We start from the raw sequence: 48,844 nt of genomic DNA, 5'->3' as shown, positions 1-48,844 counted from the left end.
GACGTACCGCGCCGAGCCGGAGCCAGGCCACCCGGACGGTCCCGAGCCGTCCTGGCGGGCCGAGCCGACCTACCGCGCCGAGCCGGAGCCGGGCCACCCGGACCCGGAGCCGCGCGGCCGGGGCACCGCCTCCGTCGAGCCCCGGTACGGGTTGCCGGAGCCCGGCTACCGGCCCGACCCGCCGCCAGTGGAGTCCCGCTACGCGTTGCTGGACCGGGGCCGCTACCGGCCGGAGAGCCACCAGCCGCCGGCGCCGCCCCCATCTGTTCCCGCGCAGCAGCCGCCCGTCGAGGGCTACCCGGCCCGGGTCGAGCCGGCCCGGGTCGAGTGGCGGGCCCCGAAGCCGGAGGACGAGGTGGAGCGGGCCGTGGGCGTGCTCCGCCGCGAGCTGGGCCGCCCCCGGGTGCTCGCTTTCGCCAACCCCAAGGGCGGGGTGCACAAGACCACCGCGACCGTGCTCGCCGCGGCGACCGTGGGCAGCGTCCGTGGCCGCGGCGTCCTCGCCTGGGACGACAACGAGCTGCGCGGCACCCTCGGCCTGCGGGCCGGCAGCGCCCGGCACGCCCGCACCATCCGGCACCTGATCCACGATCTCGCCCAGATCGAGATCCTGGAGGGCGCCACCCTGCTGGAGCACCTCGACGACTACCTGCGGCACGCCTCCGACGGCTCGTACGACGTGCTGGCCGGGGAGGAGAGCCCCCGGTTCGCCCAGCGGCTGGACCAGTTCACCGTCAAGCGGGTGTTGGAGTTGCTGCGCCGTACCCACGAGGTGGTCTGCGTGGACACCGGCAACAACGTGGAGAGCCCGAACTGGCGTACCGTCATGCAGGCCGCCGACCAGCTCGTGGTGACCACCGTGCCCCGCGAGGACGCCGCGTTCAGCGCGGACTGGATGCTCGACCTGCTGCACGAGGTGGGGATGGGCGAGCTGGCCGACAACGCGGTGACCCTGATCTCCTGCCCGACGCCGAGGCGTACCTCGATCCAGGACGACCTGGAACGGCACTTCGCCACCCGGACCCGGGCGGTCACCGTGGTGCCCTATGACTCGGCGCTGGAGACCGGCTCCTCGATCGACTACCACCAGCTCCACGCGGAGACCCGGCAGGCGTGGCTCAAGGCCGTCGCGGTGATGCTGGAGCCGTTCGCCCGCTGACCGCCACCGCCGCCCCGCGCCGGCCCGCCGCCTGAGAGGATCACCGGGTGAGTCCGGACACCCCTGATCCCGAGCGGGCCGCCGACCATGCCGGCGCGCCCGACGACGCCGCACGTCCGTCCGGCGGACCGGAGCCTTCCTCCCGACCCGAGCCGGCCACCGACCAGCCGGCGGACACGTCCGACGGGGCCCGGCCGGCCGACGCCGTGACCGCGCCCGGCGCGGAGCCGCTCGCCGGGCATCCGGGTGTGGTCGGTGCCGAGCCCGGGGAGACCCCGGTGGCCGCCGGCGGCGGTGGCCGGCTCAAGGTGGTCCGGACCACCCTCGCCGCTGCGGTCCTGCTGGCCGTGCTGGGCGCGCCCCTCGGGCTGCTCTGGGCGGGGGTGGCCCCCGGCACCCCGGTGCAGAAGACCGCCGGCGGCGCCATCTACGCCACCCCGCAGCCGGAGCAGCCGATCGCCGCCGACGGCTGGTTCAGCCTGCTCGGGCTCGGCTTCGGGGTGCTCGCCGCGATCGCGCTGTGGCTCCTGCTGCGCGGCCGGCGCGGCCCGGTCGGCCTGTTCGCCGGGACCCTCGGCGGCCTCGGCGCCGCACTGGTGGCCTGGCAGGTCGGCCGCCGGATCGGGCTCGGCACCTACCACCGGCTGCTGGCCACCGCGCCGGACGGGACGGTCTTCACCAAGCCCGCCGACCTGCGGGCCGGCGGGATCGACTGGTTGCTCGGGCTGCTGCCCGTGCCGTACGGCAACCTGCTGCTGCCCGCGTTCGGCGCGGCCGTGACGTACACCCTGCTGGCCGGCTGGTCGCGCTGGCCGTCGCTGCGCCCGGAGCCGGAGCTGGACGGCGGCTGGCCGCCGGGCGGCCCGGAGCTCAGTTCGGCACCGGGGGACCCGCCAGCTCGCTGAGCGGCACCGGCACCGCCCGGACCTCGCGCAGCAGCGCCGCCTCCCGGTGGAGCAGTTGAAGCTCGGCCCGGAGCCGGGTGGCGGTGTCGTCGATGGCGAGCAGCCGCTGCCGGTCGGCGACGGTCAGCGCGGCGGTCGCGGCGACCAGGTGCGACAGCACCGTGGGATCCTCCGGCAGCTGCTCGGAGATCTCCTGCGGGTCCGGCCGGATCAGCCCGAGATACTGCCGGAAGACCGAGATCACCCGGGCGGCCAGCAGGTCGGCTACCTCGTCGGTGCCGGCCGGCTCGGGCAGCCACTCCACCTCGGCGGTCAGGTACGGCGTGGCGCCCGCGTCGACGCCGGCGATGCGGAACCGCCGCCGGCCCACGGTGACGATGTCGAACCCGCCGTCGGCCAGCTCGGTGACCTGCCGCAGCTCCGCGGTGCAGCCCACCTCGTGCAGCGTGACCTGCCCGCCGCCGAGGGCCGGCCGGCCCGGCGGCCCGGCGGCGACCTCCCAGCCGGCCTGGATCGCCACCACTCCGAACTCCCGGGGCGCGCCCTCCGGCAGCCCGACCAGGTGGCGCACCAGCGCCCGGTAGCGCTCCTCGAAGATGTGCAGCGGCAGGACCAGCCCAGGGAACAGGACCGTCCCGAGCGGGAACACCGGCAGCCGTGCGGTCACGCGTCCGAGGGTAGTCGGACCGGGCACCATCCCGCGTGTCCCGGCTCACCGTCCCGGCCTGCGGGCGGCGCGGGTCGGCTCCGGGGCGGCGGCCTAGACTCGCAAGGGTGCTGAACCGGATCGACCTGCGTGGCGTCGTGCGCGACCCGCGCCGGCTGCTGCCCCGTGCCCAGCTCGACGTCTCGGTGGCCGTCGAGAGGATCCGCCCCCTGGTGGAGGCGGTCCGGGAGCATGGGTACCCGGCGATCCGGGAGGCGAGCGAACGGTTCGACGGTATCTCCCCGGAGCGCCTGCGGGTGCCGGTGGAGACGATCCGCGCGGCGGAGGGCGGCCTCGACCCCCAGGTGCGCGCCGCCCTGCTGGAGTCCATCAGCCGGGCCCGCAAGGTCCACGCCGACCAGCGCCGCGCCGACCACACCACCCAGGTGGTGCCGGGCGGCACGGTGACCGAGCGCTGGGTGCCGGTCGACCGGGTCGGCCTGTACGTCCCGGGCGGCCTGGCCATGTATCCGTCGACCGTGGTGATGAACGTCGTCCCCGCCCAGGCGGCCGGGGTCCGCTCGCTGGTGGTGGTGAGCCCGCCGCAGAAGGACAACGGCGGCCTGCCCGACCAGCGGGTCCTCGCGGCCTGCGCGCTGCTCGGCGTCGACGAGGTCTACGCGGTCGGCGGCGCCCAGGCGGTGGCCATGCTCGCGTACGGCGCCACCGTCGACCCGGACGGCGCCGAGCGCTGCGCGCCGGTCGACATGATCACCGGCCCGGGCAACATCTGGGTCACCGCCGCGAAGCGGCTGCTGCGCGGCGTGGTCGGCATCGACGCCGAGGCCGGCCCGACCGAGATCGCCATCCTGGCCGACGACACCGCCGACCCGGTGCACGTCGCCGCCGACCTGATCAGCCAGGCCGAGCACGACCCCCTGGCGGCGAGCGTGCTGGTCACGCCGTCGGTGGCGCTCGCCGACGCGGTCGACGCGGAGCTGGCCCGGCAGGTGCCGGCGGCCAAGCACGCCGAGCGGATCGGCACCGCGCTGCGCGGGGAGCAGAGCGGGGTGGTCCTGGTCGACGACCTCGAGGCGGGGCTGCGGGTGGTCGACGCGTACGCGGCCGAGCACCTGGAGATCCAGACCGCGCAGGCCCGCGAGTGGGCGATGCGGGTGCGCAACGCCGGGGCGATCTTCGTCGGCGCCTGGTCGCCGGTGTCGCTCGGCGACTACTGCGCCGGTTCCAACCACGTGCTGCCCACCGGCGGCTGCGCCCGGCACTCGTCCGGCCTGTCCGTGCAGTCCTTCCTGCGCGGCATCCACCTGGTGGAATACAGCCAGGAGGCGCTGCGCGAGGTGGCTCCGCACGTGGTCACCCTGGCCACCGTCGAGGACCTGCCGGCCCACGGCCAGGCGGTCAGCGCGCGCTTCCCGGGGGACGGCTCGTGAGCGAGCGCAGCGAGCTCAGCCCGCACCGGCCGCCGGCCGGCCCCGAGCGAAGCGAGGTGGCGGCATGAGTGGGCTTGACGATCTGCCGATCCGCGACGACCTGCGGGGCCTGTGGCCGTACGGCGCGCCGCAGCTCGACGTGCCGGTCCGGCTGAACACCAACGAGAACTCCTACCCGGTGCCCGAGCCGGTGGCGGACGCCATCGCCAAGGCCCTCGCGGCCGAGCTGCGCGACCTCAACCGCTACCCGGACCGGGACGCGGTCGCGCTCCGCGCCGACCTGGCGGCGTACCTGGGCCACGGGCTCACCGTCGACCAGGTGTGGGCGGCTAACGGCTCCAACGAGATCCAGCAGCAGCTGCTCCAGGCGTTCGGCGGCCCGGGGCGCAGCGCGCTCGGCTTCACCCCGGCGTACTCGATGCACCCGCTGCTCGCGCTCGGCACCGGCACCGGCTGGATCCCGGCCGCCCGCGGCGTCGACTTCGGCCTCACCGCCGACGAGGCGGTCGCCCAGGTCCGGGCGCACCGGCCCGACGTGGTCTTCCTCTGCTCGCCGAACAACCCGACCGGCACCGCGCTCGACCCGGCCGTGATCGCCGCCGTGCTCGACGAGGCGCCCGGCATGGTGATCGTGGACGAGGCGTACGCCGAGTTCGCCCGGCCCGGCACGGTGAGCGCGCTGGCCGTGCTGCCCGACCACCCGCGGCTGGTGGTCACCCGGACCATGAGCAAGGCGTTCGGGTTCGCCGGCGGGCGGCTCGGCTACCTGGCCGCCGACCCGGCCGTGGTGCAGGCGGTGCAGCTCGTCCGGCTGCCGTACCACCTCTCCGCGCTCACCCAGGCCGCCGCCCGCGCGGCCCTGGCGCATCGCGACGCCCTGCTCGGCACGGTCGCCGCGATCATGGAGCAGCGCGACCGGATCGTCGCCGAGCTGCGGGCCCGCGGCCACCGGGTCGCCGACAGCGACGCCAACTTCGTGCTCTTCGAGGTGGGCGGTGACCAGGCGGCCGCCTGGCGCACCCTGCTCGACGCCGGTGTGCTGGTCCGCGACGTCGGCCTGCCCGGCTGGCTGCGGGTCACCGCCGGCACCCCCGCCGAGACCGACGCCTTCCTCGCCGCGATGGAGAAGCTCTCGTGAGCGCGCGGGAAGTGCGGCGCAAGAGCCCCGCAGTCGCGACCGAAAGGCAGGCAATGAGGCGCACCGCCCGGGTGGAGCGGATCACCAAGGAGACGAAGGTCCTCGTCGAGATCGACCTCGACGGCACCGGCAAGGCCGACATCGAGACGGGTGTCGGCTTCTACGACCACATGCTCCACCAGATCGCCCGGCACGGCGGCTTCGACCTGACCGTGCACACCGTCGGCGACCTGGAGATCGACGCCCACCACACCATGGAGGACACCGCGCTCGCCCTGGGCGCCGCGGTCGACCAGGCGTTGGGGGACAAGGCCGGCATCCGGCGGTACGGCTCGGCCACGGTGCCGATGGACGAGGTCCTGGTCCGGGCCGCGGTCGACCTCTCCGGCCGGCCGTACGTGGTGCACGACGAGCCGCCGCTCGCCCCGAACATCGGCCCGGTCTACCCGACCAGCATGACCCGGCACATCTGGGAGTCGTTCGGCCAGGCGGCCCGGATCACCCTGCACGTGGACGTGCTGCGGGCGGCCCGCCCCGGCGGCCACCCGGACGCCCACCACGTGGTCGAGGCCCAGTTCAAGGCGGTGTCCCGGGCGTTGCGCGACGCCACCGCGATCGACCCGCGCAACGCCGGGGCGATCCCGAGCACGAAGGGCGCACTCTGATGGGGGCGGCACTGCCGACGCTGCTGCTGATCCTGGCCGGGGTGCTGGTCGGCGGGACGTGGTCGCTCTACCGCCAGGGCGCGCCGCGCGGCGCCGTGGTGATCACCGGGCTGCTCGCCGCCCTGGCCACCGCCGGCGGGCTGCTCTGGCTGCTACCCGGAGACGGCGCATGAGCGAGCGGCAGCGAGCGAATCATCAGCACAGTGCCGTGGTGCCTCATGGCGGCACGGAGCGCAGCGGAGTGCCGGCATGAGCGAGCGACTCGTCGGGCGCAGCGGAGTGCCGGCATGAGCAGGCGGATCGTGGTGCTCGACTACGGCTCGGGCAACCTGCGGTCGGCCGAGCGTGCCTTGGAGCGGGCCGGTGCGGACGTCACCGTGACCGACGACCTGACCGCTGCCGCCGAGGCGGACGGCCTGGTGGTGCCGGGTGTCGGCGCGTACGCCGCCTGCATGGCCGGGCTCGAGGCGCTCGGCGCCGGCCCGGTCATCGCCGAGCGAGTGGCAGCCGGCCGGCCGGTGCTGGGCATCTGCGTAGGGATGCAGGTGCTCTTCGAGCACGGCGACGAGCACGGCGTGGTGACCAAGGGGCTCGGGCTGCTGCCCGGCGGGGTGACCCGGCTGCCCGCCGAGCGGTTGCCGCACATGGGCTGGAACACCGTCCGCCCGCCGGCGGGCTCGGTGCTCTTCGCCGGCCTGCCGGCCGACGCCCGGTTCTACTTCGTCCACTCGTACGGGGTGACGGACACCGCCGGGCTGGCCGCGGCCGGGGCGAGGGTGACCACTGCCGAGCACGGGACCGAGTTCGTCGCGGCCGTGGAGCGGGGTCCGCTGGCGGCGGCCCAGTTCCACCCGGAGAAGTCGGCCGACAGCGGCGCCACCCTGCTGCGCAACTGGCTCGCGACCCTGTGAGCGCGAGGAGTGAGCCGGGTTTGCGAGCCCCGCAGTCGCGAGCGGCGGTGGACCGGTGAGTAAGGAGCGGGCCCGCCGCCGGGAAGCCCGCGAGGCGCAACTGGAGGCTGAGCGCGCCGTCCGCCGCCGCCGGGTGGCCCGGCGGGAGCGGCGCCGCGCCCTGGTACGCCGGTTGACGCCGCAGCTGCGGCGCGGCCGGACCGGCCGACTGAGGCGGCACACCCGCGGCGAGCGGGCGGCGATCGTGCTGCTCACCGGGGTGGCGCTGGCCGGCATCTGGACTTTCGTGGACGACCTGGCGCTGCGGCTGGCGTTGGTCGTGTTGTTGCTGCTGGTGCTGCCGGCGATCGTGGTGATCGCCCTGGACCGTCGTACCTGATGCGAGGAGAAGCGCTGTGAGTCTCACCCTGTTGCCCGCTGTGGACGTCGCCGACGGGCGGGCCGTCCGGCTCGTGCAGGGCGCCGCCGGCAGCGAGACCGCGTACGGCGACCCGCTGGAGGCGGCCCTCGCCTGGCAGTCCGACGGTGCGGAGTGGATCCACCTGGTCGACCTGGACGCCGCCTTCCGCCGGGGCACCAACGCGCACCTGCTCGCCGAGGTGGTCCGGCAGCTCGATGTGAAGGTCGAGCTCTCCGGCGGGATCCGGGACGACGAGTCGCTGCAGGCGGCGCTGGGCACCGGGGCGGCCCGGGTCAACATCGGCACCGCCGCGCTGGAGGACCCGCAGTGGTGCGACCGGATCTGTGGCGAGTACGGCGACCGGGTGGCGATCGGGCTGGACGTGCGCGGCCGTACCCTCTCCGCGCGGGGCTGGACCCGCGACGGCGGTGACCTGTGGGAGGTGCTGGAGCGGCTGGACAAGGCCGGCGCCTCCCGGTACGTGGTCACCGACATCACCAAGGACGGCACCATGCGCGGGCCGAACCTGGACCTGCTGCGCGAGGTCTGCTCCCGCACCGACGCGCCGGTGATCGCCTCCGGCGGCGTCTCCACCCTGGACGACCTGCGCGCCCTGGCCGCCCTGGAGCCGGTGGGCGTGGAGGGCGTGATCGCCGGCAAGGCGCTCTACGCCGGGGCGTTCACCGTCGCCGAGGCGCTGTCCACGCTGCGGGCCGCGGCGTGACCTCCCCGGTCGTCACCCGCCTCGGCTCCGGTGGGCCCTGGGAGGCCCGGTTCGGCTATTCGCGGGTGGTCCGGGTCGGGAACCTGGCCATCACCGCCGGCTGCACCTCGACGGTCGACGGGCAGGTGGCGCACGTGGGGGACGCCGCGGCCCAGACCGCGCAGGCGCTGCGGATCGGCCTGGACGCACTCGCCGAGGTGGGCGCCGAGCCGGCCGACGTGATCCGGACCCGGATGTACGTGACCGACCGGCGCCACGCCGACGAGGTCGGCCGGGCCCACAACGCGGTGTTCGGGGCGGTCCGCCCGGTGGCGACGATGGTCGTGGTGGCCGGGCTGATCGACCCGGAGCAGCTGGTCGAGGTGGAGCTGGAGGCGTACCTCTCCTCATGAGCACCAACCGCGAGATCCACCTGGCCTCCCGCCCGCAGGGCTGGCCGACCCCCGACAACTTCCGGCTCGTGGAGACCGAGGTGCCCACCCCGGGCCCTGGGCAGCTGGTGGTCCGCAACCAGTTCATCTCGGTCGACCCGTACATGCGCGGCCGGATGAACGACGTCAAGTCGTACGTGCCGCCGTTCGCCCTCGACGCCCCGCTCGACGGCGGCGCGGTCGGCGAGGTGGTGGCCAGCGAGGCCGACGGGTTCGCCCCCGGCGACACCGTGCTGCACGGCCTCGGTTGGCGCGAGTACGCGCTGGTCGACGCGAAGGTTGCCCGCCAGGTCGACCCGAACCTCGCCCCGCTGAGCGTCTACCTGGGAGTGCTCGGCATGACCGGGCTGACCGCGTACGCCGGCCTGCTCGACGTGGCCGCCATGAAGCCCGGCGAGACCGTATTCGTCTCCGGCGCGGCCGGCGCGGTGGGCAGCATGGTCGGCCAGATCGCCAAGCTGCGCGGCGCGGCCCGGGTGGTCGGCAGCGCCGGCTCGCCGGCCAAGGTCGAGCGGCTCAGGTCGCTCGGCTTCGACGCCGCCTTCGACTACCACGACGGCCCGGTCCGGGATGCCCTGCGGGCCGCCGCGCCCGACGGCGTCGACGTGTACTTCGACAACGTCGGCGGCGAGCACCTGGAGGCCGCGATCGGGGCGATGAACCTGCACGGCCGGGCCGCGATCTGCGGCATGATCGCCCAGTACAACGCCACCGAGCCGCCCGCCGCGCCGCGCAACCTGGCGCTGTTGATCGGCAAGCGGCTCACCCTGCGCGGCTTCCTGGTGGGCGACCACGGTCACCTGCGCGAGCAGTTCGTCCAGGAGACGGCCGGCTGGCTGCGCGCCGGGAAGATCGCGTACGACGAGACGGTGGTCGACGGCATCGAGCACGCCCCGGCGGCGTTCCTCGGCATGCTGCGCGGCGAGAACCTGGGCAAGATGCTGGTCCGGCTGTGAGGCAGGACGGGGCCCCTGCACAAGGGCCCCGGTAGTGGAGGGTCCCGGCCAGCACCGTGGCCGGCCTCACAGGCCGGCCGCTGGCGGAAACGGGGAAGGATAGGCTCGCGACATGACGGTGGCGGTACGGGTGATCCCCTGTCTGGACGTGGACGCCGGACGGGTGGTCAAGGGGGTCAACTTCGTCGACCTTCGGGACGCCGGCGACCCGGTCGAGCTGGCGGCCGCGTACGACCGGGCCGGCGCGGACGAGCTGACCTTCCTCGACGTCACCGCGTCCGTCAGCGACCGGGGGACCATGCTCGACGTGGTCCGGCGCACCGCCGAGTCGGTCTTCATCCCGCTCACCGTCGGCGGCGGCGTACGCACGGTCGCCGACGTCGACACGCTGCTGCGGGCGGGCGCGGACAAGGTCGGCGTGAACACCGCCGCGATCGCCCGGCCGGAGCTGATCGCCGAGATCGCCGACCGGTTCGGCCGGCAGGTGCTGGTGCTCTCCCTCGACGTGCGGCGGGCGCCGGACGGCACCACGCCGAGCGGCTTCGAGGTGACCACCCACGGCGGCCGCCGGGGCACCGGCCTCGACGCGGTCGAGTGGGCCCGGCGCGGCGCCGAGCTGGGTGCGGGGGAGATCCTGCTCAACTCGATGGACGCCGACGGGACCAAGGCCGGCTTCGACCTGCCGCTGATCCAGGCCGTCCGGGCGGCCGTCGACGTGCCGGTGATCGCGAGCGGCGGCGCCGGCGCGGTGGCGCACTTCCCGCCGGCGATCGGTGCGGGCGCCGACGCGGTGCTCGCGGCCAGCGTCTTCCACTTCGGCGAGCTGACCGTCGGCGAGGTCAAGGACGCCCTGCGCACCGCCGGCCACCCGGTCCGCTGACCCATCCACCGGCCCGCCCCTGACCGGACCGGGTCGCCGAGCTGCCGGTGTCATGCCGGCCCGGACACCGCCGGGTCGCCGAGCTGGCGGTATCGCGCCGGCCCGGATGCCGCCGGGTCGCCGAGCTGGCGTGGCCAAACCGGGCGGCGGGTTCAGGGGCGGCCGGAGTGGCCCTCGGGGGAACGGCGCGGCATCGGGATCGACCGGACCACGTACTCCTGGACGGCGGCGGCGTGGTCGTCCTCGGCGAGGCTCCAGTCGGACGTGCCCGGCGTGTGCCGGCGGGTCAGCACGCCCTGCACGGTGTCCACGGTGGTCCCCAGCCCGGCGCTCGGCCGGGTGCGCCACAGCCGCTCGCCGTCCGGGGTGATCCGGAACCAGCCGTCGGAGACGGTGACCAGGCCCGCGCCGAGGAGCCGGCGGACGGCGCCCTCGACCTCGTCCCGCTCGGGGATGGACCGGTTGAGGTGGTCGGCGGTGGAGAGGACGTCAGCCAGGCGGACACCCTCCGGACGTCGCGTGGTGGCCGCCCGGCGATGCCGTCCGGCACCGCTCGCGATCACCAGCGAGACGAAGATCCAGGCGTCGGTCCAGCGCCATCCGTTCTCCCCCATGAACGAATGATGCCCGGCGTTGCCGGCGGAGAAAACACCTGGTTTCGACGCCGGCCGTCGGCGCAGCTCAGCCGGGGTGCGGTCCGGCCCATCCGGTGGCCGTCGGCGTGGCCGGGGTGACACTGCACTGGTGACCCGGCTCAGGCCGCCTCGCCCGCCGGGCGCGGCGTGGGGCTCACCGCCGGCTCCACGGCGGGACCCTCCGACTGCTGCGGGGGCACCGCGAAGAGCGGGATGAACAACTGGGCGAGCGGCCCGATGGCGAGCGCGTACGCGACCGTGCCGACGCCGACCGTGCCGCCGAGCAGCCAGCCCAGCGCCAGCACGGTCACCTCGATGACGGTCCGGACCAGCCGGATGGAGCGGCCGGGGCGGCGGGCGACGTACCCGGTCATCAGGCCGTCGCGCGGGCCGGGGCCGAAGGCCGCCCCGAGGTAGAGACCGGTTGCCGCGCCGTTGGCGACGATCCCGACGACCAGCAGGCAGATCCGCAGCGGCAGGCCGCCGCCGGCCGGCACCAGGGCCAGGGTGCCGTCCACCACCAGCCCGATCACCACCACGTTGCTGACCGTGCCGAGGCCGGGGCGTTGCCGCAGCGGGATCCACAGCAGCAGCACCAGGGCGCCGACCGCGATGGTGACCGTGCCGAAGGAGAGCCCGGTCTGCCGGGCGAGGCCCTGGTGGAACACGTCCCACGGGTCGAGGCCGAGGCCGGACCGGATCATCAGGGCCATGCTGACGCCGTAGAGCGCGAGCCCGGCGTAGAGCTGGGTCAGTCGCCGGGCGGGCCGGTACCGGAAATTGCCAATCGGTGCCATGCATGCCACCCTAGGGTCCAATCTCGCCCGCGACAGAGCCAATTCCGGAGGGGTGGCCATGACGAGTCAGGTGCGTGGTGTCCAATTGGCTCGGCTCCTCGGCCAGTGGCACGCGCTGCCCGGCCGCCGACGCAGCCCCGACTACGCCGCGCTCGCCGCCGCGGTCCGCGGCCTGCTCGCCGACGGCCGGCTCCCCCTGGGGGTACGCCTGCCGGCCGAGCGGGAGCTGGCGGAAGCGCTGCGGATCAGCCGTACCACGGTCACCGCCGCCTACCGGGAGCTGCGCGAGAGCGGCCACCTGGCCAGCCGGCGCGGGGCCGGCAGCTGGACCATGCTGCCCGGTACCCACCGGGTGGCGAGCACCGGGCTGTGGACCCCGCTGGACGACCGGGACATGATCGACCTCGGGGTGGCCGCGCTCGCCGCCCCGCCGCAGCTCGTCCCGGCCGCCCGAGCGGCCACCGAGGACCTGCCCCACTACCTGGGCGGGGCCGGCTACCACCCGACCGGCATCATCGAGCTGCGCGAGGCGGTGGCCCGGGCGTACACCGAGCGGGGGCTGCCGACCAGCCCGGAGCAGATCATGGTCACCAGCGGCACCCAGCACGCGCTGGACCTGGTGCTGCGGCTGGCCCTGTCGCCCGGCGGCGGGGTGCTGGTGGAGTCCCCGACCTACCCCAACGCGCTCGCCGCGCTGTCGGCCCGTCGGGCCCGGATCAGCACCCACGGCCTCGCCATGGACGACCTCGGCTGGGACGCCGACCTGCTGCTGGGCAGCATCCGGCAGGCCCGGCCGAAGCTGGCTTACCTGATCCCCGAGTTCCAGAACCCGACCGGCCACCTGATGGCGACCGAGTTGCGCGAGCGGCTGGTCGCCGCCGCCCACGTTGCCGGGACCGACCTGGTGATCGACGAGTCCTTCGTGGACCTGCCGCTGGACGGCACCCCGCTGCCGCCGCCGGTCGCCACCTTCGACCGGCACTCCCGGGTGATCAGCATCGGCGGGATGAGCAAGCCGTACTGGGGTGGCCTGCGGATCGGCTGGGTCCGGGCGTCGGCGCCGCAGGTGCAGCGGCTGGCCGCCGCCCGGGTCGGTGTCGACATGGCCAGCCCGGTCCTCGACCAGCTCGTCGCGGTGCACCTGCTCGCCGAAGCGGCGACCATCGTGGCCGCGCGGCGGGCGCAGCTCGCCGCCCAGCGGGACGCGCTGGTCGGCGCGCTGGCCGAGCGGCTGCCCGACTGGCGGGTCAGCGTGCCGCGCGGCGGCGTGACGCTCTGGGTCGAGCTGGACGGCCCGGTCTCCAGCGCCCTGGCCCGGGCCGCCGAGGAGGTCGGCGTACGCCTGGCGCCCGGACCCCGGTTCGGCCTGGACGGCACCCTCGAGCGGTTCCTACGGCTGCCGTTCACGCTGCCCGCCGCCGACCTGGTGGAGGCCGTCGGCCGGCTCGCCGCGGTCCGCTACGACCTCGACCGGACCGGCCGCCCGCAGTGGCGGGAGCCGTCCGTCATCACCTGAGCCGGGCGGGCTTGCCGGATGCCCCGCGCGGGGCACCGCCGCCGGGCAGACTCAAGCGATGGCCAGCGGTAGGTCGAGGGGACTGTCCGATCGGTTCCAGATGGTCGCCGAGAGCGGCGGGGTGACCCGGCTGGAACTCTTCCTCGACCTGGTTTTCGTCTACGCCTTCCTCAACGTGACCAGTCTGGCCGCTGCCCATCCCGACCTCTTCGGGATCGTGCGCGGTCTGCTGCTGCTCGCGCTGCTGTGGTGGTGCTGGGTCTCCTACGCCTGGCTCAGCAACTCCATCCGGTTGGACCGGGGGATCATGCCGATGGTCGCCTTCGGCCTCATCGCGATCATCTTTGTGGTGGGGGTGGCGATTCAGGAGGCATTCGTCGACCGGCCCGGTGGGCTGCCCGGCCCGCTCATCTTCGTGCTGGGCTACCTCGCCGCGCGGGCCGGCGCCCTGACGGTCGCGATGATCTGCGCCCGGTCCGACCCGGTCTCCCGGCAGCGGGTCCGGCGCGGCTGGCTGCCCCTGTTCGGTGCCGCCCCGCTGCTGCTGCTCGCGGCGCTGCTGGCCAGCCGGTTGATCGATGTCGAGATCCATCCGTGGGCCCGCCTCGGGCTGGTGCTCCTGGCGATCCTCATCGAGTACCGCGGTGGGATGTTCACCGGCGCGGTCGGTGGGCGCGACATCCCGGTACGACACTGGGTCGAGCGGCATTCCCTGATCGTCATGGTCGCGTTCGGCGAGACCATCATCTCCGTCGGGGTCAGCCGGGGCATCGGCTCCACCGAACCGATCACCTGGCCGCTGGTCGCCGCCATCCTGCTCAGCATGAGCGTCGTGGGCGTGCTCTGGTGGACCTACTTCGACCTCGCCCGGTTCGCCGCCGAACTCGCCCTTGAGCGGGTGTCCGGGGCGGCCCGGGTACGGCTGGCGCGGAACGCGTACACCTTCCTGCACCTGCCGATGATCGGCGGTCTGATCCTGCTCTCCCTCGGCCTCGAGAAGGCGGTGGGGGCCGTCGGCGAACCGGGGCCGCTGCCCGGGCTGTCCCTGCTCGCACTGTACGGCGGCGTGATCCTCTACCTGGTCGGGCTGCTCGCCTTCGAAGGGCGCACGATGCACATCGTGGGCCGCGGGCCGCTGCTCGGCCTCGTCCTGCTCGCCCTCGGCATACCGGTGGCGGCCCAGGTGCCGGCGCTGGCCGCGCTCGCGATTCTCGCCGGCCTGGTGGCCGTGCTCGTGCTCGCCGACCGTACCGTCTTCCGGGGCCGGCACCAGGTCCTGCACCGCGCGATCCAGCCCGCCGTCCAGCGGGCCGTCGGTGTCGCCCCGAAGGAACTCTTCTTCGATCTGGTCTTCGTCTACGCGTTCATCCAGGTCACCAGCCTGATGGCCGCCGATCCGACCTGGCACGGGCTGGTCCGCGGGCTGGCGGTGCTGGCCGTGCTCTGGTGGGCCTGGAACGTGTTCGCGTGGCTGTCCACCGCGCTGCGCACCGACGAGCCGGGAACTCGCCTGGTTTACGTCGCCGTCGCGGCGAACATCCTCATCATCGCGATCGCGATCCCGGTGGCGTTCTACGACCCGTCGCGGGTCGGGCTGTTCGGGCCGCTGGTTTTCGCGACCTGCTACGGCGTCGTCCGGCTGCTGCACCTGGGCTCGTTCTGGGTGGTCGCGCGCGGCAATCCCGGCTTACGCCGCCAACTGCTGCTGCTCGCCCTCGCGGCCGGGCTGGCGACGCTCCTGCTGCTGGGCGCAGCGCTGCTGCCCGAACTGGTCGGCGCGCGGGGACCCTACAGCCCGCTGCGGATCGCCCTGTGGCTGGCCGCCATTGCCGTCGACTACAGCAGTCGGTACCTGGTGAACGTCAGTCAGTGGCGGATCAGTTCGGCCAGTCACTGGGCGGAGCGGTACGGCCTGATCGTCATCGTCGCGCTCGGCGAGGCGATCATCGCCACCGGACGTGCGGTCGCCGACCAACCGATATCCGGGCTGGTGGTCGTCGGGGCGATCCTCGGCACGGCGCTGGTAGGGACGCTGTGGTGGGCGTACTTCGACGTCGACGCCATCGCCGGGGAACGCGCTGTGGAGACCGCTGCGGGCGGCGACCGCAGCCGGCTGGCCGCCGACGCGTACACCTTTCTGCACCTGGCGATGGTGGCCGGCATCGTGCTGGTCGCGCTCGGTCTGGGCCAGACGCTCGCGCTGGCGCACCGGAGGCCCGGGCTGGCCGCGGGGTTGCCCACCCTGGCCCACCTCGCCCTCTACGGCGGGGTGATCCTCTATCTGATCGGCGATCAGGCCTTCTGGTGGCGGACGCAGCACCGCATCCGGTGGATCCGCGGCATCACGACGGTGGTGCTCGTCGCGCTGGTCCCGCTGGCCGCCCCGTGGGCCGGGCTGGTGGGCCTCGCGGTCCTCGTCGCCGTCGCCATCATCTTCTTGATCGTCGAAGCGGTGCGTACGGCGCAGCTCAGACGGGTGCTGCGCGAACCGCTGGTCCCCGAGGCGGGCCCGTAGCGGGTGCCGCTGACCGCCCCGCACCGCATCCGGTCAGGACGGCGGGCGCCAGATCGCCGCCGGCACCGACCAGCCTGCCCGGATCGCACTCGGGGGGCCGCACCGGCTGCAAAACTGCGCGGGTGAGGAACAGCGGCGGCACCCGGTGGGCGAGCGTGGTCCGGCTCGGCGCGCCGGGGTCCCGGGTTACGCGGCTGGAGCTCTTCTTCGACCTCGTCTTCGTCTTCGCGTTCCTCACCGTCACCGGCCTGACCGCGAGCCAGCCCAGCTGGGTCAACCTGTTCCATGCCCTGCTCGTGCTGGCGCTGCTCTGGTGGTGCTGGCAAGGCTTCGCCGGCCTCGGCAACCTGGTCCGGGCCGACCAGGGCGTGCTGCCGGTGGTCGGCTTCGTCATCGGGGCCGCCACCTTCCTGCTGGTGCTGAGCATTCCGGGCGCGTTCGTGGACCAGCCCGGCGGGACGGCCCGCTCGTCGCAGCTCGCGCTGGAGGAGCAGATCGCCGTCGAGATGGAGCAGACCCGGTGGCGCCAGCACCAGCTGTGACCGCGGCCGACGACCGCCGGAAGGACCGACGGCCGTGCCCCGGGACGGTGGGGCACGGCCGCCGGACGGTACGGTCGGCTACAGCTCGGCGAGGGTGCCCGCGTACATCTTCTCGATCTCGGCGGCGAAGTTGCTCTCCACGCCCCGGCGCTTGATCTTCAGCGACGGGGTGACCTCACCGTCCTCGATGGTGAGGTCGCGGGGGAGGATGGTCACCTTCTTGATCGTCTCCCAGCGGTTGAGCTTGGCGTTCAGCTCCGCCACGTAGCCGTCGACCATCGCCTGGGCCTCCGGCGAGGTGACTATCCCGGTGTAGTCGCGACCCTCCAGCGGGCCGCCGGCCGCCCAGCCCTTGATCGCGTCCGGGTCGAGGGTGACCAGCATGGTGCAGTAGTTGCGGGCCTGCCCGATCACCACGGCCTGCGAGGTGTACGGGCAGATGGCCTTGAACATGCCCTCGATGTGCGACGGTGCGATGTACTTCCCGCCCGACGTCTTGACCAGGTCCTTCTTCCGGTCGGTGATCCGCAGGTAGCCGTCGTCGTCCAGGCTGCCGATGTCCCCCGTGCGGAAGAAGCCGTCCTCGGTGAACGCGGCGGCGGTCTCCTCGGGCAGGTTGTGGTAGCCGCGCATCACCGGCCGGCCGCGGAGCAGGATCTCGCCGTCGCTGTCGATCCGGCACTCCAGGTCGCCCATCGCCTTGCCGACGGTGCCGATACGCAGCCCGCCCGGCGGGTTGACGAAGTTGCCGGCGCTGGTCTCGGTGAGGCCGTACCCCTCGGAGATGGGCAGGTTGGCGGCGGCGAAGAAGGTGCCGATCTCCTTGCTCAGCGGGGCCGCGCCGGAGACGAGCACCCGGATCCGGCCGCCGAGCCGGGCCTGGAGCTTGCTGAAGACCAGTTTCTCGGCCACCGCGTACCTCAGCTTCAGGCCGAGGGGGAGCGGCTTGCCGGCCTGCTCCAGCGCGACCTTCTCCTTGCCCACCGCGACGCCCCAGGCGAAGATCTTCGCCTTCGCGCCCCCGGCGTCCTGGGCCGTGGTGACCACCTTGTTGTAGACCTTCTCGAAGACCCGGGGCGCGCCGCACATCAGCGTCGGCCGGACCACCCCGAGCAGCTCGACCAGCTTCTCCACCCGCCCGTCGACGTACGTGGGCAGGCCGACGTGGGTGACGCCGCAGAGCAGCGTCTTGCCGAAGGAGTGCGACAGCGGCAGCCAGAGGTACTGGAGGTCGTCGAAGTGCAGCAGCCCCAGCTCGGCCTGCGCGACTCCCTCCCAGCACCAGCCCCCGTGCAGCAGCTCGACGCCCTTCGGTCGGCCCGTGGTGCCGGAGGTGTAGATGAGGGTGGCCAGGTGGTCCGGGCCGATGCCGGCGACCAGCATGTCGATCAGTTCCGGCTCGTTCTCCAGCGCCCGGGCTCCCCGCGCCTCCAGCTCGGTCAGGGTGAGCTGCGGGACCGCCGCGGCCGGGTCGGGCTCGCCGTCGAAGAGCACCACGTGGGTCAGCGCCGGCAACTCCGCGCCGGCGACCTTCGCGGCCTGGGCCGGGTTCTCGGCGAAGAGGATCCGCGAGCCGGAGTCGGAGATGATGTAGGTGGCGTCCTCCGGCTCGGTGGTCGGGTAGACGGTGGTGGTGGCCCCGCCCGCGCACATGATGCCGAAGTCGGCGATCACCCATTCGAGCCGGGTGTTCGCCAGGATCGCCACCGGGTCCTCCAGGCCGACGCCGAGCCCGTGCAGCCCGGCCGCGACCGCCTTGGCGCGCCGCCCGACCTGCTCCCAGCTCAACCACACCGGCCCCGAGTCGTCCGCGGCGGGGTGGGCGAACGCGGGACTGGCCGGGGTGGCCGCCACGCGTTTGAGGAACATGTCGGGGATGGAACGGTACGGTACATCGAGAGCCATCGCTGCAGCCGCCTTCAGGGTGGAGGGACGTGACGGAGGTCACGCCATTCTGCGGTTACCGAAGAGTATTGCCTCCACCGGGGCGGCGGCTAGCCCTGGTGCCTGCGGCGCGACCGGCGTCCCCCGGGCGGCGACCGGCCCGGTCAGGCGTACCGGGACGCGGCGAGCGACCAGTCGTAGGTGGCCCGGATCCAGTTCCGCCGGGTGGTCAGGAAGGCCAGGACCGCCTCGTCGCCCCCCGCGGCCAGCGCCGACTCCCGTTCCCCGTACGCCACCAGCGCCGCGTTGAACCGGGCGGCCGCCGCACGCAGCGCCGACTCCTCGTCCTGCTCGGTCTCGCCCGCGATCGTGGTGACCAGGTTGTGGCCGTCCGGCGCGCTGCTGCGCTCCTTGCCGTACGAGAAGAGGTCGTTGCACCAGCAGACCAGATCGGCGGCGAGGTCGTCCACGGCGGCCAGCGCCGGATCCGCCCGCCGCCCCGGCTCCGGCACCGCGTCGTACGCCAGTTCGGTGAGGGTGAAGCTGGGCCGGGCCCCGCCGGTGTGCCGGCGCATCTGCACGTACTCGGCCACCCCCGGTACCCGCCGGTGCTCCCGGTTGGCCGCCTCCCAGAGCAGCGCCAGCAGATACTCCCGCAACTGGCTGACCAGCCGCAGCAGCAGGGCCGGCCGCTGCCGGGCGCGCGCCCGCCGGCACAGGTCGTGCAGCGCGACGCCGAGCGGTCCGGCGCCGACCGGCGCCGGCGCGTCCGGGTCGCCCTGCCGGTCGAGCACCTCCAGCAGGCCCGCCACCGTGGGCGCGAGCCGTGTCGGGCTGGCGCCCAGGCCGTCCTCGTCGCAGGCGTCGTCCATCACGAACAGCCAGGAGATCAGGTCGGTGAGCAGGCGCAGCCGGTCCAGCGGCCCACCCGGGCAGGCCCGGCCGGCCAGTTCCGCCGGGTTGGCACCGGCCAGCCGGCGCAGCCCGGCCGGATCGTCGATCAGGCCCAGCTCGCGTACCCAGCCGGCGCTCTCCCCGGCGGCCAGTTCGACAGCGGGGTGCCGGCGCGCCGGAAAGGGGGGTTCGCGCAGTGCCGAGACCGCGAAGCTCCGCATCCGTCCCCCTGTCCCGCCGCCCTCGGTAATGGGGCGGTGGCCGAGAGCGTACGACAGGAATGATCAGCCGTGGTGGTCGGGTCGTGGGCGGTTTCACATCTCGTGGTGACCGCTTCCGCTCATCCGTCAGAAGCCCAGGCTGGCCGCCCGCAACCGTTCGGCCGCCGCGGACGGGCCGTCCACCTGCACCCGCGCCACCCGCTGCCGGCCGGAGAGGAAGAGCACCAGCTCGCCGGGCGCGCCCACCACCCGCAGCCGGTCGCCGCCCCGGCCGGCGGTGCGCTCGCCGAACCCCGGCGCCTGGACCAGCAGGTCCGCCGGGAAGCGGCGCAGCGCCAACCGGGCCATCCCCGCGGCCCGCTTCCAGAGCACCGCCTGGAACCCCGCCGGCAGGTCCCGCGGCAGCCACCCCGGCTGCGCCCGGCGGACGTCCTCGTGGTGGATGAAGAACTCCAGGGTGTTGACCAGTTCGTCGGTGAGCGGGTTGCTGACCGGGCTCCACACCGGCGGGCGGCGCACCCGCGCCACCAGCTCCGCGTACGGTCCCGCGGCCGTGCGCCGGCGGACCGCCTCACCGTACCGGCGCAGCGGCCGCAGCAGGATACCGGCGGCGGCGTCCGGCCGGCGCTCGCGCACCGTCAGGTGCGCCGCGAGGTCGCGGGTGCGCCACCCCTCGTCGATCGTCGGCGCGTCCGGTCCCAGGTCCAGCAGCAGATCGGCGAGCGCCTCGCGCTCCGATCGGGCGTACCGCGGCATGGCCCGATCGTAGGCCGGTGGCGGCCCGGCCACCGGGACGGCACGGCCGGCGGCGCCGCGCCGGCGGCCACCGGTCGGGCGCGGCGCCACGAACCGCCCTGGTCAGGGTGGCCGGTGCGGGAAGGTGACGTCGGACATACGCCCTCCGGGTCGGCGGATCTGGCGCCGAGCGGTAAGGATGAGGGAGAAAATTGCGGCTTACGGCGGGGGAGAGCGTGGCGAGCGGGACAAGTCGGGACGTGCTCGGCAGGGGACTGCGGGTACTCGGCCGGGCCATCCGGGAACAACCCCGGATCTTCGGGGTCGCGGTGGCCGGCAGCGTGCTCTTCGGCCTCATGGTGATCGCCAGCGCGTACGTCGTCGGCGGGGTGGTCGGCAAGGTGGTGGTCCCGGCCGTCGCCCGCGGCTCGGTGGCCGGTGGCGTCCTCGCGCTGGCCGCGGCCGCGCTGTTCGGGATCAGCGTGCTGCGGGTGGTCGGCATCTTCGGCCGCCGGCTCGGTGCCGGCTACATGCAGTACCGGCTCCAGGCCGCCTACCGCCGCCGGGTCACCCGCCGCTACCTCGACCTGCCGCTGGCCTGGCACCACCGCAACGCCACCGGCACCCTGCTCTCCAACGCCAACTCCGACGTCGAGGCGGCCTGGTATCCGATCGCGCCGCTGCCGTTCGCGGTCGGCACCCTGGTGATGCTGGTCGGCGCCGTGGTCTCGCTGTTCCTCACCGACTGGGCGCTGGCCCTGGTCGGCCTCGCCGTCTTCCCGGCGCTGTTCGCCCTCAACGTGGTCTACTCCCGCCGGATGGCCCCCCGCCAGGCCCGCGCCCAGCGGCTGCGCGCCGAGGTCAGCGGCATCGCGCACGAGAGCTTCGACGGCGCGCTGGTGGTCAAGACGATGGGTCGCGAGGCGCAGGAGACGGCCCGGTTCGGCGCCCGCGCCGGGGAGCTGCGCGACGCGCTGATCTCCGTCGGGAAGCTGCGTGGCGTCTTCGACCCGATGCTGGAGACCCTGCCCAGCCTCGGCACCCTGGCCGTACTGGTGGTCGGCGCGGTCCGGCTCCGGCAGGGCGCGATCGACGTGACCGAGCTGGTCAGCGTCGCCTTCCTGTTCACCGTGCTGGCCTTCCCGGTCCGGGCCATCGGCTGGGTGCTGGCCGAGCTGCCGCGCAGCGTCGCCGGCTGGGACCGGGTGCGCCGGGTCCTCGACGCCACCGGCGAGATGCCGTACGGCGAGGCGACGCTCGACCCGGCCACGCCCACGCCGGCCACCCTCGCCTTCCGCGACGTCCACTTCGGCTACGAGCCGGCCGAGGCGCACCTGCCCGGCGCGCAGGTGCTCGGCGCGGTCTCCTTCACCGTGCCGGCGGGGAAGATCGTCGCCCTGGTCGGCCCAACCGGGGCCGGCAAGTCCACCATCGCCTCGCTCGCCGTCCGGCTGGTCGACCCGGGCACCGGCACGGTCACCCTGGACGGCGTCGACGTCCGCGACCTCACGGCGGCCTCGCTCGCCGCGAACGTGGCCCTGGTCGCCCAGGTCCCGTTCGTCTTCGACGACACCGTCCGGGCCAACATCGCCCTGGACCGGCCCGGCGTCGGTGACGAGGAGGTCTGGGCGGCGCTGCGGCTCGCCGAGGCGGACGGCTTCGTCGCCGCGCTCCCCGACGGGCTGGACACCATGGTCGGCGAGCGCGGCACCTCGCTCTCCGGCGGCCAGCGGCAGCGGCTCACCCTGGCCCGGGCACTCGCCGGCCGGCCGCGGCTGCTGGTGCTCGACGACGCCACCAGCGCCGTCGACCCCCGGGTGGAGGCGGCCATCCTGGCCGGGCTGCGCACCCCGGCGGACCGGCCTTCATCCGGTTCGGAGCGCCACCAAGCGGCGCGGAGGCCGAATCATGGCCGCAGCGCACCCGCGTCGATCCTGGTGGTCGCGTACCGCCGGGCCACCATCGCGCTCGCGGACGAGGTGATCTACGTCGAGCACGGGCGGGTGCTCGCCCGCGGCACGCACGCCGAGCTGCTCGCCACCGTGCCCGGCTACGCCGACCTGGTCACCGCGTACGAGCAGGCCGAGCAGGAACGCGAGCAGCCCCGCCCGTACGACGAGGTCACCCCGTTGACCTCCGGCCTGGAAGTCGAGGTTGACCGGTGAGCGCGAGGAGTGCAGCGGAGCGGAGCCCCGCAGTCGCGAACGAAAGGCGGGCTCGGTGAGCGCGAGGAGTGCAGCGGAGCGGAGCCCCGCAGTCGCGAACGAAAGGCGGGCTCGGTGAGCACGACTGTGGAGGCGGATCGGCCGGCCGAAGCGACCGAGTCGACCTGGCGGACGCTGCGGCGCGGGCTCGCGCTCTCCCCGGAGCTGAAGACCGGGTTGGCCGGCACGCTCGGGCTGGCGCTGGTCTACATGATCGGCCGGGTCGCCGTGCCGGTGGCCGTGCAGCGCGGCATCGACCACGGCATCGTCGGTGGCCTCGACCTGGACGTGGTCACGCTGACCGTGGTCGCCGCCGCCGCCGTGCTGGTGGTCACCACCGCCTGCGGCTACCTGATGATGCGCCGGCTCTTCACGGTGAGCGAGACCGCCCTCGCCGGGGTGCGTACCCGGGCCTTCCGGCACGTGCACGACCTGTCCATGCTGCACCAGCAGTCCGAGCGGCGGGGCTCGCTGGTCTCCCGGGTCACCAGCGACGTGGACCAGATCACCCAGTTCCTCCAGTGGGGCGGCGTGATCCTGATCGTCAACCTGGGCCAGCTGGCGGTGACCACGGCCGTGATGCTGGCGTACTCCTGGCAGCTCACCCTGGTGGTGCTCGGCGCGTTCGCCCCGGCGGTGCTGGTGATCCGGCTGCTCCAGCGCCGGCTGGCCGCCGCGTACGGCCTGGTCCGCCAGCGGATGGGCACGCTGCTCGGCACCATCGGCGAGAGCGTGGTGGGCGCCCCGGTGATCCGGGCGTACGGGATCGCCGGGCGGACCGCCCGGCGGCTGGACGCGGCGATCGAGGGGCAGCGGCAGGCCCAGCAGCGGGCCATCCGGATCAGCATCTTGGGCAGCTCGGTGGGGGAGCTGGCCGCCGGCCTGGCGCTGGCCGGCGTGGTGGTGGTCGGAGTCAACCTCGGCGTGGACCGCACGTTGTCGATCGGCCAGCTCACCGCGTTCCTGTTCCTGGTGACGCTCTTCATCCAGCCGGTGCAGATCGCCACCGAGGTGCTCAACGAGGCGCAGAACGCGATCGCCGGTTGGCGCCGGGTGCTCGACGTGCTGGACGTCGCGCCGGACGTGGCCGACCCGGGGAAGCAGGGGCGGGAGTTGCCGCCCGGCCCGCTGGACATCCGTTTCGCCGGGGTGACCTTCGCCTACCCGGGCGGGCCGCCGGTGTTGCACGACGTGACCCTGGAGATCCCGGCGAAGAGCCGGGTGGCCGTGGTCGGCGAGACCGGCAGCGGCAAGACCACCTTCGCCAAGCTGCTCACCCGGCTGATGGACCCCACCGAGGGGGAGGTGCTGCTCTCCGGCGTGTCGCTGCGTCAGGTGCGCTTCGACTCGCTGCGCTCCCGGGTGGTGATGGTGCCGCAGGACGGTTTCCTGTTCGACACGACGGTGGGGGAGAACGTCCGCTTCGCCCGCCCCGAGCTGACCGACTCGCAGCTCACCGCCGCCTTCACCGAGCTGGGTCTGGCCGACTGGCTGGACGGGCTGCCGGCCGGGCTGGACACCCCGGTGGGGGAGCGCGGGGAGGCGCTCAGCGTCGGCGAGCGGCAGCTGGTCGCGCTGGCCCGGGCGTACGTCGCCGACCCCGACCTGCTGGTGCTGGACGAGGCGACCAGCGCGGTCGACCCGGCCACCGAGGTGCGCCTCCAGCGCACCCTGGACGCGGTCACCCGGGGTCGGACCACGCTCGCCATCGCGCACCGGCTCTCCACCGCCCAGGCCGCCGACGAGGTGATCGTGGTGGACCGGGGCCGCATCGTCCAACGCGGCCCCCACGACGAACTGGTCAAGGACCCGGATTCCGTCTACGCCCTGCTCTACGCCTCCTGGCTGGAACAAACCCGCTAACCCACCCCCTCCGGAGACGCGAACTTCTTGATCAACTTTCCGTGGGTGGGGTGGGCAGCGGGCCGGTGAGGTAGCGCTGGACGGTGGGGCCGATCGTGGCGACCAGGGCCTCCGGGGCGGCGGAGGCGACCGGTTCGAGCCGGATGACGTACCGCATCATGGCCAGGCCGATCATCTGGGTGCCGACCAGCCCGCCGCGCAGCGGCAGCTCGGCCGGGTCGACGTCGAGCTGGTCGAGCACCCGGCGCAGCACCTGGGTGACCAGGAACTCGCGCAGCAGCCGCGCGGTCCACTCGTTGCCGACCGCCGAGCGGAGCAGGGCCACCGCCGCTACGCCGACCGGGGAGTCCCAGACCGCCAGGAAGGTGCGGACCAGCCGCTCGCCCACGCCGTCCGGGCCGCCGTCCAGCACGGCCGGCAGCAGGTCAGCCGGGTCGACCGGGATCGCCACGGTGGCCCGGAACAGCTCCTCCTTGGTGCCGAAGTAGTGGTGCACCAGCGCCGGGTCCACCTGAGCGGCGGCGGCGATGGCCCGGATGGACGCGCCGTCGAAGCCGCGCTCGGCGAACGCGGTCCGGGCCGCGTCGAGGATCGCCTCCCGCGTGCCCGGGTTGCCCGGTCGCCGTCCGGTACGCCGTGCCATTGCCGCCCTTCGCTCGTTCCGTCATCCCCGTTCGTGGCCCGGTCCCGGCCGGGACCGGGCCACGAACGGCGTCAGCCGCTGCGCCGGCGCAGCGTCGCCGCTCCGAGCACCAGCGCCACTAGCGCCGCCCCCGCGACGATCGCCACGTCCCGCCACATCGTCGTGGTCGGCTCGGCGTGCGCGCCCACTTCCTGCAGCGCCTCGACGGCGTACGACAGGGGCAGCGCGTCGCTGATCGCCTGCAGCCAGCCGGCCATCTGCCCCCGGGGCACGAAGAGCCCGCAGAGCAGCAGTTGCGGGGCCACCACCACCGGCATGAACTGCACGGCCTGGAACTCGGTCCGGGCGAAGGCGGAACAGAGCAGCCCGAGCGCGACCGCGAGCACCGCGTTGATCGCGGCGATCATGATCACGAGTCCGCTGCTGCCGGCGGTGCTCAGCCCGAACACCCAGTACGCCACGGCCGAGGCGATGGTGGCCTGCACCACGCCGGCCAGGCCGAACGCGATGCCGTAGCCGAAGAGCAGGTCGAGCTTGCCCAGCGGGGTGGTGAGCAGCCGCTCCAGGGTGCCGGTGGTGCGCTCCCGCAGCATGGCGATGCTGGTCACCAGGAACATGATGATGAACGGGAAGAAGCCCAGCATGATCAGCGCCACCCGGTCGAAGACCGTGGGCTGCCCCGGCGGATGGGGCTGGTCGACGTACATGAAGTAGACCAGGGTGAGCAGCACGGCCGGCACCACCACGAGCAGCGCGACGGTGCGCCGGTCGTGCCGCAGCTGACGCAGGATGCGCCCGATGGTGGCGGCCAGGATGCGGGGGTTCACGACCGGGCCTCCCTCGTTCGCGACTGCGGGGCTCGCCGCCCCGGTTCACTCCGCGCGCTCACCGGTCCTCCTCGCGAGATCTGATCAGCCGGAGGAACGCCTCCTCCAGGTCCTGCACACCGGTGGCGGCGCGGACCGCGTCCGGGGTGTCGTCGGCGATCAGCTGACCGTCCCGGATCAGCAGCAGCCGGTCGCAGCGGGCCGCCTCGTCCATCACGTGGCTGGACACCAGCAGCGTGGTCCCGGTGGCGGCCATGGCGTGGAACCGGGCCCACAGGTCGGCCCGGAGCACCGGGTCCTGACCGACGGTGGGCTCGTCGAGGATGACCAGCTCCGGCTCACCGACCAGGGCGCAGGCCAGCGAGGCGCGGCTGCGCTGGCCGCCGGAGAGCGTGCCGACCAGCTGGTCGGCGGCCTCGGCCAGGCCCACGTCGGCCACCGCGCCGTCCGCCTCGGCCCGGCCGCGCCCCTGCAGCGCCGCGAAGTAGCGCGCGTTCTCCCGGACGGTCAGGTCGGCGTAGACGCTGGGCGCCTGGGTGAGGTAGCCGACCCGGTGGCGCAGCTCCGCCGTGCCGGCCGGTCGGCCGAGCACGGTGACCGCGCCCGAGTTGACGGTCTGCACCCCGACGATCGCGCGCATCAGGGTGGTCTTGCCGCTGCCGCTGGGCCCGAGCAGCCCGGTGACCGCGCCGCGCGGCACCGCGCAGGAGATGCCCTGGAGCACCCGCCGCCGGCCCCGGTCGACCACCAGGTCACGGACCACGACCGCGTCGTCCATGCCCGCCTCCAAAACTCATCAGGTGTTGAACTCAACGCTAGTTGAGTTATGCCGCTCGGCGCAACGGTTGACTTCGAGTGCGCTCGAACTGGAAGCCTGGGGTGCGTGGACATCAGCACGCGGGAGATGAGCCTCACCGTGGGTGAGGCGGCGGAGCGGGTCGGCCTGACCACCTACACGCTGCGCTGGTACGAGCAGGAGGGCCTGGTCGCCCCGGTCGGGCGGGACTCCGCGGGCCGTCGGCGCTACACCGAGTCCGACGTCAACTGGCTGCTCCTGCTCACCCGGCTGCGGCGGACCGGGATGCCGGTGCGGGACATGCGCCGCTACGCCGAGCTGGCCCGGCAGGGCGATCGGACGCTCGGCGCCCGGCGGGCGCTGTTCGAGGCGCACCGCGCCCGGGTGCTGGCCCGGATGGCCGAGCTGGAGGAGGACCTCAGGGTGCTCGACTACAAGATCGACGCGTACCGCAGGGCGGAGGAGGAACTGGCATGATCCGGCGACGAGTGGGCGCGAGCGGACCCGAGGTTTCGGCGATCGGCCTGGGCTGCATGGGCATGAGCTTCGCGTACGGGGGCGCCGACGACGCCGAGTCGACGCGTACCCTGCACCGGGCCCTCGACCTGGGCGTCAACCACCTGGACACCGCCGACATGTACGGCTTCGGGGCGAACGAGCGGCTGCTCGCCCCGGTGGTGCGGGCCCGCCGGGACGAGGTGTTCCTGGCCACCAAGTTCGGCAACCGCACCACCGGCGACAGCTTCGGCGGCACCGGCACGCCCGGCGCGTACGTGGACAGCAGCGCGGCCTGGGCGAAGCAGGCCTGCGACGCCTCGCTGGGCCGGCTCGGGGTGGCCACCATCGACCTGTACTACCTGCACCGGCGCGACCCGGCGACGCCGATCGAGGAGACCGTCGGCGCGATGGCGGACCTCGTCCGGGCCGGCAAGGTGCGGCTGATCGGCCTGTCCGAGGTCAGCCCGGCCACCCTGCGCGCCGCCCACGCGGTGCACCCGATCGCCGCCGTGCAGATGGAGTACTCCCTGTTCAGCCGGGACGTCGAGGGGGAGATGCGGGCCACCTGCCGGGAACTGGGCGTGTCCCTGGTGGCGTACTCGCCGGTCGGGCGGGGGCTGCTCACCGGCACGATCACCAGCCGGGAGCAGCTCACCGGCAACGACTGGCGGGCCGGGGCGCCCCGGTTCGCCGAGGGCAACCTGGACGCCAACCTCAAGCTGGTCGACCAGGTGCGGGCGGTTGCCGACGAGGTCGACGCGACGCCGGCTCAGGTGGCGCTGGCCTGGCTGCTCGCCCAGGGTGACGACATCCTGACCATCCCCGGCACCAAGCGGGTCCGCTACCTCGAGGAGAACGCGGCGGCGGCTGACCTCCGGCTCAGCCCGGAGCAGTTGGCCCGACTCGACGAGGCGGTGCCCCCCGGCGCGGCCGCTGGAGAAAGGTACCCCGAGGCAGCAATGAGATTCATCGGTCGATAGCTATCGCACCGGACATCCGGTCAGCCAGCGGTCATTGCGCCGAAGATCGGACGTCCGGCACCATGTCGCCGTGGGACCCGCTCCGCTGCCCGAGTCCGGATTCCTCGACGACTGGGCCGTCCGCCTTCGGCAGGCCGCCGACCGACCGGTCGTCGGCATCATGCTGCGCGGCAGTCACGCCCGCCTGGCCGCCACCGAGCACAGCGACGTGGACGTGGACGTGCTGGTCGTGGCCGACGAGGAGTACTCCGGCGACGACCCGGAGCAGCCCACGGCGGACCCCGCCCTCGTCCCGTACGCGGCACACCAGGCGTACCTGGCCGAGTTCGGCGGTCGCCTCGTGCACGTGTCGGTGGCCGCCCGGGACGTCCGGTCCTGGGTCCGCCGGCTCGGCCAGCCGGCGGACTGGGCGTTCGGGCTGCCGGTCACCGCGCCGGCCCGGCTGATCTGGGCGGTGCCCGAGTGGCGCCGCCGGATCGACCTGCCGGTGCTCTGCCAGCCCGCCGACGAGCCGCGGCTGGAGGAGTTGATCGCCACCCTCGGCAAGGTCGCCGCCGCCCGGCGGGCCGACGACCCGTTGGGCGTCCGGCTCGCCGCCGCCGACCTGGCCCGGCTCTGCCCGTCCGTGCTGCGGCTGGTCAACCCGTCGGTCCGGGTGGTCTCCCGCCGGGACGCGCTCGCCGCCGCGCTGGACCTGCCGGTCGCCCCGCCCGGCTACCGCGACGACATGCTGCTCTGCCTGGGGCTGCGCCCGGGCGCCGTCGGCGAGCTCAGCGCCGCCGCCGGCCGGCTGGTCAGCGGCATCGTCCCGCTGGTCCGCCCGTACGCCGAGGAGATCGCCGCGACGGCCGGCGCGGACCTGGCGGAGGCCCTGCTGGACGGCCGGCTGGACCGTTACCTGGGGCAACTGACCGGCGCGCTCGACGATCCCGCGCCCGCCTCCCGGGACACGTCGACGGTGCCGGTGCCGCGTGCGGGAGAATGGCTCACTGTGCCCGCCTCTGACGCGCCGGTGACCGGCGCCCCCGCCAACTCCGGCGGTGCCGCGGCCCCCGGCCCGGCCCGACCCTCCCGGCTCGACCCGGCGATCGCCGCCCGGCTGCGCCGTACCCCCGACGGCCTGGTGGCCGCGGTGGTCCGGCAGTACGACTCGGGCGAGGTGCTGATGGTCGCCTGGATGGACGACGAGGCGCTGCACCGCACGCTGACCACCGGCCGGGCCACCTACTGGTCGCGCAGCCGGCAGGAGTACTGGGTCAAGGGCGCCACCTCCGGCCACCACCAGTACGTCCGCTCCGTGGCGCTGGACTGCGACGGGGACGCCCTGCTGGTCAGCGTCGACCAGGTCGGCGTCGCCTGTCACACCGGCCAGCGAACCTGCTTCTTCACCGAGCTGCCGGTCAGCTCCCCGGAGGCGACCTCATGACGGACGGCACGGTCAGCCCCGACCCGGCCACCTTCGCCGACCTGGCGGCCCGCTGGCGGGTCGTGCCGGTCACCCGCCGGCTGCTCGCCGACGCGGAGACCCCGGTGGGCGTCTACCGCAAGCTGGCCGGCGGCCCGGGCACGTTCCTGCTGGAGTCGGCCGAGCAGGGCGTCGGCTCGGCCGGGATGGCCTGGTCCCGCTACTCGTTCATCGGCGTCCGCAGCAGCGCCACGCTGACCGAGCGGGACGGCGCGGCGGTCTGGGCCGGCGCGCCGCCGGCCGGCGTACCGGCCTCCGGCGACCCGGTAACGGTGCTCCGCGAGACCGTGGCCGCCCTGGCCGGCCCCGCCTGGGACCCGGCCAGCGGCATGCCGCCGCTCACCGGCGGCATGGTCGGCTACCTCGGGTACGACCTCGTGCGCCGCTTCGAGCGGCTCCCGGAGCTGACCGAGGACGACCTCGACGTGCCCGAGCTGGGCCTGATGCTCGCCACCGACCTGGTGGTGCTCGACCACTACGACGGCTCGGCGATCCTGGTCGCCAACGCGGTCCTGCCCCCGCTCGACGCGCCCGACCGGGAGGCCCTGGTCACGGCGGCGTACCACCACGCGGTGGGGCGGCTGGACGCGATGACCGGCGCGCTGTCCCGACCGATTCCGCCCATGATCTCGACGGTTGCCCGGCCCCCGCTCGGCGACGTGGTCAGCCGCACGCCCGACGGCGGCTACCCGAAGGCGGTGGCGGCGGCCCAGGAGGCGATCCGGGCCGGCGAGTGCTTCCAGATCGTGCTCAGCCAGCGCTTCGAGCGGCCGACCCACGCCGATCCGCTCGACGTCTACCGGGTGCTGCGCACCACCAACCCCAGCCCGTACATGTACCTGCTGCGCTTCGACGGCTTCGACATCGTCGGCTCCTCGCCCGAGGCGCACCTCAAGGTGAGCACCGGCGCGGACGGGCGGCGGCGGGCGCTGCTGCACCCGATCGCCGGTACCCGACCGCGCGGCGGTTCCCCGGAGGCGGACGCCCGGCTCGCCGCCGAGCTGCTCGCCGACCCGAAGGAGCGCTCCGAGCACGTCATGCTGGTCGACCTGGGCCGCAACGACCTGGGCCGGGTCTGCCGCCCGGGCACCGTCGAGGTGCCCGAGTTCGCCACCATCGAGCGGTACAGCCACGTCATGCACATCGTCTCTACGGTGGTGGGCGAGCTGCGCGCCGACCGCACCGCCTTCGACGCGCTCGCCGCGACCTTCCCCGCCGGCACCCTCTCCGGGGCGCCGAAGGTGCGGGCCATGGAGATCATCGAGGAGCTGGAGCCGGTCCGTCGGGCCCTGTACGGCGGCACCGTCGGCTACTTCGGCTTCGGCGGCGACCTGGACATGGCCATCGCCATCCGTACCGCGCTGATCCGGGAGGGCCGGGCGTACGTGCAGGCCGGCGCGGGGGTGGTGGCCGATTCCGATCCGGCCGCCGAGGAGCAGGAGACCCGGAACAAGGCCGCCGCGGTGCTCGCCGCGATCGCCGCCGCCGAGACCCTCCGGCCGGCCCGATGACCGCACCGACCACCGGCTCGCCCGCCACCGGTTCGCCCGCCGCGCGGGGCCGGCGCGAGCTGGCGTACGCGGTGCTGCTCTGCCTGGTCGGGGCCGGCCTGGCCCTCTGGGCGGTGACCCGGACGTGGTCGGTCGAGCTGACCGCCCGGGGTTCGCTGCCGCCCACCCGGCACACCCGCACCGGCACGGACCTGCTGCCGTGGGTCTCGGCGCTGGCCCTGGTCGGGCTGGCCGGCGGCGGCGCGGTGCTGGCCACCCGGGGCCGGGTCCGGCGGCTGCTGGGCGGCCTGCTGACGCTGGTCGGGCTGGCCGTGGCGGCCGGCGGCGGCTACGGCCTGACCGCCCTCGCCGGGGTGAGCCGGCAGTGGCCGGCGCTGGTGCTGGTCGGCGGGCTGGTCGCGGCCGTCGGCGGCGTGCTCACCGCGCTGCGGGGCGCGGGCTGGCCGGCGATGGGTGCCCGCTACGAGCGGCCGGTCCGCTCGACGGCCCCGTCCGGCCCGGACCGGCCGGCGGTCGAGCGGGGCACCCGGGACGCCTGGGAGGCGCTGGACCGGGGCGAGGACCCGACGGTCAGCTGACCGGTTGGGCGTCCCGCGCGCCGCGCCGCTCGGTGGCCACGGCGCGGGCGGCGGCCAGGTCGGCCACCAGGCGGTCCAGGTCCCGGCGCTGCGCGGCCCGGGCCCGGTCGGCGCAGACCGCCTCCCAGGCGTTGCCCCGGGCGGTCCGCATCCGGGCGTCGCCGATCACGGCGCGTTCCAGGGTGTGCACCACGCCGACGGCGAGCGAGGCGACGGTCCGCGAGATGGTGGTGAACCCGATGGTCTGGTTCGGCCCGTTGGCGCTCATGGTCACCCCGTACGAGATCGTTGGCGACGATTGGCAGCCGCCTCATCGAGTCTGCCCGAGGACGATGCTGCCGGGCGCAGGTTTCGCCGCCGTGACGCCCTGGTCAACTGTCGGGTAGCCGGGGCGACCAGCGCAGGGTCGTTCGTCCTTGAGCTTGGTCACAGCATCGAGGAACGTCGCGGGGTGGCGCTGCGTGACATCGCGTTCACGGAAGTCGGCCATCATGCCACAGCCCATTTCGTGAGGAGCGCCATACCCCCGGGACTTGTCGCCAGGTGGCGCCCCCTAGCATCGGCCCATGACACCCGGAGAGGGGAGTCCGTTGGTGACTGCTGAGCATGCGCACGCGGAGGGGGACGAGGCCGGTCCGGCGGCGTCCGCAAACGTGCTCGACGAGATCCTGGCCGGCGTCCGTGAGGACGTGGCGCGGCGACAGGAGCAGGTTCCGCTGGAGCGGATCCGCGAGCTGGCCGCCACCGCGCCGCCGCCGCTGGACGCGTACGCGGCCCTGCGCCGGCCCGGCGTGGCCGTCATCGCCGAGGTGAAGCGCTCCTCGCCGTCCAAGGGGCGGCTGGCGGAGATCGCCGACCCCGCCGACCTGGCCGGCGACTACGCGGCCGGCGGCGCCCGGGCGATCAGCGTGCTCACCGAGGGCCGCTGGTTCGGCGGGTCGCTGGACGACCTGGCCGCCGTGCGGGCCGCGGTGAACATCCCGGTGCTCCGCAAGGACTTCGTGGTCTCCAGCTACCAGGTGCACGAGGCACGCGCGCACGGCGCCGACCTGGTGCTGCTGATCGTCGCCGCGCTGGAGCAGAACGCCCTCGTCGGGCTGCTCGAGCGGATCGAGTCGCTCGGCATGTGCGCGCTGGTCGAGGTGCACAACGAGGAGGAGGCCGACCGGGCCCTGGAGGCCGGCGCGCAGGTGATCGGGGTCAACGCCCGTGACCTGCGTACCCTGGAGGTCGACCGTTCGGTCTTCGAGCGGATCGCGCCCGGCCTGCCGAGCAGCGTCGTCAAGATCGCCGAGTCCGGCGTACGCGGCCCGCACGACCTCATCCGATACGCCTCGGCGGGCGCCGACGCGGTCCTGGTCGGCGAGGGCCTGGTCACCCAGAAGAGCCCCCGCGAGGCGGTGGCCGAGCTGGTCAACGCCGGCAACCACCCGGCCACCCCCCGCCCGGTGCGCTGACCCGCCCGGCACCCGACACGCAGCGAGAGGACACGCCGATGAGCGCCGACCCGGCAGCCCCGGCCGCCCAGGTTCCCGACGCCGCCGGTCACTTCGGCCGGTTCGGCGGCCGGTTCGTCCCGGAGGCGCTGGTCGCGGCGCTCGACGAGCTGGACGCGGCGTACCGGAAGGCGATGACCGACGAGACCTTCCGGGCCGAGTTCGACGGCCTGCTGCGCGGCTACGCCGGCACCCCGTCGCTGCTCTACCCGGCCACCCGGCTCTCCGCCCGGGCCGGGGCGCGGATCCTGCTCAAGCGGGAGGATCTCAACCACACGGGCGCGCACAAGGTGCGCAACGTGCTCGGCCAGGCGCTGCTCACCAAGCGGATGGGCAAGGCCCGGGTGATCGCCGAGACCGGCGCCGGGCAGCACGGCGTGGCCACCGCCACCGCCGCCGCGCTGTTCGACCTGGAGTGCGTGGTCTACATGGGCGAGGTCGACACCCAGCGCCAAGCGCTCAACGTGGCCCGGATGCGGATGCTCGGGGCGACCGTCGTGCCGGTCACCACCGGCTCGCGGACGCTGAAGGACGCGATGAACGAGGCGATGCGGGACTGGGTCGCCAACGTCGACACCACCCACTACCTGATCGGCACCGCCGCCGGCCCGCACCCGTTCCCCGAGATGGTCCGGGACTTCGTGCGCGGCATCGGCGAGGAGGCCCGCCAGCAGTGCCTCGACCTGACCGGCGCGCTGCCGGACGCGGTCGCCGCCTGCGTCGGCGGCGGCTCCAACGCGCTCGGCATCTTCCACGCCTTCGTGCCCGACAGCGGGGTGCGGTTGTACGGCTTCGAGGCCGGCGGCGAGGGCGTGGCGACCGGCCGGCACGCGGCCAGCATCACCGGCGGCTCCTCCGGTGTGCTGCACGGCACCCGGACGTACGTGCTGCAGGACGCCGACGGGCAGACGATCGAGTCGCACTCGATCTCGGCCGGCCTGGACTACCCGGGCGTCGGGCCGGAGCACGCCTGGCTGCACGACCAGGGCCGGGCGACCTACCTGCCGGTCGACGACGGCGAGGCGATGGCCGCGTTCGAGCTGCTCTGCCGCACCGAGGGGATCATCCCGGCGATCGAGAGCTCGCACGCGCTGGCCGGCGCCCTGAAGATCGCCCCGCAGCTCGCCGCCGAGCTCGGCCGGGAGCCGGTCATCATCGTCAACCTCTCCGGCCGGGGCGACAAGGACGTGCACACCGCCGGCCAGTACTTCGGCATCCTTGACAGGGAGACAGCGTGAGCCGCATCGGGGTCGCCTTCGACAAGGCCCGCGCCGACGGGCGGGCTGTGCTGGTCGGCTGCATGCCGGCCGGGTTCCCGACCGTCGACGGCAGCATCGCCGCGATGAAGACCATGGTGGAGGCGGGCGTTGACGTCATCGAGGTGGAGATCCCGTACTCCGACCCGGTGATGGACGGCCCGGTCATCCAGCGGGCCAGCGACCTGGCCCTCGCCGGCGGGGTGCGGATCGCCGACACCCTGCGGATCGTCGAGGCCGTCGCGGCGACCGGCGCGCAGGTGGTCATCATGACCTACTGGAACCCGATCGAGCAGTACGGGGTCGACGCGTTCGCCCGGGACCTGGCCGCCGCCGGCGGCACCGGCCTGATCACGCCGGACCTCATCCCCGAGGAGGCCGGCGAGTGGCTGGCCGCCTCCGACGCGTACGGCCTGGACCGGACGTTCCTGGTCTCCCCGTCGTCCACCGACGCGCGGTTGCGGATGACCGCCGAGCACTGCCGCGGCTTCGTCTACGCCACCGCGCTGATGGGCGTCACCGGTGCCCGGTCGCAGACCTCCGAGGCGGCGCCGATCCTGGTCTCCCGGCTGCGCGAGGTCACCGATCTGCCGGTCGGTGTCGGGCTGGGCGTGGGGACCGGGGCGCAGGCCGGCACCGTCGCCGGGTACGCCGACGGCGTCATCGTCGGCAGCGCGCTGATCCGCTGCCTGCTCGACGCCCCGGACCAGGCCACCGGGCTGGCCGCGCTGCGGGCGCTGAGCGCCGAACTCGCCGAGGGCGTCCGCAACCCGGTCCGCTGAGTCGTCCGGCCGCCCGGCCGCCGTCCGAGTGACAGAATCGTCACACTGTGTCATGCGCCACGAGTGGCCATGGCAGGTCCCGGCTGGCACTGCGCCGCGCCGTGGAGCGTGCCGGGCCCGTCAGCGCGGGACGGCGTTCTCGCCGTCGACCGGCGCGCTGCGCGGTTCACCTCGGGGCCCGGGCGGGACCGGGTCCGGTCGCGGCTCCCGCAGCACCCCCGACCGGCCCGCCAGGGCGTCGGCCACGGCGGCCCGGGTGGTCGGGGTCAGCGCCTCGGGGAGCCCCTCGGGCGGGTACCAGCGCAGGTCACAGCCGCCGATCGGGGTGGCGGCCGGGGCGTCGCCCCGCACCCGGGCGCGGAACACGTGCACCAGGACGTCCGGCGGGGCGCCGGAGCGGCCGGCCGGCGGCCGGGGCACGCCGGGCTCGCCGAGCCGGTAGAGGCCCACCAGGTCGACCAGGTCGACCGCCCAGCCGGTCTCCGCGCGGATCTCGCGCACCGCGGCGGTGAGCGGGCTCTCGTCGCGGCGCGGCCGGCCGCCGGGCAGCGCCCACCGCCGGCCGGGCCCGGACCGGCGGCAGAGCAGCACCTGTCCGGCCTGGTCGGTGACGACCGCGGCGACCGCCCAGGTGAGCGAGCTCATGGACAAAGAGCCTACGGCCGGGCAAAGCACAAGTCATCCGAGGCGTCAAGCCGGCGAACCGGGGTGCCGGGAGTGCGGTCCGCAGCGGTACCGTGTTCACCCGTGACCCTCGCCCCGATGACCCCACTGGCGGCCCTGCCCAGCCCCAGCACCGCCGTCTGGCAGCTCGGACCCGTTCCGGTCCGGGCCTACGCGCTCTGCATCATTGTCGGCATCGTGGTGGCCTGCGTGGTGACCGAGTACCGGCTGCGCCGGCGCGGCGTCGCCCCTGGCGCCGTGCTCGACATCGCCGTCTGGGCGGTGCCGACCGGCATCATCGGCGCCCGGATCTACCACGTGATCACCTCGCCCGAGAAATACTTCGGCGCCGGCGGCGAGCCGCTCAAGGCGTTCGCCATCTGGGAGGGCGGCCTCGGTATCTGGGGCGCCGTCGCCGGCGGCGCGCTCGGTGCCTGGATCGCGGCCCGGCAGCTCGGCATCCCGTTCGCGGTGGTGGCCGACGCGCTGGCGCCGGGCCTGCCCCTGGCCCAGGCCGTCGGCCGCCTCGGCAACTGGTTCAACAACGAGCTCTACGGCGGCCGCACCAGCCTGCCCTGGGGGCTGGAGGTCCACGTGATGGACCCGGACCATCCCGGGCACGCGCTGCGCGACGACGCGGGCAACCCGGTCCTGCTGCCGGGGCTCTACCAGCCGACCTTCCTGTACGAGGCGCTCTGGAACATCGGCGTCGCCGCTCTGGTCTTCCTCCTCGACCGGAAGCTGCGGTTCGGCCGGGGCCGGGCCTTCGCGCTCTACGTGATGGGCTACACGGCCGGCCGGTTCTGGATCGAGCTGATGCGCACCGACGAGGCCAACCACATCCTCGGCCTGCGGCTCAACGTCTGGACCGCGGCGCTGGTCTTCCTCGGCGCGCTGGTCTACTTCGTGCGCGTCCGCGGGCCCCGCGAGTACCTGGTCCCGGTCGGTGTCCCCGCCGCCCCGGTGCCGCCCGCAGGCGGTGACGTGTCGCAGGTCGACCTCTCCGCGCGGGAGGCCAGGCCGCAGTCGGTCGCCCCGGAGGGCTACCGGGTGGTCAGCGAGGAGCAGTTCCGCGCGTACCGGGAGACCGGCGTCGTACCGGAGGAGGAGCCGGCCGCGGAACCGGCGGCCGGCACGGAGCCCGGGCACGCGGCCGACGAGACCGTCGAGCCGACCGTAGCCGGGCCCGCCGACGCCGCCGGGGAGCGGCCGGCGGCCGGCGGCACGGCGGACCGGGCCGACGCCACCGCCGCCAGCCCCGCCGACCGGGACAGCTGAGCGGGGGAGTCATGCGTACCGCGGTGGTGGTCGGCGCCGGCCTCGGCGGGCTGGCGGTGGCCGGCGTGCTGGCCCGCTCCGGGTGGCAGGTCACCCTCCTCGAACGGTCCGACCGGGTCCGCCCGGAGCCGACCGCCGTCGTGCTCTGGCCCAACGGGGTACGCGCGCTGCGCGCCCTCGGGCTCGGCGCCGGGCTGGACGCCATCGCCACCCCGCTGCCCGACGGCGGGATACGCCGCCCCGACGGGCAGTGGCTGGTACAGCCCCGCCCCACCCCGACCGAGCGGATGCCGGTCGTGGTGCACCGGGAGGACCTGCACGACGCGCTCATCGCCGGCCTCGGTGACCAGGTGGAGCTGCGGACCGGGGTGACCGTGCGGACCGTGCGGGCGGTCTCCGGGGAGCGCCCGGCGGTGGGCGACGGCCGGCAGACCGTGACCGCGGACCTGGTGGTGGCCGCCGACGGCACCGACAGCGAGATCCGCCGGCAACTCGCCCCGGAGTCGGCGGTGGTGAGTTCCGGCTGCGCCGCGTGGCGGGCGGTGATCCCCTGGTACCGGGCCCCGAAGCTGCCCGACGACCAGCCGGTCTCCGGGGAGACGCTGGGCGCGGGCTACCGCTTCGTGGCCGCCTCGCTCGGCGACCGGGGCGCCGCGGGCGCCTCCCGCCGGGGCGGCATCTACTGGGTGGCCACCGCCGCCGGCGCGCCCCGCCCGGAGCCCGCGGCGACCCAGCTCGCCCTGCTCAAGCGCTGGTACGCGGGCTGGCCCGCGCCGATCGGCGAGCTGCTCGACGCCACCGAGCCGGCCGACCTGGTGCAGCAGGAGATCCGCGAGCTGCGGCCGCTGCCCAGGGCGTACGGCTTCCCGGCCGGGCCGGGCGGGGTGGTACTGCTCGGCGACGCCGCGCACGCCATGCCCCCGCACCTCGGGCAGGGCGCCTGCCTCGCCTTCGAGGACGCGGCCACCCTCTCCGTGCTGCTGCGCGAGTCCCGGCTGCCCGACGCGGTGGCCGCGTACGACCGGCTGCGCCGGCCCCGCGCGGCGACCATGGTGCGGCAGACCCGCCGGATGTCGGCGGTCCTGCAGACCCGGGGTCGCCTGGCGCTGCGCGCCCGCGACGCGGCCCTCGGCACGATCAGCCCCCGGCTGCGCAACACGGCCGCCTCCGCGGCCGCCGCCTGGCACCCACCGACCTGACCCGCTCCCGGGGGGACGGGCGGGGTCAGCCGATGAGGGCGGCCGGCTCGGCGATGCAGGCGGTGCCGATGCGGCGGAAGCCGACCCGCAGGTAGACCCGGGCGATGTCCTCGCTGCCGGCGGAAAGGAAGATCAGGTCGGCGCCGGCGGCGCGCAGCTCGTGGGCGAGCGTCGCGGTCACCGCCGCACCGAGGCCGCGCCGGCGGGCCGCCGGCAGGGAAGCCACCCCGGCGATCTCCGCCACGTCGCCGACCCGCATGGCCATGCCGCTGGCCAGCGCCCCCTGCTCGGGGGTCTCGGCGAGCACCGAGATCCGCCGGCCGTCGCCGATCCGGGTGGCGTCCTCCTCCAGCGTGGCCACGTCCAGCCGGGACACCGCGGCGTCCCGCTCGGCCGGGCCGGCGTCGCCGCGTGCGGTGCCGCCGTTGGCGAAGCCGACCGCGGCGACGGCCCGCCGCACCGCCACGTCCGCCGCGAAGCCCGGGTCCGCCGGGTCGAGGACCCGCACCGGTACGTCGCTGAGCGCGGCCGGTTCGGGCAGGCGCGCCGGGTCGAGCACCATCAGCGGTGCCTCCAGCACGGTCAGCCCCGCCGAGCGGGCGACGGCGAGCAGGTCCGGGGTAATCTCGTGCACCCACTCGAACGCCTCCGGCAGGCCCAGCTCCCGTTGCCGGGCCCGGACGGCGGTCACGTCGGCGAGCGAGGGCGGTGCGGTGGCGTCGAGCCGCGGGCGGGCGTAGAACGGCCACCCGGCGCCATCCCGGACGAAGAGCACCAGTGCGCCGAATTCCTCGGTACGCGCCCCGTCGCGGGGCACCGCGTCGTAGAACCGCTCCAACCGGTCGAGCACGTCAGTGCGTACGACATCCACCGCGCGAGACTACATGTCCCACGTTGTGGAAGGTGTGATCAATCTGAACTGGCCTTGCGCCGGAAGCCCTAACGTAGACTCAATAAAACCCACGTAGGGCCGACGTCGTCCCGACCATGATCCAACCTGAGTGACGACAGGAGGCCCGGTGGCCTTTCCGTACCCTCTCAGCCCGCAGCCGGCCCCCCGCGCGACGGGGCTCTACGACCCCGCGCTCGAGCATGACGCGTGCGGCGTGGCCTTCGTGGCCGACCTGCACGGACGCCGATCGCACGAGGTCGTCGCGAACGGTCTCGGGGCGCTCTGCCGGCTGGACCACCGGGGCGCCCGGGGCGCGGAGCCCAACACCGGCGACGGCGCCGGGGTCATGATCCAGGTGCCGGACGCGTTCCTGCGCGCGGTCGTCGACTTCCCGCTGCCGCCCGCCGGCCAGTACGCCACCGGCCTGGTATTCCTCCCCGACGACGACGCGGCCGAGGCCCGGGCCCGCCAGGTGGTGGAGAAGTACGCCCTGGTCGAGGGGGCCGTCGTCCTCGGCTGGCGGGACGTCCCCACCGACCCGAGCGGCCTCGGCGAGACGGCCCTCGCCGGGATGCCCCGGGTCCGGCAGGTCTTCCTCGCCGCGCACCGGCTCACCGACTCGCCCGCCGGCCCGGCCGGTTCCCCGCTGACCGGGCTCGACCTGGACCGGGTGGCGTTCTGCGTGCGCAAGCAGGCCGAGCGGGAGAGCGCCGAGCGGGGCGTGCCGGCATACTTCCCGTCGCTGTCCGGGCGGACCATGGTCTGGAAGGGCATGCTCACCCCCGACCAGCTGCCCGCGTTCTACCCGGACCTGACCGACGAGCGGGTGGTCAGCGCGATCGCCCTGGTGCACTCGCGGTTCTCCACCAACACCTTCCCGTCCTGGCCGCTGGCCCACCCGTACCGGTTCATCGCGCACAACGGCGAGATCAACACGATCCGCGGCAACCGGAACTGGATGCAGGCCCGCGAGGCGCTGCTACGTAGCCCGAACCTGCCCGGCAACATCCGGCGGGTCTTCCCGGTCTGCACCCCCGGCGCCTCTGACTCGGCCAACTTCGACGAGGTGCTCGAGCTGCTGCACCTGGCCGGGCGGAGCCTGCCGCACGCGGTGCTGATGATGATCCCGGAGGCGTGGGAGAACGACCCGGACATGCGCGCCGACAAGCGCGCCTTCTACCGGTTCCACGCCAGCCTGATGGAGCCGTGGGACGGTCCGGCCTCGGTCGCCTTCACGGACGGCGAGATCGTCGGCGCGGTGCTGGACCGCAACGGGCTGCGCCCCGGCCGTTGGTGGCGCACCGCCGACGGGCTGGTCGTGCTGGGCAGCGAGGCGGGCGTGCTCGACCTCGACCAAGCCACCGTGGTCGCCAAGGGCCGCCTCCAGCCGGGGAAGATGTTCCTGGTCGACACGGTCAACGGCCGGATCGTCCAGGACGACGAGATCAAGACTGAGCTGGCCGCCGCCCGGCCGTACGACGAGTGGCTGCACGCCGGCCTGATCGAGCTGGACGAACTGCCGCCGCGCGAGCACATCGTCTACACCCACGACTCGGTGCGCCGCCGGCAGCAGACCTTCGGCTACACCGAGGAGGAGCTGAAGATCCTGCTCGCCCCGATGGCCCGCAGCGGTGCGGAGCCGATCGGCTCGATGGGCACGGACACCCCGATCTCGCCGCTGTCCACCCGGCCGCGGCTGCTCTACGACTACTTCCACCAGCTCTTCGCCCAGGTCACCAACCCGCCGCTGGACGCCATCCGGGAGGAGCTGGTGACCAGCCTGGCGTCCACCATCGGGCCGGAGGGCAACCTGCTCGACCCGGGCCCGGCGAGCTGCCGGCAGATCGTGCTGCCGTACCCGGTGATCGACAACGACGAGCTGGCCAAGATCCTCTCCATCGACGAGGACGGCGACCTGCCCGGGTTCAAGGCGGTCCGGGTCTCCGGGCTCTACCGGGTCCGGGACGGCGGGGCCGGCATCAAGGCCCGGCTGACCGAGATCTGCCGGCACGTCTCCGAGGCGATCGAGGACGGGGTCCGGATCCTGGTGCTCTCCGACCGGGACTCCAACGCCGACCTGGCCCCGATCCCGTCGCTGCTGCTCACCGCGGCGGTGCACCAGCACCTGGTCCGCGAGCAGACGCGTACCCAGGTGGCGCTGATCGTGGAGTCGGGCGACTGCCGCGAGGTGCACCACGCGGCGGTGCTGATCGGCTACGGCGCGGCGGCGGTCAACCCGTACCTGGCCTTCGAATCGGTGGAGGACATGATCTCCACGGGCACGCTGGTCGGCGTCGACCCGGAGAAGGCGGTCCGCAACTACGTGAAGGCGCTCGGCAAGGGCGTCCTGAAGATCATGTCCAAGATGGGCATCTCGACGGTGTCGTCGTACTGCGGCGCCCAGGTGTTCGAGGCCGTCGGCCTGGACACCCGCCTGGTCGAGCGCTACTTCCGGGGCACCCCGAGCACGATCAGCGGGATCGGGCTGCACGAGATCCACGCCGAGGTGGCCGCCCGGCACGCCCTGGCCTGGCCGGCCGCCGGGGCCCAGCCGTCCGACCGGCTGGAGGTCGGCGGCGAGTACCAGTGGCGCCGCGAGGGCGAGCTGCACCTGTTCAACCCGGAGACGGTCTTCCTGCTCCAGCACGCCACCCGCAGCCGCCAGTACGACATCTTCCGCCGGTACACCGCCAAGGTCGACGAGCTGGCCGCGCAGGCCGGCTCGCTGCGCGGCCTGTTCACCCTGCGCACCGGCGTACGCCCGGCGGTGCCGGTGGACGAGGTGGAGCCGGCCCGCGAGATCGTCAAGCGGTTCGCCACCGGCGCCATGTCGTACGGGTCGATCTCGGCCGAGGCACACGAGACCCTGGCCATCGCGATGAACCGGCTCGGCGGCAAGTCCAACACCGGCGAGGGCGGCGAGGACGTCGACCGGCTGCACGACCCCGAGCGCCGCTCGGCGGTCAAGCAGATCGCCAGCGGCCGCTTCGGCGTGACCAGCGAATACCTGGTCAACGCCGATGACCTCCAGATCAAGATGGCCCAGGGGGCGAAGCCCGGCGAAGGTGGCCAGCTTCCCGGCAACAAGGTCTGGCCGTGGATCGCGCGTACCCGGCACGCCACGCCAGGCGTCGGCCTGATCTCCCCGCCGCCGCACCACGACATCTACTCCATCGAGGACCTGGCCCAGCTCGTCCACGACCTCAAGTCCGTCAACCCGCGCGCCCGGGTGCACGTCAAGCTGGTCAGCGAGGTCGGGGTGGGCACGGTGGCGGCCGGCGTCGCCAAGCTCAAGGCCGACGTCATCCTGATCTCCGGCCATGACGGTGGTACCGGCGCGTCCCCGCTCAACTCGCTCAAGCACGCCGGCACCCCGTGGGAGCTGGGGCTGGCCGAGGCGCAGCAGACGCTGCTGCTCAACAAGCTCCGCGACCGGGTCACCGTGCAGGTCGACGGCCAGCTCAAGACCGGCCGGGACGTGTTGATCGCCGCGCTGCTCGGCGCGGAGGAGTTCGGCTTCGCCACCGCGCCGCTGATCGTCGAGGGCTGCGTGATGATGCGGGTCTGCCACCTGGACACCTGCCCCGTCGGCATCGCCACCCAGAACCCGGTGCTGCGCGAGCGTTTCACCGGCAAGCCGGAGTTTGTGGAGAACTTCTTCCTCTTCCTCGCCGAGGAGGTCCGCGGATACCTGGCCGAGCTGGGCTTCCGCAGCATCGACGAGGCGATCGGGCACACCGAGCTGCTCGACGTCACCCCGGCTGTCGACCACTGGAAGGGCCACGGCCTCGACCTCAGCCGGGTCCTGCACCTGCCCGAGCTGCCCGCGGGCGCGGCCCGGCGCGGCATCCGGGCCCAGGACCACGGCCTGGAACTGGCCCTGGACAACGAGCTCATCGCCTTGGCCGCGCCGGCCCTGAAGGCTGCGGGGTCCCGGACGGCCGGCGCCGAGGCGCGGGACGCCGCACCCGTCACGCCGGTCCGGGCGGAGCTGGCGATTCGCAACGAGCACCGCAGCGTCGGCGCGATGCTCGGCGGCGAGGTCACCCGCCGGTTCGGCGGCGCCGGCCTGCCCACCGACACCATCGAGTTCCTGCTGCACGGCACCGCCGGCCAGTCGTTCGGCGCGTTCCTGCCGCACGGGGTCACCCTGCGGCTGCACGGCGACGCCAACGACTACGTCGGCAAGGGCCTCTCCGGCGGGCGGATCATCGTCCGACCGGACCCGGCGGCGCCGTTCGCCGACGCCGCGGCCGGGCCGGGGGAGCGGGCCGAGGACCAGATCATCGCCGGCAACACCCTGCTGTACGGGGCCACCGACGGCGAGGTGTTCCTGCGCGGCCGGGTCGGCGAGCGGTTCGCGGTGCGCAACTCGGGCGCGGTGGCCGTCGTCGAGGGCGTCGGCGACCACGGCTGCGAGTACATGACCGGCGGCACGGTGGTGGTGCTCGGCCCGACCGGCCGCAACTTCGCCGCCGGCATGTCCGGCGGCGCCGCCTTCGTGCACCGGCTCGACCGGCGGCTGGTCAACCCGGAGCTGGTCGACCTGTCGCCGCTGCGCGACGAGGAGCGGGACCTGCTGCACGACCTCGTCCAGCGGCACTTCGCCGAGACCGACTCGGCGGTCGCGGAAGAGCTGCTCAAGCGCTGGTCGGAGGCGGTGGAGGAGTTCACCGCGGTGGTGCCCCGGGACTACCGCCGGGTGGTGGAGATCATGCGGGCCGCCGAAGCCGCCGGCCGTGACGTCGACGACGCGGTCATGAAAGAACTGACGGCGCCGGCTGAGCCGGCCCAACCGGCGCTGCCGGTGCCGCCCGCCCCGCGGGCGGTCGCCCAGGAGGTGGCTCGTGCCTGACCCGAACGGTTTCCTGCGCTACGACCGGCGGCTGCCCGCCCGCCGGCCGGTGCCGGTGCGGATCATGGACTGGCGGGAGGTGTATCCGCCGGCCGGCGAGGAGCTGATCCGCGAGCAGGCCACCCGGTGCATGGACTGCGGCATTCCCTTCTGCCACGACGGCTGCCCGCTCGGTAACCGCATCCCGGACTGGAACGACCTGGTCCGGACCGGCAACTGGGACGCCGCCGTGGAGTCGCTGCACGCCACCAACAATTTCCCCGAGTTCACCGGCCGGCTCTGTCCGGCTCCGTGCGAGGCGGCGTGCGTGCTCGGCCTCGGCGGCCAGCTGCCGGTCACCATCAAGCAGGTCGAGGTGGAGATCGCCGACGCCGCAGTGGCCCGCGGCGGGCTGCGCCCCCGCCCGGTGTCGGCGCCGACCGGGAAGTCGGTCGCCGTGGTCGGCTCCGGACCCGCCGGGCTCGCCGCCGCGCAGCAGCTCGCCCGCGCCGGGCACGCCGTCACCGTGTACGAGCGGGACGACGCGCTCGGCGGCCTGCTCCGGTACGGCATCCCCGACTTCAAGCTGGAGAAGCAGCACATCGACCGGCGGCTGGCCCAGCTCGCCGCCGAGGGGGTGCGCTTCCGCGCCGGGGTGAACGTCGGAGTCGACGTGACCGCCGAGCAGCTGCGCGCCGAGCACGACGCGGTGCTGCTCGCCTGCGGCGCGCTGCAGGGCCGGGACGTCCCCGAGACGCCGGGCCGGCAGCTGCGCGGCGTACACCAGGCGATGGCGCACCTGGTGGCGGCCAATCGGGTCGTCGCGGCGGCCGGGGAGGGCAAGCCGGCCCTGGCCACGCTGCCGGACGGGACCCCGATCGACGCGGCCGGCAAGCACGTGGTGATCATCGGCGGTGGCGACACCGCCGCGGACTGCCTCGGCGTGGCGCACCGGCAGGGCGCGGCCGGCGTCCACCAGCTCGACCTCTACCCGGAGCCGCCGGCCGGCCGGGACGCCGCCCGGGACCCGTGGCCCACCTGGCCGTGGATCCTGCGCGACTACCCGGCCCACGAGGAGGGCGGCGAGCGGGTCTTCGCCGTGGCGGTGCAGGAGTTCGTCGACGACGGCACCGGCCAGGTCAGGGCGGTCCGGATCGCCGAGGTGAGCGTGGAGAAGCGGGACGGCCGGCGGATCGTCACGGCGCTGCCCGGCTCCGAGCGGGAACTGCCCGCCGACCTGGTGCTGCTGGCCATCGGCTTCGAGGGGACCGAGGAGCAGCCGGTGCTGGCCCAGCTCGGGGTGACCCGCAACGCCCGGGGCGCGGTCGACGCCCGCTCCGACTGGCAGACCGACGCCGACGGGGTGTTCGTCGCCGGGGACATGCACCGGGGCGCCTCGCTGATCGTCTGGGCGATCGCCGAGGGGCGGGCCGCGGCCGCGGCCGTCCACGCGTACCTCGGTGGGGTGGGCGAGCTGCCCGCGCCGGTGGATCCGGCCCGGCAGCCGCTCGCCGCGCGCTGAGCCGGCGCGGTCGCCGACCCCGCGGTCCGGGCCGAGCCGGCCCGGACCGGGGTGCTCACGTTGGTCGTCCGGTTCCTGCCCGGCCCGTGAAACGCCTCACGAACAGCGGCGATGAGGTTTGCGGGCGGTCAGACTTGGCGGCTGGCCGGACCTGCGGGGTCCGGCTTTCGTCGTGTCACCCACTGGACGGGGAAATCCTCATGGCCCTCGGCGCCATGTTCGCCGCGCTGCGCCACCGCAACTACCGGATCTGGGCCGCCGCCGGGTTCGTGTCGGTCATCGGGACCTGGATGCAGGTTCTCGGCGTCAACTGGTACGTGCTGGCGGAGACCGGGTCCGCCACCTCGATGGGGCTCACCGTCCTCTTGCAGGCGCTGCCCAGCCTGGTGCTCAGCGTCTGGGGCGGCGCGCTGGCCGATCGGCTGCCCGCCAAGCCGCTGCTGATCGGGGCCCAGGCCGCCCACGCGTTGCTCGCCGCCGGGCTGGCCATGGTCGCCGTCACCGGCACCGGCGGCCTGCCGGCCATCTACGCGATCTCCCTGGTCACCGGCGCGGTGTCGGCGATCGAGGGCCCGGTGATGGGCCGCTGGTGCTCGACCCTGGTGGACCGGGAGAGCCTCGGCAACGCGCTCGCCCTCGGCTCGCTCACCAACTCGGCCGGCCGCATCCTGGGCATGAGCGTCGGCGCCGTCGTGGTGGCCGCCATCGGCCCCGCGCTGCTTTTCGCGATCAACGCCGCCAGCTTCGTCGCGGTGGTGGCAGCCCTGTTCGCCGTACGCGAGGAGGAGCGGCACAGCGCACCGGACGACGGCTCCAGGTCGCGGCGCGGCGCAAGACGCGCCGAGCTGGAGTTGTCGGAGGCCGAGACGGCGCCGGCGGACCGCAGCATCCGGGCCGGCTTCCGGTATCTGCTGCGGCAGCCGGTGGTGCTGGTGGCCCTGGCGCTGTCCTTCGTGCTCGGCAGCCTGGGCCGCAACTACCAGGTGACCATGGCCGCGATGAGCGACGGTCCGCTGCGCGGCGGCGCGTCCGGGTACGGCTTCCTCTCCACCGTCTTCGCGGTCGGTACGGTGCTCGGCGCGCTGGTCGCGGCCCGCCGCCGGGAGCTCGGCTACCGGGTGCTGGTGGGGGCCGGCCTGCTGGCCAGCGCCCTGCAGATCGTCGCCGGGCTGGCCCCCGGCACGCTGAGCTTCGCCGCGGTGATGCTGCCGGTGGCGGCGGCGGCCGTGGTCATCGACACCACGGTCGGCGCCCGCGCCCAGCTCGACACCGACTACGCCATGCGGGGTCGGGTGCTGGCCGCCCTGGCGGTCACCGGCTCGGTCTCCGCGGCCGTCGGTGCGCCCCTGCTCGGCTGGCTCGCCGAGCACGCCGGACCCCGGCAGACCCTGGTGCTGGCCGGCACGCTCACCACCGTCGCCACCGTGGCGGCCGGGGTGGCCTTCGACCGGCTCCGGGAGCGGCGGCTGCGGCGCCGGCTCAGCCTGGTGCTCGCCGCGCCCGCCGTGCGCCGCCGCGCCGCCGCCACCGCCCGCGTCGTCCGGCCGGCGAGCGGCCCGGCCGTCGCCCGCCCGGTGGCCGCGGCCGGCCCCGTCGCCCCGATGGCCGCCGAGGGCCCGCGCCCGGTCCCGGCGTCCCGCCCGGCGGGGCTGCGCCTGCCCGGCACGCGGTTCGCCGGGCTGCGCCCCCGGGCCGGGCGGATCGCGGCCGGCCCGTCCGCCCGCCCGGCCCACGAGTGCGCCGCCTGCGCGTCGCACCGGTCGCGCCGCCGGTCCCGGGCCACGGCGTTGGTTCACGCGGCCGACTGCGCCCTCGCCGGCTGACCCGGCCGGGGCCGGACCCGCTACCGACCTGACGGCGTATCGGGCCCTTCAAGATCCCGCTCGATCCTGAAAGTAGTGGCCTACCGCGTCCCGGGAGGCCACTACTTCCACGTTCGAGCGCGACCACGGCTGATCTGCGGGCCGGTGCGGCTACGCCGCCGGAACGCGCTGACCGGCGCCTCGGTCGCCGGCGCGCGGCTGAGTCGCCCGCGCTGTCAGCTTCGGAGTCGGATCAGCGTCCCGCCGTCGCGAGTTCGCCGGTCAGCTGCGGCCCGGCACTCCCCGGCGACAGCTCCGCGCGCCGTTCACGCATCGCCGGCCGGCCGGACGGAACGATCAGCGCGGCCAACGCGGCGGCCAGCGCGATCCCGGTGAGCACCAGGAACCCCAGGGTGAACCCGGCCTCGCGCGGCAGACCGCTCGCCTGCGGGTGGGCGGTGATCACGCCGCTCACCACCGCGGCACCGATCGCGCCGCCGATGGTGCGGATGTTGGCGTTCATGCCGGTGGCCACCCCGGTCTGCCCGGGCGGCACGCTGGCCACGATCAGGTTGGCCATCGAGGCGAACGCCAGCCCGATGCCCAGGCCGACCAGTCCCCCGGCCACACCGATCTCCCAGCGGGTGTCGTGGGCGACGGTCAGCATCGCCGAGGCGAGCACGTTGCACACCGCGCCCGTCGCCAACTGTGCCTTGGCGCTGAACCGGGCCTGCAGCCGGCCGGCGGCGAGGCCGGCGACGAACATGGCGACCAGCATCGGCAGCATCAGCAGCCCGGCCTGGGTGACGCTGGCGCCGAAGCCGTATCCAGCGCTGGTCGGGATCTGCACGAACTGCGGCAGGAAGGCGTAGACGGCGAACATCGAAGCGCCGTAGAGCAGGGCGACCAGGTTGGTCGTCCAGACCCCGGGCAGGCGCATCATCCGCAGGTCGATCAGCGGGTTCGCCGAGCGGGCCTCGGCCACCAGCCAGGCGACCAGGAGCAGGCCGGCGAGCACCAGCAGGCCGGTCACCCGACCGGAGGTCCAGCCCCAGGTGGCGCCCTCGCTGATCGGCAGCAGCAGCGCCACCAGCCAGCCGGAGAGCAGCAGGGTGGCCGTCCAGTTGATCCGGCCGGGCGTGCGGACCGGTGACTCCGGCACGAACCGGTGCGCGGCGAGCGCGGTGAGCCCGACGACGACCAGCGGGATCCAGAACAGCCAGCGGTACCCCAGGGTGGCGACGATCGGACCGGCCAGGACGACGCCGAGGCCGCCACCGGCGGCGACGATCGCCGAGATCGCCGCGACGGCGGAGCTGACCCGCGCGGCGGGGAACTCGTCGCGGATGATGCCGAACGACAGCGGGAAGACCGCGCCTCCGACGCCCTGGACCACCCGGGCGACGATGAGCACGCCGATGCTCGGCGCGACGGCCGCCAGCAGGCAGCCGAGCGCGAGCGCGGCGAGGGAGACGACCAGCATCCGCTCCTTGCCGACCATGTCGCCGACCCGGCCGAGGACCGGGGTGAAGATCGACGCGGAGAGCAGGTAGGCGGTCAGCACCCAGGTCACGGTGTTCTGGGAGGTGTGCAGGTCGTGCTGGATGGTGGGCAGCACCGGGGTGATCAGCGACTGGAGCATCGCGAAGAAGCCGGTGCCGGCCGCGAGGACGAGGAAGGTCAACCGACGCGAGCCGCGTCGGATGGTTTCGGTCACGGAGGGAACTCCCGTTCGCGTACGAAAGAAAAG

The 48,844-nt window shown here is 74.4% G+C and carries 43 protein-coding genes and 2 pseudogenes; 31 read left to right on the top strand and 14 right to left on the bottom strand.

Annotated features, from left to right (window positions below; translation table 11 throughout):
- Nucleotides 1–1,159 (top strand): AAA family ATPase (locus tag ACFYM6_RS04020; RefSeq protein ID WP_387272037.1); only part of this gene is annotated, 1,159 nt, incomplete at its 5' end.
- A 47-nt stretch (nucleotides 1,160–1,206) separates the two neighbouring features.
- Complete coding sequence (locus ACFYM6_RS04015; RefSeq protein WP_387272035.1) at nucleotides 1,207–2,064, top strand: DUF2567 domain-containing protein; 858 nt, start codon at nucleotides 1,207–1,209, stop codon at nucleotides 2,062–2,064.
- On the opposite strand, the gene ACFYM6_RS04010 is transcribed toward ACFYM6_RS04015, so the two are convergent.
- Nucleotides 2,030–2,731 carry an LON peptidase substrate-binding domain-containing protein gene (locus ACFYM6_RS04010; protein ID WP_387272033.1) on the bottom strand — a complete coding sequence of 234 codons (702 nt, stop codon included), beginning with the start codon at nucleotides 2,729–2,731 and terminating at the stop codon, nucleotides 2,030–2,032. The two genes, ACFYM6_RS04015 and ACFYM6_RS04010, sit on opposite strands and share 35 nt — an antisense overlap.
- Before the next feature lie 107 nt (nucleotides 2,732–2,838).
- Between ACFYM6_RS04010 and hisD the strand changes: the two genes are divergently transcribed.
- The 10 genes from hisD to hisF all read left to right on the top strand — a co-directional run bounded on the left by hisD (nucleotide 2,839) and on the right by hisF (nucleotide 10,266).
- The gene (hisD, locus tag ACFYM6_RS04005; protein ID WP_387272032.1) at nucleotides 2,839–4,161 is read left to right on the top strand and encodes a histidinol dehydrogenase; all 1,323 of its coding nucleotides are present in this window, start codon (nucleotides 2,839–2,841) and stop codon (nucleotides 4,159–4,161) included.
- Between the two features lie 64 nt (nucleotides 4,162–4,225).
- Nucleotides 4,226–5,299, top strand: a complete 1,074-nt coding sequence (locus ACFYM6_RS04000; RefSeq protein ID WP_387272030.1) for a histidinol-phosphate transaminase — start codon at nucleotides 4,226–4,228, stop codon at nucleotides 5,297–5,299.
- Nucleotides 5,300–5,352: 53 nt separating this feature from the next.
- Nucleotides 5,353–5,964 carry an imidazoleglycerol-phosphate dehydratase HisB gene (gene hisB / locus ACFYM6_RS03995; protein ID WP_387272028.1) on the top strand — a complete coding sequence of 204 codons (612 nt, stop codon included), beginning with the start codon at nucleotides 5,353–5,355 and terminating at the stop codon, nucleotides 5,962–5,964.
- The gene (locus tag ACFYM6_RS03990; RefSeq protein WP_198940227.1) at nucleotides 5,964–6,137 is read left to right on the top strand and encodes a hypothetical protein; all 174 of its coding nucleotides are present in this window, start codon (nucleotides 5,964–5,966) and stop codon (nucleotides 6,135–6,137) included. The genes hisB and ACFYM6_RS03990 overlap by 1 nt, the downstream gene beginning before the upstream one ends.
- A 114-nt stretch (nucleotides 6,138–6,251) precedes the next feature.
- On the top strand, nucleotides 6,252–6,875 hold the full coding sequence (gene hisH, locus ACFYM6_RS03985) for an imidazole glycerol phosphate synthase subunit HisH (RefSeq protein WP_387272025.1): 624 nt from the start codon (nucleotides 6,252–6,254) through the stop codon (nucleotides 6,873–6,875).
- Between the two features lie 55 nt (nucleotides 6,876–6,930).
- A complete protein-coding gene (locus ACFYM6_RS03980) occupies nucleotides 6,931–7,254 on the top strand; it encodes a hypothetical protein (RefSeq protein ID WP_387272023.1) in 324 nt (107 codons plus the stop codon).
- A gap of 16 nt (nucleotides 7,255–7,270) precedes the next feature.
- On the top strand, nucleotides 7,271–7,999 hold the full coding sequence (gene priA, locus ACFYM6_RS03975; protein ID WP_387272021.1) for a bifunctional 1-(5-phosphoribosyl)-5-((5-phosphoribosylamino)methylideneamino)imidazole-4-carboxamide isomerase/phosphoribosylanthranilate isomerase PriA: 729 nt from the start codon (nucleotides 7,271–7,273) through the stop codon (nucleotides 7,997–7,999).
- Nucleotides 7,996–8,391: a RidA family protein gene (locus ACFYM6_RS03970; protein WP_387272020.1), complete on the top strand. Its 396-nt coding sequence runs from the start codon at nucleotides 7,996–7,998 to the stop codon at nucleotides 8,389–8,391. Before priA ends, ACFYM6_RS03970 begins: the two co-directional genes overlap by 4 nt.
- Entirely contained in the window at nucleotides 8,388–9,386 is a 999-nt protein-coding gene (locus ACFYM6_RS03965) for an NADP-dependent oxidoreductase (RefSeq protein WP_387272018.1), read from the top strand. The genes ACFYM6_RS03970 and ACFYM6_RS03965 overlap by 4 nt, the downstream gene beginning before the upstream one ends.
- A gap of 112 nt (nucleotides 9,387–9,498) precedes the next feature.
- On the top strand, nucleotides 9,499–10,266 hold the full coding sequence (hisF, locus tag ACFYM6_RS03960; protein WP_387272016.1) for an imidazole glycerol phosphate synthase subunit HisF: 768 nt from the start codon (nucleotides 9,499–9,501) through the stop codon (nucleotides 10,264–10,266).
- A gap of 152 nt (nucleotides 10,267–10,418) precedes the next feature.
- Here the strand turns inward: hisF and ACFYM6_RS03955 are convergent, their stop codons facing one another.
- Complete coding sequence (locus tag ACFYM6_RS03955; protein ID WP_357435224.1) at nucleotides 10,419–10,880, bottom strand: hypothetical protein; 462 nt, start codon at nucleotides 10,878–10,880, stop codon at nucleotides 10,419–10,421.
- Between the two features lie 140 nt (nucleotides 10,881–11,020).
- Nucleotides 11,021–11,698, bottom strand: a complete 678-nt coding sequence (locus ACFYM6_RS03950) for a YitT family protein (RefSeq protein ID WP_387272014.1) — start codon at nucleotides 11,696–11,698, stop codon at nucleotides 11,021–11,023.
- Between the two features lie 58 nt (nucleotides 11,699–11,756).
- Between ACFYM6_RS03950 and ACFYM6_RS03945 the strand changes: the two genes are divergently transcribed.
- The 3 genes and pseudogenes from ACFYM6_RS03945 to ACFYM6_RS03935 all read left to right on the top strand — a co-directional run.
- Complete coding sequence (locus tag ACFYM6_RS03945; protein WP_387272012.1) at nucleotides 11,757–13,214, top strand: PLP-dependent aminotransferase family protein; 1,458 nt, start codon at nucleotides 11,757–11,759, stop codon at nucleotides 13,212–13,214.
- Nucleotides 13,215–13,272: 58 nt separating this feature from the next.
- Nucleotides 13,273–15,729 (top strand): low temperature requirement protein A, encoded by a 2,457-nt coding sequence (locus ACFYM6_RS03940; protein WP_387272010.1) that lies wholly within the window; start codon nucleotides 13,273–13,275, stop codon nucleotides 15,727–15,729.
- Nucleotides 15,730–15,851: 122 nt separating this feature from the next.
- A pseudogene (locus tag ACFYM6_RS03935) lies at nucleotides 15,852–16,193 on the top strand (low temperature requirement protein A); the annotation flags it as partial.
- Between the two features lie 156 nt (nucleotides 16,194–16,349).
- Here ACFYM6_RS03935 and ACFYM6_RS03930 read toward each other — a convergent pair.
- The 3 genes from ACFYM6_RS03930 to ACFYM6_RS03920 all read right to left on the bottom strand — a co-directional run bounded on the left by ACFYM6_RS03930 (nucleotide 16,350) and on the right by ACFYM6_RS03920 (nucleotide 20,026).
- Nucleotides 16,350–18,176 (bottom strand): AMP-dependent synthetase/ligase, encoded by a 1,827-nt coding sequence (locus ACFYM6_RS03930; protein WP_387272008.1) that lies wholly within the window; start codon nucleotides 18,174–18,176, stop codon nucleotides 16,350–16,352.
- A gap of 143 nt (nucleotides 18,177–18,319) precedes the next feature.
- Entirely contained in the window at nucleotides 18,320–19,270 is a 951-nt protein-coding gene (locus ACFYM6_RS03925) for a terpene synthase (protein ID WP_387272006.1), read from the bottom strand.
- Between the two features lie 126 nt (nucleotides 19,271–19,396).
- Nucleotides 19,397–20,026, bottom strand: coding sequence for a TIGR03085 family metal-binding protein (locus tag ACFYM6_RS03920; RefSeq protein ID WP_387272004.1), 630 nt, complete (start codon nucleotides 20,024–20,026; stop codon nucleotides 19,397–19,399).
- A gap of 215 nt (nucleotides 20,027–20,241) precedes the next feature.
- Between ACFYM6_RS03920 and ACFYM6_RS03915 the strand changes: the two genes are divergently transcribed.
- A complete protein-coding gene (locus ACFYM6_RS03915) occupies nucleotides 20,242–22,170 on the top strand; it encodes an ABC transporter ATP-binding protein (RefSeq protein ID WP_387272002.1) in 1,929 nt (642 codons plus the stop codon).
- Nucleotides 22,171–22,284: 114 nt separating this feature from the next.
- Nucleotides 22,285–24,072, top strand: coding sequence for an ABC transporter ATP-binding protein (locus ACFYM6_RS03910; protein ID WP_387272000.1), 1,788 nt, complete (start codon nucleotides 22,285–22,287; stop codon nucleotides 24,070–24,072).
- Nucleotides 24,073–24,103: 31 nt separating this feature from the next.
- On the opposite strand, the gene ACFYM6_RS03905 is transcribed toward ACFYM6_RS03910, so the two are convergent.
- From ACFYM6_RS03905 to ACFYM6_RS03895, 3 genes are all read right to left on the bottom strand, one after another.
- Nucleotides 24,104–24,715 carry a TetR family transcriptional regulator gene (locus tag ACFYM6_RS03905; protein ID WP_387271998.1) on the bottom strand — a complete coding sequence of 204 codons (612 nt, stop codon included), beginning with the start codon at nucleotides 24,713–24,715 and terminating at the stop codon, nucleotides 24,104–24,106.
- Between the two features lie 71 nt (nucleotides 24,716–24,786).
- Nucleotides 24,787–25,542: an ABC transporter permease gene (locus ACFYM6_RS03900; protein WP_387271996.1), complete on the bottom strand. Its 756-nt coding sequence runs from the start codon at nucleotides 25,540–25,542 to the stop codon at nucleotides 24,787–24,789.
- A gap of 58 nt (nucleotides 25,543–25,600) precedes the next feature.
- Nucleotides 25,601–26,320, bottom strand: coding sequence for an ABC transporter ATP-binding protein (locus ACFYM6_RS03895; RefSeq protein ID WP_357435240.1), 720 nt, complete (start codon nucleotides 26,318–26,320; stop codon nucleotides 25,601–25,603).
- A 105-nt stretch (nucleotides 26,321–26,425) separates the two neighbouring features.
- Between ACFYM6_RS03895 and ACFYM6_RS03890 the strand changes: the two genes are divergently transcribed.
- From ACFYM6_RS03890 to ACFYM6_RS03865, 6 genes and pseudogenes are all read left to right on the top strand, one after another.
- Nucleotides 26,426–26,815: a MerR family transcriptional regulator gene (locus ACFYM6_RS03890; RefSeq protein WP_357435242.1), complete on the top strand. Its 390-nt coding sequence runs from the start codon at nucleotides 26,426–26,428 to the stop codon at nucleotides 26,813–26,815.
- On the top strand, nucleotides 26,812–27,816 hold the full coding sequence (locus tag ACFYM6_RS03885) for an aldo/keto reductase (protein WP_387271993.1): 1,005 nt from the start codon (nucleotides 26,812–26,814) through the stop codon (nucleotides 27,814–27,816). The genes ACFYM6_RS03890 and ACFYM6_RS03885 overlap by 4 nt, the downstream gene beginning before the upstream one ends.
- A 160-nt stretch (nucleotides 27,817–27,976) precedes the next feature.
- Nucleotides 27,977–28,627 (top strand): annotated as a pseudogene (locus tag ACFYM6_RS03880) (phosphoribosyl-AMP cyclohydrolase); the annotation flags it as partial.
- A gap of 180 nt (nucleotides 28,628–28,807) precedes the next feature.
- Entirely contained in the window at nucleotides 28,808–29,242 is a 435-nt protein-coding gene (gene hisI, locus ACFYM6_RS03875; RefSeq protein WP_387272780.1) for a phosphoribosyl-AMP cyclohydrolase, read from the top strand.
- On the top strand, nucleotides 29,239–30,792 hold the full coding sequence (locus ACFYM6_RS03870) for an anthranilate synthase component I (RefSeq protein ID WP_387271991.1): 1,554 nt from the start codon (nucleotides 29,239–29,241) through the stop codon (nucleotides 30,790–30,792). Before hisI ends, ACFYM6_RS03870 begins: the two co-directional genes overlap by 4 nt.
- Complete coding sequence (locus tag ACFYM6_RS03865) at nucleotides 30,789–31,370, top strand: Trp biosynthesis-associated membrane protein (protein WP_387271990.1); 582 nt, start codon at nucleotides 30,789–30,791, stop codon at nucleotides 31,368–31,370. The genes ACFYM6_RS03870 and ACFYM6_RS03865 overlap by 4 nt, the downstream gene beginning before the upstream one ends.
- Here the strand turns inward: ACFYM6_RS03865 and ACFYM6_RS03860 are convergent.
- Complete coding sequence (locus ACFYM6_RS03860) at nucleotides 31,363–31,638, bottom strand: hypothetical protein (protein WP_387271988.1); 276 nt, start codon at nucleotides 31,636–31,638, stop codon at nucleotides 31,363–31,365. The two genes, ACFYM6_RS03865 and ACFYM6_RS03860, sit on opposite strands and share 8 nt — an antisense overlap.
- 42 nt (nucleotides 31,639–31,680) lie before the next feature.
- The gene (locus tag ACFYM6_RS03855; protein ID WP_387271986.1) at nucleotides 31,681–31,863 is read right to left on the bottom strand and encodes a hypothetical protein; all 183 of its coding nucleotides are present in this window, start codon (nucleotides 31,861–31,863) and stop codon (nucleotides 31,681–31,683) included.
- A gap of 160 nt (nucleotides 31,864–32,023) precedes the next feature.
- On the opposite strand from ACFYM6_RS03855, the gene trpC reads away from it, so the two are divergent.
- From trpC to trpA, 3 genes are read left to right on the top strand one after another with little or no spacing between them, the layout of a single operon-like run.
- The gene (trpC, locus tag ACFYM6_RS03850) at nucleotides 32,024–32,827 is read left to right on the top strand and encodes an indole-3-glycerol phosphate synthase TrpC (RefSeq protein WP_387272778.1); all 804 of its coding nucleotides are present in this window, start codon (nucleotides 32,024–32,026) and stop codon (nucleotides 32,825–32,827) included.
- 38 nt (nucleotides 32,828–32,865) lie between these two features.
- A complete protein-coding gene (trpB, locus tag ACFYM6_RS03845; protein ID WP_387271984.1) occupies nucleotides 32,866–34,104 on the top strand; it encodes a tryptophan synthase subunit beta in 1,239 nt (412 codons plus the stop codon).
- Entirely contained in the window at nucleotides 34,101–34,904 is an 804-nt protein-coding gene (trpA, locus tag ACFYM6_RS03840) for a tryptophan synthase subunit alpha (protein WP_387271982.1), read from the top strand. Before trpB ends, trpA begins: the two co-directional genes overlap by 4 nt.
- Nucleotides 34,905–35,024: 120 nt before the next feature.
- On the opposite strand, the gene ACFYM6_RS03835 is transcribed toward trpA, so the two are convergent.
- On the bottom strand, nucleotides 35,025–35,549 hold the full coding sequence (locus ACFYM6_RS03835; protein WP_387271980.1) for an NUDIX hydrolase: 525 nt from the start codon (nucleotides 35,547–35,549) through the stop codon (nucleotides 35,025–35,027).
- Nucleotides 35,550–35,651: 102 nt separating this feature from the next.
- Here ACFYM6_RS03835 and lgt point away from each other — a divergent pair, with 102 nt between their 5' ends.
- Together lgt and ACFYM6_RS03825 are read left to right on the top strand one after the other, a co-directional pair.
- Nucleotides 35,652–36,845: a prolipoprotein diacylglyceryl transferase gene (lgt, locus tag ACFYM6_RS03830; RefSeq protein ID WP_387271978.1), complete on the top strand. Its 1,194-nt coding sequence runs from the start codon at nucleotides 35,652–35,654 to the stop codon at nucleotides 36,843–36,845.
- An 11-nt stretch (nucleotides 36,846–36,856) separates the two neighbouring features.
- Nucleotides 36,857–38,044 (top strand): FAD-dependent oxidoreductase, encoded by a 1,188-nt coding sequence (locus ACFYM6_RS03825; protein ID WP_387271976.1) that lies wholly within the window; start codon nucleotides 36,857–36,859, stop codon nucleotides 38,042–38,044.
- A 25-nt stretch (nucleotides 38,045–38,069) separates the two neighbouring features.
- Here the strand turns inward: ACFYM6_RS03825 and ACFYM6_RS03820 are convergent, their stop codons facing one another.
- Nucleotides 38,070–38,915, bottom strand: coding sequence for a GNAT family N-acetyltransferase (locus ACFYM6_RS03820; protein WP_387271974.1), 846 nt, complete (start codon nucleotides 38,913–38,915; stop codon nucleotides 38,070–38,072).
- Nucleotides 38,916–39,063: 148 nt separating this feature from the next.
- On the opposite strand from ACFYM6_RS03820, the gene gltB reads away from it, so the two are divergent.
- From gltB to ACFYM6_RS03805, 3 genes are all read left to right on the top strand, one after another.
- On the top strand, nucleotides 39,064–43,791 hold the full coding sequence (gene gltB / locus ACFYM6_RS03815; RefSeq protein WP_387271972.1) for a glutamate synthase large subunit: 4,728 nt from the start codon (nucleotides 39,064–39,066) through the stop codon (nucleotides 43,789–43,791).
- Complete coding sequence (locus ACFYM6_RS03810) at nucleotides 43,784–45,292, top strand: glutamate synthase subunit beta (RefSeq protein WP_387271970.1); 1,509 nt, start codon at nucleotides 43,784–43,786, stop codon at nucleotides 45,290–45,292. The genes gltB and ACFYM6_RS03810 overlap by 8 nt, the downstream gene beginning before the upstream one ends.
- A 200-nt stretch (nucleotides 45,293–45,492) precedes the next feature.
- Nucleotides 45,493–47,115 (top strand): MFS transporter, encoded by a 1,623-nt coding sequence (locus tag ACFYM6_RS03805; protein WP_387271968.1) that lies wholly within the window; start codon nucleotides 45,493–45,495, stop codon nucleotides 47,113–47,115.
- A 232-nt stretch (nucleotides 47,116–47,347) separates the two neighbouring features.
- Here ACFYM6_RS03805 and ACFYM6_RS03800 read toward each other — a convergent pair whose 3' ends face one another.
- A complete protein-coding gene (locus ACFYM6_RS03800) occupies nucleotides 47,348–48,811 on the bottom strand; it encodes an MFS transporter (protein ID WP_387271966.1) in 1,464 nt (487 codons plus the stop codon).
- Between the last annotated feature and the right edge of the window lie 33 nt (nucleotides 48,812–48,844).

This window comes from Micromonospora sp. NPDC006431 (assembly GCF_042870725.1).
Classification (GTDB): Bacteria; Actinomycetota; Actinomycetes; order Mycobacteriales; family Micromonosporaceae; genus Micromonospora.
The sequence above is the reverse complement of the archived record's forward strand: the minus strand, read 5'-3'. Positions and strand labels throughout refer to the sequence as shown.

Bases quoted from the DNA above. Each gene is read 5' to 3' on its own strand.
- ACFYM6_RS04000 (WP_387272030.1), top strand. From the start codon at position 4,226: ATGAGTGGGCTTGACGATCTGCCGATCCGCGACGACCTGCGGGGCCTG.
- hisB (WP_387272028.1), top strand. From the start codon at position 5,353: ATGAGGCGCACCGCCCGGGTGGAGCGGATCACCAAGGAGACGAAGGTC.
- ACFYM6_RS03990 (WP_198940227.1), top strand. From the start codon at position 5,964: ATGGGGGCGGCACTGCCGACGCTGCTGCTGATCCTGGCCGGGGTGCTG.
- hisH (WP_387272025.1), top strand. From the start codon at position 6,252: ATGAGCAGGCGGATCGTGGTGCTCGACTACGGCTCGGGCAACCTGCGG.
- ACFYM6_RS03965 (WP_387272018.1), top strand. From the start codon at position 8,388: ATGAGCACCAACCGCGAGATCCACCTGGCCTCCCGCCCGCAGGGCTGG.
- hisF (WP_387272016.1), top strand. From the start codon at position 9,499: ATGACGGTGGCGGTACGGGTGATCCCCTGTCTGGACGTGGACGCCGGA.
- ACFYM6_RS03955 (WP_357435224.1), bottom strand. From the start codon at position 10,880: ATGGGGGAGAACGGATGGCGCTGGACCGACGCCTGGATCTTCGTCTCG.
- ACFYM6_RS03950 (WP_387272014.1), bottom strand. From the start codon at position 11,698: ATGGCACCGATTGGCAATTTCCGGTACCGGCCCGCCCGGCGACTGACC.
- ACFYM6_RS03945 (WP_387272012.1), top strand. From the start codon at position 11,757: ATGACGAGTCAGGTGCGTGGTGTCCAATTGGCTCGGCTCCTCGGCCAG.
- ACFYM6_RS03940 (WP_387272010.1), top strand. From the start codon at position 13,273: ATGGCCAGCGGTAGGTCGAGGGGACTGTCCGATCGGTTCCAGATGGTC.
- ACFYM6_RS03930 (WP_387272008.1), bottom strand. From the start codon at position 18,176: ATGGCTCTCGATGTACCGTACCGTTCCATCCCCGACATGTTCCTCAAA.
- ACFYM6_RS03925 (WP_387272006.1), bottom strand. From the start codon at position 19,270: ATGCGGAGCTTCGCGGTCTCGGCACTGCGCGAACCCCCCTTTCCGGCG.
- ACFYM6_RS03920 (WP_387272004.1), bottom strand. From the start codon at position 20,026: ATGCCGCGGTACGCCCGATCGGAGCGCGAGGCGCTCGCCGATCTGCTG.
- ACFYM6_RS03905 (WP_387271998.1), bottom strand. From the start codon at position 24,715: ATGGCACGGCGTACCGGACGGCGACCGGGCAACCCGGGCACGCGGGAG.
- ACFYM6_RS03895 (WP_357435240.1), bottom strand. From the start codon at position 26,320: ATGGACGACGCGGTCGTGGTCCGTGACCTGGTGGTCGACCGGGGCCGG.
- ACFYM6_RS03885 (WP_387271993.1), top strand. From the start codon at position 26,812: ATGATCCGGCGACGAGTGGGCGCGAGCGGACCCGAGGTTTCGGCGATC.
- ACFYM6_RS03870 (WP_387271991.1), top strand. From the start codon at position 29,239: ATGACGGACGGCACGGTCAGCCCCGACCCGGCCACCTTCGCCGACCTG.
- ACFYM6_RS03865 (WP_387271990.1), top strand. From the start codon at position 30,789: ATGACCGCACCGACCACCGGCTCGCCCGCCACCGGTTCGCCCGCCGCG.
- ACFYM6_RS03860 (WP_387271988.1), bottom strand. From the start codon at position 31,638: ATGAGCGCCAACGGGCCGAACCAGACCATCGGGTTCACCACCATCTCG.
- ACFYM6_RS03855 (WP_387271986.1), bottom strand. From the start codon at position 31,863: ATGATGGCCGACTTCCGTGAACGCGATGTCACGCAGCGCCACCCCGCG.
- trpB (WP_387271984.1), top strand. From the start codon at position 32,866: ATGAGCGCCGACCCGGCAGCCCCGGCCGCCCAGGTTCCCGACGCCGCC.
- ACFYM6_RS03835 (WP_387271980.1), bottom strand. From the start codon at position 35,549: ATGAGCTCGCTCACCTGGGCGGTCGCCGCGGTCGTCACCGACCAGGCC.
- ACFYM6_RS03825 (WP_387271976.1), top strand. From the start codon at position 36,857: ATGCGTACCGCGGTGGTGGTCGGCGCCGGCCTCGGCGGGCTGGCGGTG.
- ACFYM6_RS03805 (WP_387271968.1), top strand. From the start codon at position 45,493: ATGGCCCTCGGCGCCATGTTCGCCGCGCTGCGCCACCGCAACTACCGG.